Raw genomic sequence first — 57,671 nt, forward strand, 5'->3', positions numbered from 1 at the left:
ATGCTGTTAGCACCTAGCACCTAGCACCTAGCACCTAGCACCTAGCACCTAGCACCTGTAATCATTCCTACGCGATATAAAATCGCCGCTACACTCTTGCTAACTTGCTAACTTGCTAACTTGCTAACTTGCTAACTTGCTAACTTGCACCTTGTGCCCCTAGACCCTTTCACCTGTATTCTTTTACAATGCATAAAATGACTTAATTTAGAGAATGCGTTGAATTACTTGGCTCACCTTTATTTAGCACAACCGACGGCTGATTCACATTTTGGTAATTTGCTGGGGGATTTTGGTGGGCGTCGATATTCAGCACAGTTACCCAATGCGGTTAAAAATGGCCTTGAAAATCATTATTTGGTTGATAGGTTTACCGACTCACATCCCCTAGTAAAAGAGGCTAAACAGTACTTTTCGCCAGCACGTAAACGCTTTGCAAGCGTCGCAATTGATGTAGCATTCGATCACTTTCTTATTCAGCATTGGCAGCGCTTTAATGACCAACCATTGGCTGATTTCAAACAGCACAGTTATGGTCTTTTAAATGCACGCCAAGCCATGATGCCTTCACGCATGCAGCAAGTTGTGACCAGTATGACCAACAATGATTGGTTTAAAGAATATGAAACACTCGATGGGGTCGGCCTTGCCCTTGATAACATCGCCAAGCGTATTCGCTTTGCCAACAACTTTGCAGGGGCCGCTGACGATATTGCTCGCCACTATCAACAATTAGACGCGGTGTTTTTAGCGTTTTTCCCCGAGCTGGTTGAGCATGTGAAGCAAATGGGAGTGGAAAAGCTAAAGCTTTAAGCCGGTAGGTTGGGTAGAACGGAGTGAAACCCAACAAGTTAGCGAGTTACAAGGGGAAAGAGTAAAGGGGAAAGAGTAAAGGGGAAAGAGTAAAGGGGAAAGAGTAAAGGGGAAAGGTACGAGTTCCGAGGGACGAGATACGAGACGTTTTAACGCAGCACTGGTAGCAGCGGGTTTACCCCGCGTTCTCAGAATAAAAATACCCAAGTTAGCGAGTTGCTAGGGGAAAGAGTAAAGTTAGTGAGTTACTTGACACAGATTGTAAGTTGTCTAGGGTTGCTAACTTGCTAACTTGCTAACTTGCTAACTTGCTAACTTGCTAACCCGCAACTTATCCCATTTAATCGTCTGGGCCTTTTAGGGTAAATACTAAGTGCTTGCGCATGTCTTTTAAAATCACGCCTTTTTTTAGCATTGCGCCACTAAGGCGCTTTTGCCATTTTAATAGCTCTGGGGTCGCTGCATCGAGTGATTGTTGGTTTTCAAATTGAAAACACAAAAGCAATGAGCCTGGGAATAAGTGGTATTCCACATCAAACCAGCATTGCAACATACCTTCGAGCTCTGCGCGACCTTGCTCTTCAAGGGTGTCGGCAACATTTAATACAAGGGCTTGCTGTTTTAATTGTACTTTAGAAAGCTTTTTCATTTAAAAACCAAAATCGAGTCGAAAAGTCGATTATAACTAAGCTTTGATTGCAGCAACAACTTCCTTGTTGTTTAAAACCCTTGATTCCTGAACGGCTGCTTGCCATTCACTAAGCAATAAAGTCGAGGGTTACGAGTAGCCGTTTTTCGCCAGCAACAAGTGCTGGTGAGCGATGTACAAGGCCTTTGCCTTCGTTATTTTGCCAAGTTTCGCCTTTAAGCAGTGCTACGTCACCGACATTAAGAGAGTGGATTTTAGTATTTGCTGTCATTAACCCAGACTCTTCATCGCTTAATCCTTGATGCCCTGCGCCAAGTTTTGTGCGATCAAGTCCTGCATTTTGCAACCACTGTGAACCACTTCCACAATAGGTACTGACTAACCGGCAAGGAACTCTGTCAACATGAAAACGTGGGCACATGGCGCGTTCCAGTACTCTTAGGCGTAATCCGGTGCGCTTTAATTCAAATAAATAACAAAACATATCAACTAACTTTGCCAAATCAGCTTTTAGCTCCTGCGCTGATGGGCGTTTTTCGAGGGCTTTATCAATGTCAGTTCGAATAGAGTCTTCGTTGATCACCGCGTTAATACTGAGATCAGGATTGGCTGCAATACTCTCGGCTACCTCTGCTTGCAGCTGCTCTGATAAGCTGCGCTGCCAAATTGCAATGTTATGCTCTGGTTTATAAATTTGCGAAAACACCACAGGGCTTAATGCCGTTGCTACTGTTGTTGGGAGGTTATCAGTATCATGTTCAAATGCGTAAGCTGTCATTATGCTTCCTCCCAAACAGGAAATGGATCGGGCAGGGTTTGCCAAAGCGCTTTGCCTGCTAATAGTTCATCGTCGCTGAGTAAGCAGTTATCGAGAGCTTGAATGATCGCTGCTTGATTGAGGTTTTGACCAATAAAAACCAGCTCTTGGCGCATATCACCGAAGGGTTCTTGCCATACTTGGTTAATTGAATCTAAGTAGTCGCTATCTGTTGGCCACTGATCTTTCGATAAGGCTTTCCAAAATATCCCGCCAAAACCATAGCGGGCTATGCCGCCAGCTTGATTCCATTGGCAGGCAAATTGTGGTCGAGAGGCTAACCAAAAATAGCCTTTGGAGCGAAGTAATTTGCCTTCGCGTTGATTGTTATGAATAAAGTTATAAAATTTTTCAGGGTGAAAAGGGCGACGGGATTGGTAAGTAAAGCTGCTAATGCCGTATTCTTCGGTTTCTGGGATATGCTCGCCGCGCAGTTCTTTTAGCCATCCAGGTGCTTGCTGGGCTTTTTCAAAGTTAAACAGGCCCGTGCCCAAAATTGTGTTGATATCAACTTTGCCATTCTCAATAGCAATAAGCTCTGCAGAGGTATTTAATGAGCTTAAAATGGCTTTTAAACTCTCAAGTTCATCGGCGCTAATTAGGTCTGTTTTACTAATTAAAATGATATCGGCAAACTCAACTTGATCGATGAGTAAGTCGGCAACGCTTCGCTCATCTTCATCGCCTAAATGCTCGTTGGTTTCTTGTAAAAATTTGGCTTCGTTAAAGTCGTTTAAAAAGTTAACGGCATCAACGACCGTGACCATGGTATCAAGCCTTGCAACATCAGACAGTGATACCCCATCTTCATCGGCAAAGGTAAATGTTTCGGCAACCGGAAGGGACTCTGAAATACCGGTTGACTCAATAACCAAATAATCAAATTGGCCCGTTTGTGCTAAAGCGCGTACTTCAATGAGTAAGTCTTCACGTAGTGTGCAGCAGATACAGCCATTGCTCATTTCTACTAGTTTTTCTTCGCCGCGGCTAAGCGAAAAATCGTTTTTAACTGTTGCTGCATCGATGTTTATTTCGCTCATATCATTGACGATTACAGCCACTTTTTTGTCTTCACGGTTATTTAAAATATGGCTGAGCACAGTGGTTTTACCTGCGCCTAAAAAGCCAGAGAGCACGGTGACGGGAAGTTTGCTCATAGTAGTGACCCTTAATAAGATTAAACAAAATATGCTAAATGTTTTGTTATAATATATCAATTGGGTGTCATTTAGGAATAGTAATCGTTGTTCGAGTAAGACTATTTGGCAGTGTACGAATAGGTACAGCTGACTTAGTCTTTAGCTAATCAACTGCTTATTAAGGATTTATATGCGATTAACCAAACTGTTGCCGCTTTTTATGGCGTGTTTGCCTTATACGTTATCGGCAGAGGAGGTGCTAGCACCTGAGTTCCCTGAAGCTATTCAAGAAATTTACCCAGCAGTCATGAATCAACAGATTTGGGTTGCAGGGGGTATCTCTACCGAGCTGCCAGCATCAGCGGGTAAGATGACCGCAAAAGTCCATTTTTGGTCACCCGAGTATGCAAGTTGGCAATCAGCCCCGAGTTTGCCTGAAGGGCGTCATCACACGTATTTAATTGCTGTAGAAAACAGATTATTTGCCTTTGGTGGTTTTGTTAATAGCCAAGGCCAATGGACCAATAGCCGTGATGTGTTAATGCTCAATGAAGGCGCTGACGCATGGCAAAAGGTGGCGAGTTTACCTTTTGCGTTGAGTGAAACGGTTGGCGCAGTGCTTAATGGTAAAGTGCATTTAGCTGGTGGCCGCAGCCCACACAGTGAAAAAAATGGGCAATGGCAGCATAGTTTAGATGTGAGTGCGCATTTAGTTTTTGAGCCTAACAACTTCACATTTACAGAAGCCGCGCCATTACCTTCAGCGAGAAACAGTGCGGCAAGTGCACAAGTAAACGGCCGTTGGTTTGTGTTAGGTGGCAGAACCGTTGGCGGCGAGCCTATCACTGACATGCTCGAATACTTACCCGAAAAAGACACTTGGCAAGCACATGCAGCACTCCCTAAAGCACGAGCAGGGCATGCCGCAGCGGTTATTGATAATGCTATCACTGTGTTTGGCGGTGAACATAGCCAAGGAGTTGACCGTGAGGTTTTTAGTTATGATCTAACCAAGCAGCAATGGCGAAAAACTTTCGAATGGCAAACACCTCGTCACGGTTTAGGAGCCGTTACGTTAAACGGCCAAATTTGGCTAGTGGGTGGTGCCACAAAGGTAGGACTTTCTGAAACGAGCCGTGAAGTTAATAATGCACAAGTGATGATAGATAATTTGAAATAGTTTAATTAGCCCCGAGTAGTGCTTTTGCTAAACGGGGCCGATTTTTTACTTCATTATTTGGTTAATCTTTAAAATAAAGTCAACATCGTTGTTCAGTTTAAAATGATAGCTATCATTTGTTTTTATAACCTTAGATAGGAATATGTTGTTATCTATAAACGATAAATCCATTACTTTATCAAAATTTTCAGAGTTATAAATTGCAGAGTATGTAACTATTAAATGGTTTTCTTTATCAACGTATAATATGGATGTATCATTGAATTTGTGTATTACATAAGATGGATCATAAAGATCCAATATGCGTGTAGGGGTATAAATTCTACCTTCTTCTTCTGAAACTAAAAAGAAGTTGTTATTGTTATATAATTCAGAATTATAAACATACTTTTCATTTGAGATAGCTGAATTATCTAGTAAAGTAAACTCTTGTATTTTAGATTCATCATAATGTATTGTATTAGCTAGGATGTATATGCTGTTGTTTGATAATGGGTTAGGTAGGACTCTATGAGTTAATGCGAACTCACTATTCTCAAATACGGTGCCTTGCTTAGTAGAAAAAGTATATTGTTCGATTATAGCGCTTCCTGTTTTTTGTTTATAGTTTACGTCATTGCAATAGTTATCAATGCTATTTATTGTCATGAATGCATTTGGATATTCATCTAAAAGTTCATAGGTATCAATATCAACTTTAATGTGTTTCTCTCGGTAATCCTGTTCCAGAATGAGGTATTTATTTTGTTTGTCGTAACAAAGTCTTCCAAAAGAATTATGTCCATGAAATACATTAGTGATTTTACCCTGCTCATTTTTTTCTAACCAAGTGCTACTATTGGATGATAAAAATATATTTTTTGTTGGTAGGTATGTACCAAGGCCATAGCTAAATTCGCCTCGATTAAATCGGTCATAGGTGAATTTGTATATATTATGATCTATGGAAAACTTACTACCAACTTGAACTGTAATGCCAATTACATTGTCTTCTTCATTTTTTGGCGGTTTTATAATTAACTTATTATCTAAAACTTCAAAAGTAGCAGAGCCAGTTGAAGCGAAGTAGTTTTCAAGGTTGAATAAATCTATATATGCTTCATCAATTATTTTATTATAAGTGAGTTCTAATTGCTGTGAATCATCAAAAATATTGAATGTATCTTCATTGCTTTCAATAATGGTAAGGGGGGTTATCCTTTGAGTATTATCGGTTAATTCTTTATTTCCTTTTAAATACCAAAGAGTGTCGGTATCAAATAAGTCATATATTAGAGCATAGCCTAGAATATTTTGATTATATAATAAGCTCATTTCAAAATTGTCAGCGACTCCAACTACTAAATTGTTTTCGTTATTAATTGATGTTCTTCCTGTTGGTGAACCGCCGGCTAGACTAATTTCGTAATTACTCTCCATTTGCCAAGTTGTGTTATCAAAACCAGACAAAAATTGACCTTCTAAGGTCATTTTATAGCTTTCTCCATTATAATTTGTATCACTTTCTTCGAAGCTTTGAGAGATGTTGGTATTAGTTAGTGAATCATAATTATTTGTAATAATAGGAGCGTAGAAAGATTCTATTATAATTTCACGATTGCGATAACCATCAGTATTTATATTATATTCATTAGTATTCCATTCTTGCTCTGATGTTAATGCAAACTCAAATTCAATGAAAACCTGTGGTCTATTTGGGAGGGGCTCGGAAATACTCAATACACTATGAGTTACATCCAAGCTATATTTTACCACCCCTGGTTTCCGATAGTCATTTAGGTTGGAATCTGTAGTGCTTAATATTTCGTAATTAAGAGTAACTTGACCATTAGCATTAAACCTTTCTTGTTCGTAACTTTTGTTCGGGAAATAAGTTAGTAAGCAGTTCTGAAAGTCTAGAACTAATTGACCTTTTGAAGGGGTTGTTGATGAATGATTCCAAGCAACCTTACCGTTGTTTTCACAGGTTCGGTAATTAATAATGTCATTAGATAAGTAAAAGTAATTAAACTCAGCACTGATAATGTCACTGATTTGTAAAGCACCCTCGGCTAAACTCATTGCACCTAAGAGGAGTATGATTGATTCATCATCTGTGTAGTCATTCTCTGGTTGAATTGAAATATTATTATTCGATGAATCGTCTGAGATTTCAGTGCCACCGCCTCCACCGCCGCAACCGAAAAGTAAGAGTAAAACGCAAAGGGTAAAGAGTATTTTCATTGTTATATCCCTATATTAAATTATTTATTCTATATTGTTGTTATTTCAGGTTCAATAAGAATACTTTCCTAACAAAAAAAGCCTCCTTAAGGAGGCTTTGGGTTAGGCTCATCACCTACAACAACATAATTGCTTAGAAGGTTCCGCGAATACCTACGAAGTATTGGCGACCTGTAAAGTTGGTTGTCGCAATGATTGATTCGTCGTTATTAAAGTAACGGTCGAAACGCTCATTGGTTAAGTTGGTCACGTTAAAGGTCAATGAATAGTTGTCATTGATTTTGTAAGACGTACTTAAATCAAGCTGTTGGTAGTCGTTTACATGACGAGGACCAGCGAAGAAACCAAATGAAGGTTCTAGTAAGTATTTCTCACGGTAGTTGTAAGATAAACGTACTGACGCAGGGCCTTTTTCATAGTAACCAACTAAGTTATATACATTTTTAGATAAACCAGTGTAGCTGAATGTTTGACCTTCAAAGCCATCACCAAAGTCAGTGTCACTGTCTGTGTAAGTATAGTTTGCTAACATACCTAGGCCATCGAATGGTGCTGGTAAGAAGTCAAAAGTGGTTTGGAAGCTAAGCTCAGCACCATTAATTGTTGCCGATGCCGCATTACGTGGACGATCTACCGATGCCCAATCAATTCCGGCAATTGTTTCTGGTGAGCTTGAGTTAAACACAAAGCCATCAATGTCTTTTTGGAACAAAGCAACACTCGCTAAACCTGTATCGTTGAAATACCACTCAAGTGATAAGTCGAGTGAATCAGACTCAAATGGTTCTAGAGCTGGGTTACCCGCAGAGCCTGTGAGTGTGGTGGTGCTAAAAGTAAAACGCGGCGATAACTGCGAAAGCGTAGGGCGCGTTACTGTTTTGCTAGCCCCAAAGCGTAAGTACACTTCGTCAGTTAATTCAGCATTTAAGCTTAAGCTTGGTAACACATTGGTGTAGCTACTGCCTGTTGAGCTGGTTTCACCCACCACATCGAAATCACCGGCACTGCGGATAACGATTTCAACTGGCAATGCACCTGTTGCTTCAACGTCGGTTGTTACCGCACGTACACCCACATTACCTTTAACTGGAATATCGGCAACATCAAAGGCCATGTTCGCTTTTACGTACGCTGCTGCAATATCTTCTTCAACTTTAAACGAGCTGATACTATCGAATTGTCTTTCAACACCGTATTTATTGTGGAAATCAACCGGATCACCAATTACAAAGCTGCGGATAACATTAGCGTTTGGTGCTTCACCTAAAAAGTCATCAACCGGGAAATCAAGTAGGTTAATTGCTGAAGTAGGTAATACTGCTGGTACGCCATTTGAACCAGTAAAACTGTTGCCTACATAGGCTTTGATTTCTTTTGAGCGCTGAGTATAACGTACACCTGTTTCTAGACTTGTGATGTAGTCATTGTCTAAGAAATACTTAGCATCAACAGAAAACGACAGAGATGTATCTTTTACGTCACGTGCATTGGAGTTACCAAATGCCACTCGGAAGTTATCTGGGTCATTTAAGTCGGTGCCTGTAACATAAAGGTCAGGAATGCCGTTATCTGGGTTACGTGCATCATACACTACATCAGCAAACGCTTGTAACAGCACACTTTTAAGGTCGCGAGATTGCTCACCTTTAGAGTAACCAAGATCAAAGTCGAGGATCCAATCTTCATTCGGTGCCCAGTTTACATGAGTGCCCACGGCAAGTGTGTCTGATTCCATCTTCGTTAATTCAGATACGCTTCTAAACTGAGTTTGCGGTGCAACGGCATAAACCAGGTTATCGTTTTCTACCACAGCTTCGGTTACGAGGAATGGGAAAATACCGCCAACACCACGACCATTCGGGTCATTTAGGTCGGCTGCAACCCACAGGCTCGGGTCTTGTGGACCACGGAATTGGAAACGAGCAGGTAACTGTAATGCTGTTTCATCTACATCGAATGTTGCATATAAACCATCGAAGGTAATGTTAAGCTCATCGCTAGGTTGAAATTCAATTACAGCATTTAAACCAGTACGAGTGCGCTCATCACCATAGTATTGAGTCAGCGGTTCGATAGGGTAAAGAGAGTTAGGGTAATCGATACTGCCATCATTCGTACCACCTGGCACTGTGGCAAGATCAGGGCGAATTTCAACACCATCCCCCGTACCTGGGCCAAAGTTTACATTACCCCAAGAGAAGTATTCGTCTTCACGGGTTTGACGTTCTGAGTACGTGACACCAACCAGTACGCCAAGTTTTTCATCGTCTGATTTCCAGTTCACAATGCCTGAAAGACGTGGGTCGGTTGAATCTGGCAGCTCACTGTATACACCTTCGGCTGACCAAGCACCAGAAAAGCCAACTTCATCTGCATCCAGTGGTTTGCGGGTTTTAATGTCTGCATTACCACCAATACCGCCTTCTAGTTGATCTGCTGACACTGTTTTATAAACGTCTAACTGACCAATAAGCTCTGAGGGCAACACATCTAAAGAAAACTGACGGCCAATGCTACGGCCAGATGCTAAAGAGCGACCATTTAAAGTAACCTGCGTAAAATCAACAGGTAAGCCACGAATTTGTACATATTGCCCACCTAGTCGACCATCGGTACTACCATTGGTACCGCCATTTGGGCTACCGCGAGGACGGTCAATTGAAATACCTGGAACACGCTGCAAAGACTGCGCGACGTTTTCATCAGGGAATTTACCCATATCTTCAGCGGCAATTGAGTCGAGAATTTTGTCAGAGCCACGCTTGGTTGCGATAGCTTCTTTTAAACTTAGTCTCACACCGCTGACAGCGATTACTTCAATATCATCTTGTGCAACATCCTTAGCTGTACTGCTTTCCTCTGCCATTGCTGTGCTACCCATCAGGGATAAAGCAACAGATAAGGCTATTTGGCTTTTGGTGAATTTCATCATATTGACCCCCATCGCTCTTGGCGAATTATTCTCGTGAATGTTCAAATGTCCATTCAGTGATATATAAAGACTAAAAAACCGTCAACGCGCTTTGCAGTCTGCGTTATCTAGATTTCTTAGTTAAAATTTCGCCAAGAATGATGTTTTATAAATGAAACAAAATGGTTGCTATTGTGTTAATTGTTATTTTGGGAAAATTCCTAAAATAGTATTAATAAGCTAGGCATTCACCAAAAAAACTGCTGATGCCAAAAGGGTAAAAATAGGCATTTAAATTTGTACGATGGCGGGATCATTAGGAAAAAAAACATCCTTTAGGCCTCTTCGTCAAAGCCCATTTTCTGTGAAATAAGGTGTGAGGTTTCTTTTAACTTTTTTATCACATGTTCAAAATCTGCATTACGCGATTCGTCTCGGTACATAAGAATTGAGGTGAGCAGTACAGCGACAGCATTATGATAATAATCGAAAATAGGCACGCCAATATCATATACGCCAGCGAGAACTGGGCTTGGCATGGCTTCGTGACCTTGTTCTTTTACGCGTAGCCAAATATTTCGCAGTGCCATTAAATCGAGGGATAATTCGGGATGATTTTCTTGGTAGGCTTTGAGCATTCGTTCACGGTTATCGTACGATGCAAACGCTAATAGCACATGGCCTGCACAGTTATCGGTAAGGGGTCCTCTTCCTCCAACAGGTAGGGTTAAGCAGTTACTGTTAGTGTCGTAATCTTGATGCGATAAAATTAATCCACCACCATCTGAATACACCACTAAGTGACAAGATTGTTGAATGTCACTACACAGCTCTTGAATGATAGGGAAGGCAACATTATTCAGGTGGTGAACTGGTGCGTAGCGATGCGTAAGCCGATAAAGCTTAAGTGAGAGTCTATAAACACGTTCAGTTTGAAAAAACTCAAGGTAGTGGAGGTCATTTAGAACCGCCACCATACGAAAAATTTCAGCTTTTGATTTCCCTAATGAGTCAGAAATTTGTGTCAGATTTAACCCTTCCGGGGTTCTTGCGAGTAATTCTATTATCGCCATGCCTTTCTCAAGAGCGGGCGCTTTATATTTAGTTTCTTTCTCTGTCATTGGGTACTTCTAATTACTTATTCTTAGCTTAAAACCTTATACATAAGTGTAGTCTCAAAGAACACTTATGCACTGAAATATCACCTGAACTTGGTAATAAAGTAGTTTGTATATCCCAACTGTTTTGATTTGGTCAATAAACCGTTTCTGATTTTTATTTAAAAATTAAGTAGTTGAAGCCATTTCCAAATAATGATTTGCGTAAAATTTTTGTTACCAAAGTGAGTGAATATGCCGCCTCTCGGTAATTAAGGTTTTTTAACGTACAGCTAATTAGAGTTTGAACAAATTGAAGATTGTTTTGTATGTAAAACCCATGTTGAGCCGAATTTCATAAAAAAAATCCCCTTCACAAAGCGCAGACAAGTGATTGACTGTTTAAGCGCAAGGTAACTAACGTGAGTTATTAACGTGCCTTGTAGGAATAAAATTGTGAAAGTAGGAATTTGTGGTTTAGGTGACCGATTAAGTTATGTTGCCAAAGTGATGCATGAGCTTATTCCAAATTTTGATTTGGTAGCATATGCCGACCCTGAGTCTGTAAAAGTTGAGTACATGCAGTCGCATGGTATCTCGATGCGCGCTTATGACGAACTTGCAGATATGTTGCAAAATGAGCAGCTTGATATGTTGATGATTGGCTCTCCAAATCATATGCATTTAGAGCACCTACGACTCGGCATTGAAGCAGGGTTACTCATTTTTGCAGAGAAACCTATTGTAATGTCTGAGCAACAGACCTACGACGTACTCGAGCTTATCGCTAAACATAATGCCTTCGATAAAATTTTAGTGGGTATGGTGCTACGTTATGCGCCTTTATATAAAGATTTAGTCGCGGCTTTATCATCTAAATTACTGGGTGAAATCACCAGTATTGAGGCATCAGAGCATATTCCGCCAGAGCATGGTGCGTTTTTTATGCGAGACTGGCGCAGACATCAAGGGCTATCGGGCGGCTTCTTATTAGAAAAATGCTGTCACGACTTAGATCTTTATCAGGGCATTGTGAAAAGTCGCCCAGCTAAACTTGCCAGTTTTGGCGGTCGAAGAACCTTCACGCCTGAGAACAAGCACTTAGGCAAGCATCCTGTCTATCATCAGCGCAAGTCGCGCTGGAATGGCATAGATGAAGTGTTTGATAACGATTCTGAGCTGGTGGATCACCAAACTGCACTGATTCAATATGAAAATGGCATAAATCTGAGTTTTCATACTAACTTAAATGTACCGAACGATTACCGACACTTTAGTGTATTTGGCACACTCGGTATGGCTGAAGGTGACTTTGTGCGTAACTATTTCAAAGTGCATGACTGTATTACCTCAGGGGCATTGATTGATAAAACGTACTTACACGATGATTCAATTTCGATGCACTATGGCGCTGAAGAAGAAATGGCGGCAGATTGGATTGCCTTTTTTGAAAGGGGGACTCCTTTGCCGGTATCCATTGTAGATGCTTTACAGGCGGGGCTAACCGCCATCAAGTTAGATGAAGCTAGGCAAACAGGTTCGATTATCGATATGACAGAAACATGGAAAAAATTTGATAGCTACCTAAATAAAAATTAAAACATATTGGGGGATTCACATGGTCTTAATTGATTGGTTAATAGTTGCATTTTATGTAGTAGCAGCGGTTGTTATCGGGATGCTCTTTACAAAAAAGGCCAGTGAAAGTACGGCTGATTTTTTTGTCGCAGGGCGTTCTTTACCCTGGTATATCGCAGGCACATCCATGGTGGCCACCACCTTTTCATCTGATACACCCTTGTTTGTAGCAGGGGCTGTACGAGAGCAAGGCATTTACGCAAACTGGATTTGGTGGGTGAGTGTAATTGGCGTGATTATTTCGGTGTTCTTCTTTGCTAATTTGTGGCGAAGATCAAAAGCACTCACCGAAATTGAGCTAATTTCACAGCGTTATGATAAGAGCTTAGCCACTGATTTTTTGCGAATTTTTAAAGCTATTTTTGATGGTGTATTTGTTAACTGTATTATCATTGCCTCGGTGACTCTCGCTATGTCGAAAATTATTGTGGTGATTTTAGGACTCTCCCCCGAACCCTTGTTCGACATTCCTCTGTTTGGTGCCATTACAGCGACCACGCTTATTTTGATTGTGCTAGCTGTTGCAGCGGTCGTGTATACCGCGATGTCTGGCTTATATGGTGTTGTGTATACCGATTTAATTCAGTTTGCTTTAGCCATTGTCGGCTCTGTGGTATTAGCAGTTATCGTTTATGTCGACTTACAAGATCACGGTGGCATCGTTGCTGCGGTAGAGGCCTCTCCTGGGTTTAATAGCGATACATTAAAAATGATCCCCGATTTTGAATGGGATCTTAAAACTGCGACTTTTGTTATTTTAGTGTGTATCGGCTGGCTAAATTACGCGCCCGGGTTTGGTTTTTTCTTACAACGCACACTGGCTGCCCGTAGTGAAAAAGATGCCATGTTAAGCTTATATTGGTTTGCTTTTTGCCATTTAGTGTTAAGAAGCTGGCCTTGGATCATCGTGGGTGTTGCCTCACTGGTTTACTTTCCGTCGTTGGTAGATGCAGAGCAATCATACCCAATGATGATCGATGAGTTTTTACCTGTTGGCTTAAAAGGCATTATGGTTGCCTCTTTACTTGCTGCTTTTATGAGTACCCTTGATACTCAGCTGAACTGGGGCTCGTCTTATTTAGTCAATGATGTTTACGAGCCTTACTTAGTAAAAGGCCGCGAAAAAGCCCATTACATCAAGGCAGCTCGCGTCAGTATGTTAGTACTAACTCTTTTTGCGCTGATTGTAACGACCCAACTTGAGAGTATTCTCGGCGCTTATGAATATATTTCGGTAATCATCATTCCAATCTCTGTGGTACTTATTGCCCGCTGGTATTGGTGGCGAATAAATGTGTGGTCAGAAATTAGCGCGCTTATTACAGCTGTTATTGTCGGTAATGCGATGATGTACATACTACCCGATGAAGGCGAGGCTAAGTGGTTTGCAGTGCGTATGCTAGCAACCACGATAACAACCTTGGTTGTGTGCTTAGTTGTTACCTTAATAACCTCAAGTAAAACCCCAAGCCCGAAAACTATCGAATTTTATAGCCGTTTAAAAATTCATGGCCACGGCTGGAAAAAAGTCAGAGATTTAACCGGTATTGAACCGATTGCGGCGGGGATTAAAGATAACGCCATAGCCTGTGTTGCGAGCATTGCGTTTATTTATTCGCTACTGCTCGGTATTGGTAATGCCTTATTTGAAGATTGGCAAACCTTTGGCTATTACTTAATTGTGATTGTGGCCTCTGGTTGGGTTGTAAAGCGTAAAATGCCAAAAGTGATAGCCTCATTAAGGCAAGAAGTATAACAATTTAAACTCCTAGTTGTGTCGCAAGCCATACGTTGTTTTTAAACATGCATCGTATGGCTTTTTTATTAACAAGTTTTGATTGGTAAATAAGAAAATTCATATTGATAAGAATGTTTTATTTTTGAATTACCAATAGTTTTAAAGTGTTAGATATGAAACGAATGAGTGGTAGTTGCTTGTTGTTGTGTAATTTAATTGTTGCTCATTTGTAAATTTAATAAGCTCGTTACATTCTTCGTTTTCATGTGGTTTAGTTGTTATGAATAGTAAAATCCATAAAATCATATCGGGTGTTGCCTTAGCAAGTAGTATTAGTGTGGGTGCTGCCGAGTTACCTAAAGAAGTTAAATGGATGCAAGATGCCAAGTGGGGGATTAGTCATCACTATCTTGCTGGTGGCACGTTAGATAATGCATGGTATCAAATCACAGACTATAACGAGTGGAATAACTACGTTAATGGTTTTGATGTTAACCAATACGCGGATAAAGCAGCCAAACTTGGTTATCGGTATGTAATTTTTACCATTACCCAAAACCGCGGTTACCTGTCGACGACCAGTGATATTTACGATTTGCACTCACCGGCATGTCCAAGTAAACAGATTGCACCGGGTTGTATCACACAGGTTAATTCTAATCAGGCTGATTACACGCCAACCCGTGACCTTGTTCTGGATCTGGCGCTGGCGCTTAAAGCAAAAGGCATCAAGCTAATTGCATATCTACCTTCACACTTAGGTGATAGATGGACGGGCAAAAAAGTGAAAGCGCCATACCCAGACTGGTTTATCAATGGCTTTGTGAGTGAAAGAGCACAAACGTGGGGTGACAATATTGCCGGTTGGTGGTTTGACGGTTGGTATCAAGCCCAAGAGTCGGAGCAAGAACTTGCGGCTAATAATGCTTACCCTGTTGCAGATCAGCTTGCGAAATCAGTGCGTAGTGGTAACCCGAATGCTGTGATCACGATTAGTGATGGTTTTGAGTACAGCTTTATTCCAAACGATCCGCAAAGTAACTACACCCAAGGTGAGCATAATGAACTGCCGCCTATTCCAAAATCAGGTGAAGTAACCACGGCGATCGGTACAAAAGTACAGTGGCATGGCTTTACGTATACCTCACAAGAAGACCCATTATTTGGTGGCTGGGGACAAGTTAAACGCAGCTTAAAATACAGCAATAATGAAGTAGCAAACCGAGTAAAAGACATTGCAAGGGCTGGGGGGGTGACGACCTTAGACGTGGCCATTAATCCAAATGGCAGTTGGTTAGTTGACCGCTTAGTGCAAATTCAAACGGTAGGAAACACGGTAGGCACAACAAGTGATACCACCTATTCAGGCCTCGAGCTGATAAACGATAATGACCCTCGAATTAAATATAGCGAAAATGGCAACTGGGTGAGATCTGAGCAAACTAATACTGGCGAATACCAACAAGATTTGCACATGACAACCGTTAACGGTGCGTCGTTTAGTTATGACTTTAGTGGTTCGAGTATTGTCTTTGCGACTTCGAAAGACATTAACCATGGTGACGTTGAAGTTATTTTAGATGGTAAATCACAAGGCATATTCTCTATTTTCGATGGTAATAACTATCGCCAAGTACAAAGTATTGTGTTTGAAAAACATGATTTAGCAGCGGGAGCGCATACCTTAACAGTTAAAAAAGTGTCGGGCGATGTTATGCCTGTTGATGTAGTGCTCTCGAAAAAAGCCAAGAAAATATATAAAGCCAAATCGCTCTAGCGATATCTAAATCAAGGGTGGATGGGGATCCCCCTTTTTATTCAAGCAAGTTTGAGGTTTTAGTTTTCCTATAAAGCCTTAAGCTTGCTGCTCCATGTTAAACCTATGCTGTGTAATGCTATTCCTTAACTTTCGCCAATAAAACTTGGACAGCTTATAGTTTGTCCTTACATTTCTTTTCACTGTCTGTTAAAAATGATGTTATATTTGTGTTCTTGTTTAAAAGTAATAAAATAATACAAATTAAAATTTAACGATCAGGTTTCAAGATGACATTACAAACAAATAGTCCGTTAGTAGAGCAGCGTGCCGATCCATTTGTGCATAAGCACAGCGATGGTTTTTATTATTTTACCGGTTCTGTACCAACTTATGATCGCATTGAACTTCGTAAGTCTGCGACATTAGAGGGCTTAAAAGACGCTGAAACCTTTGATATTTGGTTTAAACATGACAGCGGCCCGATGAGCCGTCATATCTGGGCGCCTGAAATTCATTACCTCGATGGCAAATGGTATATCTACTTTGCAGCCAGTGAAGAAGATGATATCTGGGCATTACGCCCGTATGTGCTTGAGTGTAAAGGTCAAGATCCGCTAAATGATGAGTGGGTTGAACTTGGCATGATGCAAGCGGCTGAGGGCGATGAAAAGTCGTTCACTGATTTTTCTTTAGATGCCACTATTTTTGAAAATAACGGTAAGCGTTACTTCTGCTGGGCAGAGAAAACTGGCGGACAGTTTGCGGCATCAAACCTGTATTTAGCTGAGATGGAATCACCTATTAAACTAAAAACAGCGCAGTTTATGCTGACGACACCAGATTACGATTGGGAACGTGTCGACTTTTGGGTAAACGAAGGCCCGGCAGTGCTTAAAAATAACGGTAAAATCTTCATTGCTTTCTCTGCAAGCGCAACAGGTGCATGTTACTGCATGGGTTATATGGAAGCCGATGAAAACAGCGATTTACTTGATCGTAACTCGTGGACTAAAACACGTATGCCTGTGCTTGAAACAAGTGTTGAAAAGAACATTTTTGGACCAGGTCATAACTGTTTTACAGTGGCTGAAGATGGTGAAACACCACTGTGTATTTACCATGCTCGTGACTATGAGCACGCAGTTGGTGAACCAAGTGTGGTGCCAAAAACAGACACTCGTCCACTTGAAGAGATTGTAAAAGATCCGCTTTACGATCCAAACCGCCATGCTCGTGTTATGGAAGTAAAATACGACGAAAATGGCCGTCCACTATTTGAACTGTATTAATTTTATAGTGACGTAAATGAAGTTCATAAAGCCACCAACTTAGGTGGCTTTATTGTATGAGAGTTATTTAGCCAGCAATCGCAGGGTACCAGTTTGCCAAAGTCACCCCAAATAAGCCGATTAAGAACACGATTGATATTAGCGTCATCAAACAGGCAGTGCCGATAGTGATAAACGTAATATTTGTGCGAGCTGCATAGCGGACAAGTTCGGCTATTAAAAGTGGTACTAAGTAAGAGCAAAGGCTAACGGCAAGCACGGCAGGCCCTGTAAATGTAGCGGTATCAACGCCTAAGGTGCCAAATACTAAAAACCATGCAAATATCAGTAATCTAAAAAACAACACACCATTAGCCGCAAGGTATAAGCGTATCGCCCAAGTTTTATGCGCGTTGAAGTCACGAGCCCGCGCAGTTTTAACCGCGAATATACTTGATACAATAACCACAAAGCCGCCAAACATCGTCAGTGCATGCATCAAGGTATTACCAACGGTGCCCCTTACTATCATTAAGTACATGCCCGCAAATGAAATACAGCAAGCTAAAACAACAAAGACACGGCCATTGTAACGATGAAATGTTCTGTATTTTGCTCTCAATTTTTCAATCAGCTGTAAGCTTCCGCCAAGGATCATCGCTACCGCAAATAATACATGCACTGCATACATCAAATTCCCTGTGGCATCATTAGCAACATAGGCGGTGTTATTAAGTCGGTTCCAACCTGACAGACCTGTAGTTAACCCTGTCATTCCATAACCAAGAATGAGGTAAATCACAAAGCAAGTTTGCGCCATTAGCAGGCTAATAAACCAAAGTTTTTTACTGTATTCGAGCGCTTTAAAAGGTGTGAGTTTGCTATTTTTGTTAAACATCATCAATTCCATTACATTTTTCTAATGCCGCTAATATAAAGGGCTAGAGCAAGATTTCTTCTCAAATTCGAAATTTGATCAATGAAATATTGTGTTTATTTATGAGAACTCACACAGGGTTTGACACATTCACTAACAAACTCTTTTTGCTATGTTGATTTTGAAAAAGTAAGATTACCTGATTGGTAAATAATTCATCAAACACCCAATTTAAGGTATGCCGAGTTATGCAAAATACTTCCCCTTATTACGTGCTCGTTTTTGTCTGTATGGGGCTCATGCTGCTAAATGGCATGAAAAAAGAGAAGCAGCTTATTCATTATCTGTTTGCTGTATTTTGTGGTTCGCTTTGCATGGTTGGTGTGCAAAAAATCAGTGCGCCAAGTATTGGTGTTTATAGTTATTTGATCGGCTTATTTACCTGCGCAACTTGTAATATGTCTTGGCTTATTTCACGCACTTTATTTCGTAAACACACGCCTATTTCTAAGGTACATATTGCTGTAGCAGGCACTATTGCAGGTTTAATTATGTTCAACCAAACTTGGCATTACTTGGTTAGTGTTGATGTGCAATTTTTCCCGGATAGCCAATTCATGTGGCGTTTAAAGCAAGGTATGGCCGAAATAACGGTGTTGCTATCGTCTAGTATTTTGGTGCTCTCTTTTTGGGAAGCATTACGGGGTTATAAAGAGAAAACACAAACACAAAAGTTGCAGGCAAATATTTTTGCTAGTTGCTACTTTTTAGCGGTATTTAATGCCAGCATTCTGCCTAAGTTTTTATTCAGTGAAAGTGAATTTCAACAATTTGAACCGCTTATAATTACCTCATCTGCATTGTTAATTGTACTTGCAATGCAGTTAGTGATGTTTTTGCAAAAACGTGCCCACAGCAGCGTGCCTGAATCTGATGATATTGAAGTGTTGAACCCTGAAAAGGTAGTGAAAGCTACCAATCAGGCTGAACAATCTGAAAATAATGAGGTAGAGGCTGAGCTTATTACTGGCATAGAAGCACTCATCAATAAGCAGGTTTATTTGCAAACTAATTTGAAAATTTCTGATTTTGCCCAAGCATTAGCAGTACCTGAGTATAAGATCAGCCGGGCTATTCGTTATCATTTTAAAGCCGCAAATTTTAATTTATTTATTAATCAGTACCGAATACAGCATGCGCAAGGGCTGTTACTAAAAGACGAAGCAACTCATTGGAGTATACTCAGTATTGCAATGGAAAGTGGTTTTTCTTCGCTTGCTACCTTCAACCGTGTGTTTAAAAGTATCGTTGGGGTTAACCCAAATGAGTTTCGTAAGCAAAACAACTCATTAGTAGAGCAAAAAATCATAGAGCTTACTGACTAGAAGTTACAGCTGCTTTTGCGTTAAATGCTCTGCAATGACCTCAAACATGGTTTGCACTTCTATTGGCTTGGCTATGTAACCTTGCATTCCTGATTCTTTCGCTTTGGTTAGGTCGGCTTCCATGGTGTTGGCGGTCATGGCGATGATTGGAATATGGGCAAACTTTGACTGCTGTTTAATTTTATTCGCTGCGGTATAACCATCCATTCTTGGCATTTGGCAGTCCATCAAAATACAATCGAATGTGCCTTTTTCTACAGCTTCAATCGCTGCTATGCCATCTTCGGCAATATCAACAACAAAGCCATTTGAGCGCAATATTTGCGATGCGACTTGTTGGTTAAGTGGGTTGTCTTCAACAAGGAGTATTTTTGAGCCTGCGAGCTTTTTAAAGCATGTGTTGTCGACACTGTTATCTTTTTTCGTGGCAATACCCATCACATGCTCGAGGGTTTTTAGTAAGTTTCCTTTAATAATCGGCTTTAATAATATTTCTTCAACGGTTTTATACAGTGTACTCAGCGTGTCTTTAACTTCTTGGTTTTCATAAGATGCGAGGATAATGGTTTTTTTAATGTCGATAGAAAGCTGCTTTTTGAGGTTCTCTAGAATGTTATTTTGTTCGCAGTTTAATACGTGCCAGTCTAAAAAAATAAAGTCGTAGTTGTGACTAATATCACCGTTAGAAAGCTTTTCATCCATGCAATCAATCGTCTGTACATTGATGTCTAATGCATTGAGCATGGTGTTTAAAATAGCTTCAGGTTGGCCGCTTTGCTCAATAATAAGAGCGCGTTTATGTTTGAAAATATCTGTGTCGTGGCTGCTTTGCATAACCGATTGCGAAAATAACACATCAAAACTGAAGCAACTCCCTTTGTTTAATTGGCTTTTAACCTCAATATGACCACCCATAAGCTCGATAATTTTTTTACTAATTACAAGGCCAAGACCTGTGCCACCAAATTTACGGGTTGTTGAAACATCGGCTTGTGAAAAAGGCTTAAACACACTATTAACTTGCTCTTGAGACATGCCAATACCTTGGTCAATGACTTGAAAATTAATACAAATACTGGTATCGGTTTGTGATTTTATTGTCATTTTTAGCGTGACATTTTGCTGGTTTGAAAACTTAATGGCATTGCTCAGTAAATTTAATAAAACTTGATTGAGCCTAAGAGCGTCACCGATTAAAAATTCGGGTATGTCATCGTCAATTTCAAAAATGACTTCGATGTTATTTTTCTCAATTAAGCTACTGGCTAAATTAGCTAGGTTAGCGAGAAAGTCGTTCAAGTTAAAATCACTGTTTTCAAGTTCGAGCTTGTTGGCTTCTATTTTAGAAAAATCGAGAATGTCATTAATAATCCCAAGCAGTGATTTGGCCGACAGTTGGATTTTCTCGACGTAATCATATTGCTTGTCGGTTAATTCAGTATCGAGGGCGAGGTGTGCCATGCCTAAAATTGCATTCATAGGGGTGCGGATTTCGTGACTCATATTCGCTAAAAACATTGATTTAGCTTGGTTGGCAGCATCGGCCATCTCTTTTGCTTTATTCAAATCTTGGGTGCGAAGAATAACTTCTTTTTCTAGATTTTCGGCCGCATGTTTTAGCGTCATATTGGCTTCATATAACTCTAAGGACTTCTGTTCTAACAAGGCTTCGGCTTGTTTTCTAGCCTGGCGCTCTCGTTCTATTCTACGTTTGTAGAGTTCTTCATCCACACTAATCTTCTTTTGTTAGAGTAAAGGTTGCCGACATATGATCAGCGCTTATATCCTTTTTAATCGTAATTTTTTCATTAAATTTTTCACACGCACCTTCAATTAATCCACCTGCTAAACAGGCGAAAGGGTTTCCAGAGCGATAGAACATTTGCATTTTGCGCTCACTAATACGTTTTGTTTCAAAGCTTGGTAACTCAGCGTCGCTATAAAGCTTTTTAACTTCTACATGAACATGGCGGTCGATGGTATCTAAAAAGTCAAACGTAGTTGAAACACTGGTGAAAAAGTGAGGAAAAAGGATAAAAAAACGATTTAATAAATACTTACCATAGTGCGTGGCTAATTGTTCTGCAGGCGTATTGACGTGCTTACTTAACGAAGTAATAAGCATGATCATTTCAGCGTTGTCGTAATTACCAACACTGGTATAGGCCCCATTTGAAGCAAGTGAGTTTTCTTCAATGATTTTGTCTGCCACTTCATAAGAAAATTCATTTTCGACCATTTCTAAAAACTCGGTAAAGACGATACCTTTCATACAGTAGCCCTTCAAAATTTCATACTAAAAGTTTAGATATAAACAGGGATTTTACAATTTATCAGTCACCAACTTTAGTAGAGGTTCTGCCTTTATGAGGCTGATTTATTAAAGCTTGGCAAGCAAACTGAGTAAACGTGGTTATACTTTTTAATACTAATGTACTTTTTATTCTGCTTGGTTTGGTATTTTATGGTGATTGGTGCGAGGCTCAAAAAACGCTTATTACTTGCTTTCACCGCGGCGTGCTTTGCTATTTTGTTGGCGCAAACAATTATTCGGCATTTTTGGATTTTGCCAACGTTTGAAGCGATGACAAAACAAAATGATCGGATTGATATTCAGCGCGTTGAGTCACAACTTCAGCAAGAGATTGATGCGCTGTCAAAAATGGTCTTTGACAGCGCTGCTTGGGATACCATGTATGAAGCTGCACAGCAACGTGATACCCAGTGGTTTAATAGTGACTATGTTATTGCAGACGCATTACAACGATTAGACGTAAATGGTTGGTATTTATATGATACACAGGCAAATATCATCGGCGGTGGCAGTTTTAATAATGATTATAAGCCTTACTCACCAACGATTTTAGAAACCCCAAATTTGTTGATAGAAAACAACCTAATAATCTTATCTGGCGATATAGATAATAGCCAATCTGAGTTAACTCATAAAGTCCGGTTTATTACCATAGATAACACGCCTGCCGTCACCGTCGCTTACAATGTAACGAAGTCCGATGGCACAGGTGAATTTGTGGCGACATTATTGCTTTGGAGCTTTATTGATGAAGACTTTGTCGAAAATCTAACACCAGGGTTAGCAAATGATATTAGCTTTTATGGCACTGATGAAGCACCAAAATATAAGGAACATCTAATTAGGGTGTTTGGTGAAAAAAGGAGTGCAGTCGAGACGACTCAATACAATCGGCGGCTTTACTTAGGAGTCAATGACCAAGCAGGAGACTTACTGTTTGTACTATCTATCGCATCTCGTGAACGGACTTACGACCGAAGCTTGTTTGATAGCTCTCTAATTACCGGTTTATTGATTTCTGGTTCAGTGTTTATTTTGTTTTATTTATATATAAATCAACAAGTTTTAAGGCCACTCAGAAAGCTTTATATATTGGTGAATTCAGCAATACGTAATAACGATTTTAGCGCTCGGGATGAGTATTTTGGTAATAACGAATTGCACCAGCTCGGGCGAGGTATGAATGAGTTATTCACTCTGATAGAAAATCAACGTGCAGAAATACTAGAGCGCCACCAGAAGTTAAAACATATCAGTAATACCGACTCAATGACGACGCTTGCCAATCGTCGGGCATTGGATAAACATTTTGCAATGCTTGCCAGCGATACAGATTTAGCTTCGCAACCTATCTCAATGATTGTCGCCGATATCGATCATTTTAAACTCTACAATGACTACTATGGACATGATCAAGGTGACAAAGCGTTATGTGAAGTCGCCAATCTTCTTAAGGAAAATACCCAGCCAAGTAATCACTTTGTTGCCCGTTATGGCGGCGAAGAATTTGTAATTGTGCTCAGCAATACAGATAAGCAGGAGGCACTCAAAGTGGCTGAAACGCTACGAAACGCTGTTGTAACGGCACAGATTACCCACCAAGGTCGTGCAGACTTAAGCTATGTTACCTTATCGATAGGTGTTGCCAGTAAGGCTGCTAATGAGGCGTTTGATTCAGATAGCTTGTTTAAAATAGCAGATGACGCGCTTTATAAAGCGAAAAAGCAAGGTCGAAATTGCTGCGTTGCTGGGTGGTTTTTAACATTTGTTTACATAAAATAAACATAAATGAGTGCTTTTGGGTACGGATAAATTAAACTATCCCTTTAATAATGTAATTTTATATTACAAATATAATAAAGGAGATAGTCTTGAAGATTTTAAACCAAACTAAACTGTTAGCATTATGCCTACTAGCAGTTGCGTGTTTTGCTCAGAGTGCTGTTCATGCACAACAGTGTAGTGCTATGCCTGAATCTGGCACTGTATATTCCATTATTAATAGAGGCTCTGGCCTTGCACTTGATGTAAATACCAGTGATTCTAGCTCAGCCCCGAATATTATTAGCTACGAATACTGGGGTGGAAATAACCAAAAGTTTCAGCTTATTCAAGAAGCAGATGGCTATTGGATTATACGCTCTAAATTTAACAATAAAGTTCTTGATGTGTTGAACTCATCGCAATCAAATGGTGCAAATATAATTGCTTATGATGATTGGCAAGGGGCTAATCAACGTTGGTTGTTAAAAGCATCTTCATCGGGCGGCTTTAATATCGTCAATAAGTTAACTGGTAAATCTTTGACAGTTGCAGGCTCAAATAATACTGCAAATGTTTATCAAAATGATGATGCTGGGATCAGTTCACAAAGATGGTTTATTAATCCAGTAAATGGCGACTGTGGGACTACCGGAACCACTCCCAGTGACTTAATAGGCTTTGCATCTCAAGCAGGTCAAGATGGATTGAGCACAACGACCGGTGGTGGTAATAACACTGCCATCACAGTATATAGCTGTGATGATTTAAGTACTGCATTGAGTTCTGGCTCTGCTGCGGTTATTCAGGTCCCAGATAACACAGTGATTGATTGTCGAACTGCGAACAGAACGGTACCAGCTTGTCCACTTGATTGTGGTCAATGGGGAGATTACGGTAAAACGTGGTACAGAATTCCCGTTGGTAATCAAAGCTGTAGTGAGTTGGGAAGTAGCTCAAACTCAACCGTGAATGTTACCCGTAATGATAGACGTATCATTGTGCAATCAAATAAAACACTGCAAGGGTTAGGTAAAAACTCGAAAATAATCGGTGCCAGCCTCGTTATTAGCAAGCAGCGAAATATTATTATTAAGAACATTATGCTTGAAGATATTAATCCTGCGCTTGTTGAAGCAGGTGATGCTATTTCAATAGATGATAGTAGTCATGTATGGGTTGATCACATGGCATTTAATAAAATAAGTGATGGATATATTGATGTCGACAATAGTCAAAACGTTACCTTAAGTTGGAATCGTTTTTATGGATATAACCCCCAAGTTTGCGCCAACCAGCATTGGTATACCCATTTATTTAGAAACTCTCAAATAACAGCACATCACAATTTTTGGGATACAGCAGCAGGGCGAAATCCTAAAGTGGATGGCTATAATTCACGCGTGCATATGTTTAATAATTACTGGAAGAACATTACTTATTTCTCAATTAGTGCGGGGAATGGCGCTGAGGTTTTAGTGGAAAATAATTACTTTGAAAATTCAGCAAAACCTCACTGGAATCAAGGCTCTGGTTATTTTAGTGCCTCAGGGAATGTTTACACTGGAAGTTCTGCAACTGATCAATATCGTGATAGCGGAGCAACAGTATTTGGTGATATTCAACTTTACCCATACCGCTTGGATGATCCAAATTCTTTGGGCAGTAAAGTGAATGGCGGAACAGGTCCACAATAACTATCAATTGTGAGTTGGAAAAAGCTCAGCTATTACTTTATAGCTGAGCTTAACGCTTTAAATTGCAACTAAGCTTTGCTCAAGCATTGCTTTAATTTGCTTAACAATTTTAGCTTCTGTTTCTGGCTCAAATTGTTGAATACGTGGGGTGTGAATATGCCCTGTAGGGATGTCTGAATTAAGCTCATCACGTAGGCGAATACTACGATACGAAATTTCATTTGATAAGTAGCCGCCGCCACCGCCTTTTACTGCAATCGCACCTTCTAACTCTTTAAGTGATTGTGGCTCAAATGCTTTTTCAAGCGTAACGACTTTGTGATTGTCGTTGATTGGGAATGGCCCTTTGGCTTGTTGCATCTGCTTAACTGGTAAGCTGAAAGTGACAAACTCATTGCCCGGAAGAGGGCGGTCGTTTAGGCTTGAAATTTTCGGTGCAGTGGCTGTGCCGCCATACACAATGTTGGCGTTATCGGGTGCCGTTACACTGCGGCGTTTACCCGGAAAGCGTTCAAGATCAAAGTCTTTGCTGCCCATACTGATAGTGGCAATCATATCGACATTGTTAAGTGCATAATATGGCGCAAGTAATGATTCGATAATACCTTGGTCAAAGTCTTCGTAGCGTACTGGCACCATCACCGTATTGATCTCAGCGCTAATGCCATTGTAATTAATCACTTGGCCATCAAGTAATAATGCTGCAACACCGGATGGGTTACTTTGATTAATATTTCTATCTAATAAGAAGGGATCAAAACCTGTAATTAAAATGCGTTTGTCGGTTTTTTTACTGTAATCAAGGTCGGTGCGGCCACGGCTGCCATTTTCGAGCATTGTTAATAACGCGGTTTGTTCGCTGTCGGTCATTGCAAACTGGGGTTTGCTGGTACGAATAATCTTGCTTGAAAGTAAACGCGCCCAATACAGCTCTCGGTCGTCGAAGCTGTTGGTTTTAATTATACGTGCTTTGGCATCGCGCCATAATTGTTTAGCGTAATCATCAATAAGATCACTTGCTTGCTGATAATTAGCGGCAGCTTGCCACTGTTTTTCAAATTGGTTCACTTCATCAGAAAAAGCATTTAACACCTTTGGCATGGCTTTGCTGGCTTTTTCAATACGCAGTTCTTCAACGGTTAAATTGGCTGCAAATGCAGTAAATGACGAGGCGATTAAACCGGTGGCAAGTAAAACTTTTTTCATGATTATCCTATTTAGTTACAGCACGTTTAGTAGGCTTGGCTTAACTATCCTATGGATAAATGCCAAGCGCAAATAAAATCGCTCAGTATCAATTCTGTCTAGCACAGAAAATTAAACAGCCCAGTGGTACTTTAATTATTGGCTTCGTTATTTCGGGGACTAGCGCAAAATAAGCTTTGTTTGTTTAGTTTGAGAATCTTTTAATAACTTGCGGTATTTTGCTGGGGTGATGTGCATTATCGCTTTGAATTCTTTAATTAAATGAGGCTGATCGGTAAAGCCACATTCAAGTGCAATGTCTGCAAAACTCATTTCAGGGTTATCTTTAATTGCTTGTTTAGCAAGTTTTACTCGGTAAATACGCTCAAAATACTTAGGGGTAACGCCGCATTGATCCTTAACTTGCCTTTCGAGCTGACGTTGACTGAGAGGGGCTAGTTGGTAAGCAGTCTCGAGTGGTGTTAACTCAATAAGATTGCGGATAAGGTGCTTTGAGTGTCTGTTACTGTGGTTAATGCTTTTATTATCAGTAAAGTGGCGGCTAATAAGCGCAACAAACACGGCTAAGCTGGCATTATATTGCAGACCTAGTGCAATTTCAGATAGGGACTGCTCTGCAAGGAGTGGGTGAGCGTTTCGCTTTAGTTCAGACAATACGGTTGGGTTAAAACGAATACCACAAAACTGTGCATCGTGTGAAAATGTGACTTTAGATGCTTGAGTCGATGTTTCTTGCACTGCATAAGGAGCAGCAAGCGGCTTGTCATCCAGTAAAACTTCACCAATAACAGGAAACACAAGCCCTGTGGCACCATCGCAGGCAAGCCATTGCTCTCCTTGAGAGTGCGCTGTGGCATACCAAATAGCTTGTATGCTATCGGCAAGATTGCCCTTTGGGGTCATTAATTCGAGCGTTAAATGGTTACTCATTAAACTTCACTGCCTCTATCGATAGCGAAAGTATCATCAATTGAATAGCGTTGTGTCAATTTTTAGTCCAAAAGTAAGCTAGATTAGGAGCTGTTATTCGCACCCTGTTTTTAATCCTGCTATGCTACGGCCATTAGCAATCACTGAGTATTTGAGATGATTAACGATAACGATGTAATTGAAACATTAGACGAGTTAGAAACATTTTTACGCCTAGTTGAAACTGGTGGTTTAGGGCTTGAGAATGTAACAGGTGTTGCCCTTGCAACCAATAATAGTGATGGCCGCCCATTTATTGCGGTACTTGATGATAAACATCAACTTTTACTTGGCCGTTACGTGACTAGTGAAGTGTATGAAAACGGTAAAGATATGGTGCGTTACGGCACTAAAAAACCGCATTAATCATTACTGGTTACGAGTTAAAGTGGGGCGAAGACGCCCCATTTTTATTGGTATTCGGCAAGCTCTCTGTGAATGCTCATTACCAGTTCACTAGGAATGCATAATTGATTAGCAAGCGTGTCTAAGTAGTGTTTAGAAATAGCTTGGTTTAAATCAATTGCGCTGGCACTAGCTGCATATACTTCAATACCCATTTGTGCGTTAGGCACAGCGGCAACTAACTCTGACAGTTGCATTGGCTTTCTTAGCTCATCAAACAGCATGGCCTTTTCTTGCACAGACAATTGCATTGTTTCTACTTGTGCGAAGATTTTTTGTCTTTCTGTTTCATCAATGTGGCCATCTGCATAGGCGGCTGCAATCATAGCGCGCATGAGTAATAATTGCCCATCATTGTGATTATCGTCGATTGCATCAGTAAATGACTGCTCGGGCAGCGTGGCGGGGGTAAAATCAAAACCACGAGAACTAGTTTGCTGAACTGGAGCCGCTTTTTGTTCTGAGTATTGTTTATAGGCTTTCCAGGCAAGGCCACCGACAGCAGCAAGCGCACCATATTTTACGGTTTTTTTACTGCTTTTTTTACTTTTTCCGCCCATTAAGCTCGTTAGTCCGCCGCCAGCAACGCCTCCTAAAAAACCACTCAGCGCACCTGATTTATTTAAATTACCCACTAACTTTTGTAAGTCTTTCATTGTTCTCTCCTTGCAGTTATGTGCCCAGACTAGGTGATTTAAAATGAAAAGGAAACGAGATTAATGTTACAAAACACATCAGCTAACAATTATCTGCTTTAGGTACTTATCTTTAGCTTGCTTAAAATACACTCAGTACTATAAGTTAGGGTTTCTGTTTAATTAATAATAAGGAAAAACTCATGACAGATAATTACACACCACCTGAAGCAAGCCTTCAGATGGCATCTGAAAATAACTCAGGGCAGGGGAAGGTAGACGATTTACCCGAGGGCATTAAAGGCTTTAGTTGGGGCGCTTTCTTGCTAAGTTGGATTTGGGCAATTGGCAACAGCACTTGGATTGGCTTATTGGCCTTAGTGCCTTATGTTGGTTTTATTGTATCGGTGTATTTGGGCTTTAAAGGCCGAGAAATGGCATGGCAAAATAAACGTTGGGATAGCGTTGAGCATTTTCAACGAGTACAAAAACAATGGTCATTTTGGGGCGTATTGATCATTGGTGGCATATTTTTATTGGGTATTGTAGCGGCGATAGCTATCCCTGCTTACCAAGCCAATGTCTAACTTATAAATAGAGCGAAAAGCCAGTATTTACTGGCTTTTTTTATGCCTGAAATGGTCAAAATATGGGTTTAATTACTTACTGGGTTATTATGTTTTTCATTCTTTATTTTATGATAATCGTAAAATAAAGTTTGACAATCATAAATCCGCTGTGTACTTTTTAGACTATGAAAATACGAATCAATCTAGATATAGAATTGGCAAAGAACAAAATGCAGCTGAAAGAGCTATCTCAGCGCATTGATATTTCTATGACCAATTTATCATTGCTAAAAAACGGAAAAGTGAAAGCGATCCGCTTTAGTACCCTTGAAGCTATTTGTGAAGAGCTTAATTGCCAACCCGGCGATATTTTGGTGTACGAACGCGATAGCGAATAACTTTACAACGCAACAGGATTTTGGAGGGCATATGCTCAACCGTGACTATTTACTACCCGGCATAGCAGCAGGATTACTTGCTGTGATTTTTCCCATGTACTGGATCTCAGTTTTTGGCGAAACACTTGATGGCTTAGGAGAGGCGCTTAAGCTTGATTTACAAAGCTTAAACTTTTCAGACCTTGTGTTCGTGCTCATCGGTGCACTTGAAATTTACGTGTACCTGAGTTTACGCAAGGCACTAAAAGATATGTTCGATGTTGAAGGTGTACGCATACTGTTATGTGTGCTTGCGGTGCTGGTATTAGCTTTTCATGCCACTGTGTTATGCGATGTTTATCTTGCTGTTGCAGGTGATAAAGCATCGAATGATGTAATAGAAAGTATTTCAATTATTGCCATGGCGGTCTCTGCTGGGAGTTTAGGCTTGTATGCGTTAGTGGGTTTGATAACAGCCGCTTTATTACTGACAAAGCGCCATGGTATGTCATCGTTGCTAACGGTGTTTTCTATCCTAATGTTGCTGATGTGCATCTTACAGTTAACGGTGATTTTTGCTTATTTAAATGTGTTTTTATTCCCAGCAGCATTATTAATTTTAATGGTGTTCTTTATCAAAAAGCCTGAACAAATCGAAGTGATTTAACAACGCGTTGTAATACAAGGAATAGGGTATGAGCTGGTTTAAAACGATTTTGTTAACGCTATTTTTGTCATCTGTATGGGCTGCTACCTGCGTATATGGTGGTGTCAGTGGCTGGTTTTTAAAACCTATTGCCGAAACGGGCAACACTGAGCAGTTTATTGCAAACAGTCAGGCGCTGATTGCCAACAAACACGCAAACATCGCTTATGTTTTGATTGAAAATGGCCAAGTGTTTTTTCAAGATTACTCAAAAAGCAAAGATGAAATAACCGCCAATACTCTGTTCCCCGTGGCATCACTGAGTAAATTTATTACCGCCTATGGCGTGATGACTCTGGCTGAGCAACAACAAATTCGTTTAGATCGCGCGATTAATGAGCAACTGACGGGCTGGCAGTTACCTGAATCAGAGTTTGATAATCAAACTGTTAGCCTTGCTCATCTGTTATCTCATACTGCGGGGCTTGGTGATGGTTTAGGCTTTGCTGATATTGAGCTAAATGAAACCGTACCAAGCTTGCTTGAGTCACTAAACAAGCCGCTATCATCAACGGGTGTCCGTGAAATTAAAGTCACCAAGCCTGTGGGCGATTTTCAGTATTCTGGGGGCGGCTATTTGATGCTGGAGCTGCTGGTAGAAGAGAAAACGAATCAACGCTTTGCAACTTGGATGGCTGATAACGTCTTTAAGCCAGTTAATATGACTGATGCCAGTTACGATGTACTCACTGAGTTAGACAATATCGCACCTGCTTATGATAAAAGCGGGCAAGTTGCTGGGCATTTTCAATACGCATCGGCAGCGGCAACAGGCTTACTGGCAAGTAGCCATGACTTAATCGTTTTAGTGCAAGCTTTAACATCACCTCAAACAGGGCAGTTAAGCCCGCAAATGATCAGTACCATGCGAGAGCCATTGGCTATTAGCTTAGGCGCACCAATTTGGGGGCTAGGTACCATGCTTTATGCGCCAACAGCATCGGGAGATTTTGTGTTTGGCCATGACGGCGCAAATGAACCTGCAATAAATAGCACGCTTCGTATTAACCCAGATAACAATGATGCAATTATCGTACTTAGTAGCGGCGGTGAACATATTGCATCAAAACTCGGGTATGAATGGACGCTTTGGCAAACCGGTTACCCCGACTTTTTAGCGTTTGATGTTGCCCTGCAAAGTGCTTTTATACCTTGCTTATTAGGCCTTGGCATCATCTTGATAGGTATGCTTGTGGTGCGCTTCAAAAAAGCGAAATAAGCAATTGATGTTAGGTTTAAATTATTTTTCTGCTTTACCCGGTAATTAGTAGCATTGTCATTGTTCATTAACGTGAACAGCTATAGTATTTGCTATACATTGATTATTCAGGGTAGGGCGCATGTTACGATTTTTTTCTATAGACCAAGGTGTGATCACAGAAACTGAGCCAGCTGCTGATACACCGCTTGTTACTTCTATTAAAAATGCCCACTGGATTGATACCATAAATCCGACCGAAGAAGAACGGCAAGCGCTGGCAAGCACGCTTAATATCACCTTACCCGGTGCTGATGATGTTGAAGAAATCGAGGCCTCTTCCCGTTGTTTTATCGACCATGAAGGCTTGCATGTGCATGCGCTTTTCATGTCACCAAATGAAGGGCGCTTTAATACGGTAACCGTGGCTTGTTTACTACAAGACAACTGCTTGCTGACAATCCGCGATGATGAACTAGCCGATTTTCGTCTTTTACGATTGCGTGCTCGGAAAGGGCAGGTAGCGTGTGATAATCCAAAGCAACTTTTGGTGACTTTATTTGACCAAAAAGTCGAAAACCACGCTGATATGCTTGAAGACATGCATCACCAGTTAGAAAAACTCAGTGCCTATGTACTTGAAGAGGATGACTCAGACTTAGAAGAAGCTGTTAGTCGAATTTCGCGCCTTGAAGATAATAACGGTAAAGTTCGTTTATGTTTGATGGATACGCGCCGGAATATCTCGTTTTTACTGCGCCATCTAGGAGCGCCGACAGAAGATCGCGAATCACTACGTGAAATTGTACTCGATATTGATACCCTTATGTCTCACTGTACATTTTTGTTTGATAAGGTGAATTTCTTAATGGACTCGACTCAGGGTTTTATTAACATCGAACAAAACCAAATTATAAAAACCTTCTCTATTGCCTCAGTGGTGTTTTTACCGCCGACCGTTGTCGCCAGTATCTATGGGATGAATTTTAACAGCATGCCTGAACTGCAATGGGCATGGGGTTACCCGTTTGCAATTGGCATTATGTTGCTGTCTGGCTTTGCACCTTACTTGTTCTTTAAACATAAAGGTTGGTTGTAACAAAGCATAAAAAAGCCCAGCAAATGCTGGGCAAGGGGTCTTCGGATAGACCTAGGGGGTTTAACCTTTCAATTCGCCGGTAGACGATTCGATATGTGCACGAACAAACCATTGGAATTGTTCTAAGTCAGCCAGTTGGCCTGTGATCATATCTTCAGAAACAGGGTCTAGCTCACCAAGCTTATCGATAGCTGCACGGTGGTCTTTATTAACACCATTATACACTTTATCAAGCGCTGTTAGGTGGTCAGTCACTAAGCCTTTACCAATTGAATAATCTTGCCAAGTACGGCGTTCTACAATTGATTGAGGTGTACCAACAGGTACGCCGCCCATGGTTGCGATACGCTCTGCAATCGTGTCAGTCATCTCTTGCACTGCGCTTACTTGTGGATCAAGCATTTCGTGTACACCAATAAAATTAGGGCCAACAACATTCCAATGAATGTGTTTTAAAGTGAGGTGTAAATCGATTAAAGCGACCATGCGCTGGTCTAGAATAGCAATCGTGTCCGCTGCAGCTTGGTCTTTAACACCAGGTGCTGTAAATTCTGCGACTTTTGATGATGAATTACTCATTACTCCTCCGAGATTATCTGTAAATTTCCTTTCGCTTTTAATCTAAAAAGCATGTGTAATTACATAGAAGCAAGCGTTGTGCCTGATAATCATAAAACTATAAAGTGTTGAATATAAATGGTTAATTTGATTTTTATCTTGGGCTGGAGTAGTTGTGGTTATGAGGGAGTATGAAAACTCTGCACACCTTCTGTAAAAAATTCAGTGTGCAGATACAAAGTTACGAGTTAAGAAAGTAATGCCGCCGCTAAACGAACAAAGTCTGATGAAGTTAGAATTCCCACTAGGTTGTTATCTTTATCAACCACCGGCATGCAGCCATGACGGTTTTCAACAAAAAACTTAGCAACTTCGTGTAGCGGTTGCTCTGGCGAGATACTGGTAAAATCGGTAGCCATAATATCAACTACTTTGGTTTGCTTTTCCTTGCGTTCAAGAGCGCTGGCGCTGTAATTAGCCATGATATTCATTACCTGAGCAATCATGATTTTTTGCGTTAACATGCCAACTAAACCACCGTGCTCATTGATCACTGGGATATGACGGACATTTTTCTCTTTCATTAGATTATGAGCATCATGCAGGGTATTTTGCGCGCTAATGGCGAATGGGTCTGGCGTCATCAAATCACTAACTAGGTGTGTCATGGCTACATCCTTACAATTAATCAAGTTGTGGTAAGTCTAGCGCTTATCGAGTTAATTGCACTTTAGTGAGATCAAAGTTTTAGTGATTAACGGTGCAAGTGCCAGCATTACTTTGCTGACAATAATGAAAGTCTAAATAATAGTGAGACTTAGCTGGGCGTTCACCTTTAGTGAGGTATTGATACATCAACTCGGCAGAAAGTCGGCCCATTTCAAAAGGGTTTTGACCAATATTGGCCGATGATAATCCTTGCTGTAATACTGCTAATTGCATTTGCTCAGTATCGGCAGAAACAATCACCACTTCTTGATTGGCAATACGTTGTTTATGTTTAGCAATCACGTTTGCATAGTTAGGGTTAAATTGAGCAAAACCGGCTACCGCTAGAAATAGTGGTGGATTTTCAAGGTTAAGCAGTTTGTCGAGTTGACCGAGTGACACCCCTCGCTTACCTAAGCTATATAAAGGGCAACGGTCAAATTCACTCCAGCCATTTTCACCGCTTAAACGTTTCTCTGTTTGCCCTGATAAGGCATAGCGAACGCCTTCAATACGCTTGTTTAAATTAGGCGTTGTTGAATGCCCTGATTGAATACACACTTGATTATTTGCCTTGTTGGTGAATTTTTTTAATTCGTTCCCCAAGGCCACACCATAATCAAAATTATTGGTACCCACATAAGCTAAACGGTACTGCTGATCTTCCTCAAGCAGATCAGAGTCAAAAGTGATCACTGGGATCTGGTTATCGTGTAACTTTTTTAATGCTCTTTCAACAAGGTAATTGGAATCTGTGGTTGCGATTAATAAACCACTAATATTATTTCTGCGAACAAGATCGGTGATCACTAATACTTGCGTGCGAATATCTTGAAAATCTTTGGGGCCGTCGTAAATACATTCAAAATCGAGATGCTGTTTTGCAAATTGCTCACAGCCTTTAAAAGCTTGCTGATAAAAGCTATCGTTTTTAGTTTTACCCACAACAGCCACCACATATTTAGCCTGAATTGGTAGGGAAAAAAACCAAAAACTGGCGCACAAAAACACCCAGTTTAATTTAAAATTTAATAATACTTTTAAAGACATAGCACTACATATTGCAAGTTAAGTATAAGCACGAGCTAATTATAGTGGCAGAGTTCGAATTTACAAGATTGATAGAAAGGTATTTGTTTTCGTAGTGTCCCTAGTCATTTATTCCTTGTTTTGGCTGTTGGTTTCTATGCGATTACGACCATTATTCTTCGCTGCATAAACAGCTTTGTCTGCGCGGTTTACTAAGCTTTCAAAGCTGTCATTTGGTTGCCAATTGGTTAAACCAAAGCTAGCAGTAACCGATATACGATGTTCTCGATAAGCTATTTGACTGGTTTCAAATGTTTTACGTAGGCCCTCTAAAAATTGCTTAGCCGAGCTGATGTCGGTAGCAAAGAACAACAGTAAAAATTCTTCACCACCAAGGCGGCAACATAAGTCACCTTTATTTAAATGGTGTTTCATTAGATCAGAGAACACTTCGAGGACTAGGTCACCGCCATCGTGACCATAGCTATCATTAATCCGTTTGAAGTAATCAATATCAACAACGCAGGCAAATAAACTAGATGTTTGGCTTGGGCTGAATAGTTGCTGTTGTTCAATAATGAATTGCAGCCCGCGGCGATTGTAGAGCCCGGTAAGCGGATCTTTTAAAGACAATTCCAAATAACGCTTTTTTTCATCCACCAACAGGGTGGTGATGAGACCTAGCCCAGTCATAACAAACACGGTTGCATGGGCAATGACGGTCAACGAATACAAGGTCGCTAAGTTATGTTCATGGGTAATAATACTTAGCTGTGAAATGGGCACTAATAGTAAAATGCATTGCGCCATTGACAACACAGTGTTGCCAATATTCTTTTCACATACAGCACGTTTAGTGGTGAAGTAAATAAGTGCCGGTAACACGCTTAATGTAAAGCTGGCTTCGACAAGGGCGAGTTGATTTATATTTTGAGTGAGCAGGGCAAATACAGAAAAAATAGCACCATGCGCAATAATTATCTTATTAAATCGGCTAGGTTCGTCGTGGTTATAAATGGATAATTGTAGCAACGTCATGGAAATCATATAAATCACCACGCCAGAGCGAAAACTTGGTGCAAGGTCTAATAAGTCTTGGATCCACAGCCATGCAAAGCCAATGACACCGAGGTAAAAAAACAGGTTAAATAAGCAAATCGAGCGGTTATTAAAACTACTGCGCATCAGGCGCGTGGCTATAATGGAACAGGTTACTACCGTGATAAGTAAGAAGATAAAAAAGCCGTGGTAAAAGTAATTCTCTACGTTACTAGCCATGAGTTGCACTGAAAAGCTCTAGGTAAATAAAGCTTAGCACAAGAAAAATTACCCACCTTTAAATGTTAGTTTTGTGTGTTGTCGCCTCCCTCAATTAGCGTGTATGCATCATGCGCTTTTTCACTTGGTTTTATGCCTTTTCCTAAAATGATTGTTAATCGTGTGACGATTGTACGCTCTAATAGCGTTGACACATGCAGTGCTGGCGAAGTTTGACTTGTGCACGTTAACAAACCGCAGTGGGCTCTTTGCTCGAAACGAGGTTTGTTAGTGGGCTTGGAGCGTTCTACATCAACTGCCTGCTCGGCAACGAGAAACCAGTCATAACCGGTGTCTATCGTAATGTTGGCGGCTTGCAGCATACTTTGCTCAAGCGCTGAGCGCTTTGAACCGTGACGAGTTTCGTATCGAAGGATATATTGATTATCTGCGAGCTGCTTAGTTGTTAGGCCTGGTATACTTTTATCGGTCGAATGTTGGCTGCTGGTGCAGCCAATTAATACAATGGCGAAATAAGCTAATAACACGTGTTTCATGATTGTCTCGCTTATTGCCAATGGTTAGTCAGTGCTTGTTGTTCTGCGTTACGATCTAACGGCTGGCCTTGAATGTGCTCGTCGATGTAACTATCAAGCGCAGGTGTTTTGCTTGCTAAGCGATAGCTTTGGCTTGACATTGCGCGTTGCTCGCTCGATGCATGAAGCTGCCAAATTCCTTGTTGTTTACAAGCAATATGTGTTTGCTGGGTACTTTTAGAATACAGCGTGTATTGACGGCAAAAATCGCCATTAGTATTAACAAAGCTAAGCTGAGCAGTTAGGCTTCTGTTTGTATCTATTACCGTGTTGTCGCCACTCAGTTTTTGATCTAATGCGTTGGCAATGGGTTGTTCCAAACCTTGTTGTTGAACAAAGCTAGCAATAGCGACTGTAAAAAGCACTGCAATACTTGCTGCAACGGCCATTTGTTTGCGTCCGGCAAGTTTAATTTGCTGCCATTTGGATAGCGAAACGACATTCTCTTTATTATGTTGCTCGATTGTTTGTGCAAGTTCATCAGACAAGGGCATTATATCAATCTGCGCTGCGTGTTGTTTAACTAGCATGTCAACTTCACATAGTTCAGCTAGGCGTAAAGCGAGTTGCTCATCTTCAGCAATTGCATTACGTATTGCTTCCATTTCGTTTGCTGGTAATTCATTGTCTAAAAAAGCACTGAGTGTTTGGTCATCAATCTTCATGCGTTTTCCTTGGTGAAATCAGGCTTAATTAATTGATAAAGTGCGGCTCTGGCTCGTGACAATTTACTCATCACGGTGCCAACAGGTATCTCGAGGGTGTGCGCAACATCTTTGTAAGCCATACCTTGCACTGCCACGAGAGATACTATAGCGCGCTGTTCATCTGGTAAGCTTGTTAAAGCGTTATATACTCGTTGCAAAGTCTCTTGGGTAGCGAAACTCTCTTGTTCATCGTCACAGACGGGTTCTTGAAGTTCAGTATTTTGAACTGCCTTTAAGCGCACTTTTTGCGAGCGGTATTCGTCGATCCAAACATTTCGACAGATCTTGAATGCCCATTTTAGTGGTTCAATATCATCGGGCATGCCTTTTTGTAAAAGTTTCTCGATGGTCATTTGTACAATATCATCGGCATCTGCTTGATTGCCGGTAAGCGAAAATGCAAAACGTCGCAGCGCTGGTAATAAACTGGTTACTGTATTTGTCATAGTTTCCCTTATTGGTTAGGGCAAGGGCCGATTAATGAAACAACTCATCAATGATTCAGCCAACTCACACTACTATAACGGGCAAGAAAAAGTTTTATTCCCAATAAATGCAATTTTTCTTTCACTGAAACGTTATAGTAATACCTAACTAAATGAGAAGTCACTGTAACATGAAATTGAAATCAGTCATTTTAAGTAGTTTGTTGTTTACTTCAAGTACGCTATCAGCAGCGACTATTAAGCCAATAAATGGTGTGATAGAGCAGATAGATCCTGTTGTTAATCAACTTGAACCGCGCATCACTAGCCAAGTAGAAAGCATACGCAAACATGAGTTAATCGACGACGCAACAGCAATTGTGACCTCGCTACCTAAAAGGCTAGAGATACTCAATCAGTTACAGGCTCCTGCATTTGTTGAAGTCGATGTTGAGCATGGTTTTCGTGCAGTTGAAAGGCAGTGGATAATGCTGGCGAATGAACAGCATCAGGCAAAACTCTTACAAATTGGCGCACAAATTATCGTCACTAAACAATACACGTCATTAGGTTTGTCATTAGTTCGGTTTGTTGTCCCGGCCAATTACGATTCAAAAGCGCATTTGCAACGTTTACTTTCACTCGATGATGCATCGTTATTGGATAGAAATCATATTTATCAAGCGCAAAATGGTTCTCAGCAAGAAGCGCCTTCATCAAAGCCTACAGCAATGTGTGACTGGTTTGTAAAAATAGGCATGATAGATAGTGCGATTGACACGACTCATCCGGGATTTAGTAATACACAGATAAAAACGCAGTCATTTCTTACAAATGACTTAGTATCACCCGATTTGCACGGCACTGCGGTTGCTGGCGTTTTGGTCGGTAAGTATGGGCAGCTCATGCCGTTATTAACTGAGGCAACATTATACAGCGCGGCGGTGTTTTATCAGCAGTCTGATTTATCACAAGGGGCGACATTAGCTGCAATAGTTGACGCACTTAATTGGTTGGTTGCTAACGAGGTGCCTGTTATCAATATGAGTTTTACAGGGCCCGACAACGCTATTTTAGCGGCAGCAATTAATGCCACAGCGGCTAAAAAAGTAACTTTAGTGGCGGCTGCAGGCAATGAAGGACCTGCTGCGCTGCCACTTTACCCTGCGGCATACCAACATGTCATTGCTGTCACGGCACTGGATAGCCAAAAGCGAATTTATCGCTGGTCAAACAGAGGTGATTATATTGATTTTGCAGCATTAGGCGTCAATGTCATGACGTTAAAAGCTGGAGGGGATCTTGGTCGGGAATCTGGAACCTCTATTGCCGCGCCGCGTATTTCAGCGGCGGCTGCATGTTTAGCGGCAAGGCCTAATACAACTCCTAAAAACATTTACCACGCGTTACAGCAACAAGCGAATGATTTAGGTGAAGTGGGCAAAGATGCGGTGTTTGGACATGGTGTAATTGATTAAAAGCTGGCTTTTAATGACAGCGAAGCAATGCTTTGGGTATAGGTGTTTGCTGCCAGCTTAGATTGATAATCGCCGTACTCTGCTTCAGTAACAATTTGCAAAGAGTCAAAAACAGAAAGCTGCCAAAATGCGCTGACTACACTGCGACTTTCATCCCGTGATGGCTCGCTTTGTGTAAGTGATTGGTTGATAACTTCTTGGTAGTTTTTATCTTGATAGCGCCAGCTTAATCCTGCTTTATTGCTTATATCAAACGCTTTAAAACGATGAGTGATGCCCGTATTTAAGCCCCAACTTTTAAAGTTAAATTGCTCTGAATCAGCATTTTCTCTATCTAAACTAGCGCCTAAAAGCAGCATCGTTTTACCCTGATTAATAAAGTAATACAGGTTTGAATCAAGCCCTAACCCTTTTGCATCGCGCATTGACTGTGTGGCGAATTGTTTATCTGATGCCCTAATCGCAGTGCGCAGATAGGTTGTTGGATTAACGTAATGGCCAACATACAAACTTACCTGATCCAAGGTTAAAAATGTTTCTTTTGCTACTTTTGCTAAAGCACCGTCATAACGTATACCTACATCAGTACCAGAAATGCTATAGCTAGAATCAAGGCTATATTGATGCAATGCCAAGTCATACTGGTCAAGCTGGTGATAATTGGTTTGCTCGTATCGATAACTTGGTGTGAACTTGAGGTTGTTAGTTGCATGTAACTCAGCACTAACACCAGCTTTAAGTATTGAACCTGTATCACTTTGTGAAGAAATATCATCTAACTCTTTAATGGCTAAATCAGAGTTAGTTGTTAAGCCAATTTGTGCATCAGCATGAAAAGTTGCATCCGTAGCAAACACTTGAATGCTTGTGGTTAACGCACTTAAGGTGATGAGCTTATTAATTGTACGCATAATAATCTCCTAAAGGAGCGCCGAGTGATAACCCGGCACGTTATTGGTTAAAGGCCTAAGTTCAGGCTGTTTTGAATGTTATTAACGACTTCGGTAGTTGTCGCTGCGGTTATTTGCTCAGCAACTTGTTGGTTAACGCTGTTGCTAACAGTTGATGAAATGGTTTGCTCAACACTACTTTGTACAGAGTTCATTGCAGCTTGTTGTACATTGCTAGTCAGTGATGATTGCAGGTCATTAGTGATTTGCGAGGCCTGACTTAAGCCTGCAGTGCTTAGCTCACTAGGCTCTAAAGACGCTAATACATCTGTTTGCTGACTCAATTGATTTTGCATTGCGTTGGTTATGTTCGAATTTGTGTTAGCGACGGCCACATTACTAACAGCAGTTGTCGCAGTTGACAGCATTGACTCAACTGCTAGCGCTACGGTATTGGCTGCTTGAGAAGCGCTTGATACTGAGTTTGTTAAACCAAGCTCGGGCATTGTTTCAGCAGGCTGCTGTTCATCGTTTTCAATCGTTGTTTGATTATTTGCTTGTCCGCTATTTGAACTTTCAGTATTCACACCAACTGATGAATTTTGTGTTGTTGCTGAGCCTGACAGTTGAGTTGATTGCATCATTGTCGTATTCGACGATGCTTGGTTTGAACTAGTCGAAACTTGATTATCACTGGCTGTTTGCTGTTCAGATGCGACTGATAGTTGCACGTTAGCTGCTGATGAAGCCGCTGAAAAGCCTGTTGCAGTTACGACACAGATTGCGATAAGTGATTGTTTTAAATTTGTCATTGTCTCGTCCTCTTTTTTGCGAATTGACATAGAGGTAACGAGTGGGCGAAAGGTTTATTCCAAAAAGTTTTAACTTTTTTCAATCAAATTAGCTAACTTATTGAAAGCTAGACAGAGATTTCACTTTTTGTTCATTCACAGGTCGCTAAACTTTAAACTTTAAATTTTAAAGATACCACTGCGATGAAAAAGAGTTTTGTTTTAGCCTTATTTTTTTGTTCTGGGCCAGTTTTGGCCAACAGTGTATGTGGTGGAACGTCTGCCAATGGCTATGTACGTAATGCAGTAAAACTACCCAGCAAAGGTAACAACTTTACCAGCTACAGCAAAGTGGCTGAGCTGGCAGGACGTACGTATGTTCATTCGCAGGTAAAAAACATTATTGTTGATGCCTACCAAGCGCTCCAGAAATCCCATCCAGATAAACGATACAAATACGCTGAAACGGGCTTAGAAAATGGCGGGAAATTTAGTCCGCATAAAACCCATCAAAATGGTTTGTCTGTTGATTTTATGACACCGGTTGTTAACGAAAAGGGGCTATCAGTTCATTTGCCTACACATGTGTTTAATCGTTTTGGCTACGATATTGAATTTGATAAACAAGGCCAGTTTGAACAGTTTAAGATTGATTACACCGCTTTAGCAGCTCATATTGTTGAGCTGCATAAATCGGCAACAGCAAAAGGTTACGATCTTTGGCGAGTGATCTTTGACCCAACCTTGCAAGCTGGGCTTTATAAAACCAAGTATGCCGACTATTTAAAAGCGCATATTCAGTTTTCAACTAAACCATCCAGAGTGCGACATGATGAGCATTACCATGTCGACTTTTTAGTGCCGTGTGAAATATAAGCCAAGCCAAGCAAAGCAAAGCAAAGCTTGCTCAAATTAAAACAAACTAAACATCACTGAAGCGATTAATAGTATTGCCATTAGGTAGTTAAATGCTTTTAAGCGCTTTGGGCTGGCGAGCCAGTGTTGTAGTTTTTCGCCAAGTAAAGTCCACGAGCTGACACAAGGCAGGTTAATTAAGCCAAATACGAGGCTTACGATTAACACTGAGGTGAGGTTTTTGTCTGGGGCATATAAGCTTACCGCGCTTAATGCCATTGCCCACGCTTTTGGGTTTACCCATTGAAATAGTGCAGCCTGAATAAAAGTAAACGGCTTACTCTCACTACTGGCTTTTTGTTGTGCGTTACTTGTGGCAATTTTAAACGCCAGATAGAGTAAGTAAGCAATACAAAATATTTTTAATATCAAATAGCTTGGTGGAAATAAGTCAAATAGCTGCATGATGCCAAGGCCTACTAAAACCAGCATCAACATAAAGCCAAGCGTCACGCCAAGTAAGTGTGGTGTGGTTCTTTTAAAGCCAAAGTTAGCACCTGAGCTCATCAACATTAAGTTATTTGGCCCTGGGGTAATTGATGACACCAAAGCAAATAATGCCAAGGCTGTTAAAATTTCAAAACTCATCGCTATCTCTCCATTTGAATTTAGATGCAATTATAAGTTGTAATGCGCGCAATTTTTGCGCTTAATGTTGTTGTGTGTATTTAAATTTCACAATCAAAAATGAAAAAAGATAAAATTAACGACAGAATATTGCATGAGCTTAAGCGCAATGGCCGAATTGCCAATGCCGAGCTGGCAGATAAAGTGGGTTTATCACCTTCGGCATGCCTTCGTAGAGTGCAAGAGCTAGAAAAGCTTGGGGTTATTGCGGGGTATCGGGCGGTTATAAATAATCAGGCTGTTGGCCTAGGATTTATCGCTTATGTTGGGGTTGGTTTAAATGAGCACTCAACAGTATCTCAGCGAGCATTCGAACACGCTCTTGAGTTTATTGATGAAGTAAAAGAGTGCCACAATGTAACTGGCTCGTTTGAATATTTGCTGAGAGTCGAGACGGCGGATCTTAAGTCCTATAAAGCGTTTCATGCTGATGTGCTAGGCTCAATACCACAGGTACGTACCATTACAACTCATGTGGTAATGGAATCACCTAAGGACGAACGCGCTTAATAATAGAGTTTGTACCTTTTTTGTTATTAATTTATTGCGAGCTATAAGGCCTTAGTCTAAAATCTTCGCGTTAAAATAATAATATATAAGGAAATTACGTGAAAACGTTAAAGCCTTTTTTGGCGTTTATAGCTTTAGGTTTATTAGCAGGCTGTCAATCGACAACCGAAACAGGTGTATCGATGGCCCGCTTTGAGAGCCCAGAGATCAACAGTGATCCCTTTCATTTTCGTGCAACTGTCGGTACAGATACAAGCAAGATCATTGCGAAAGATACCAGCGAGAGTACATCAACGAGTACAGCGTTAACGACTTCGATGAGTATGACCTTAGGTTATTCGACGGAGCTTACCGTAGGGGTTGGTATTGGTGGCGATCATGATTATGAAAAATACGCTATTAAGCATCAGTTTTATGGCAGCCCTTTAGAATCGGCCGTCGAGAAAAACTTCTCTATGGCCGTCAGCCTAGGCTATATTCGCAGTGAAGATGCGGGGTATGGTCCACTATTAGCGGGTAATTATGATGACGATACCTATGATTGGGATTTGTCGCACGATACTTATGATATTGCACTTATTTCAGGATACCGTTTAAGCTCAAAAGCCTTGCTATACGGCAGTGTCTTTTATCAAAAAGGCTCTATTGATGTTGATTATACCCAGATGTATTACCGTACAGAGGAAGGTGATGTATTTTTATCGGGAGCATGTAGTGATACGCCAGAGCAATGCCTTGATTTTAGTGCTGATCACGACGGTCATAATGCTGGTGTCAGCATCGCACTTGAATATGCATTTACGCATTGGTTCGCTATTACAGGTGAAGCAGTTTATAAATCGATGAACTGGTTTGATCGCAGTGAAAGCGAGACTGCGGCAAATGTAAACGTTGAATTTAGGTTCTAGGTTCGGTTTTTCGAGAAAAAGGCATTAGCAAGCGCTAGTGCCTTTTTTGTTTAACGGGCAGTTAGCGCAATAATCAGCGGCTACAAGTTGGTAGTGTAAGCAGCAGGTTTTACGCATAAATGTCAGCGTATTGTTTTGATCACGAAAGCGATGTTTACCACATAGCTTTTGCCATGGTTGAAAACGTTTTGCTATAAATTCTATCGATTTCTCTGGCCAGCAAGCGATTAACGCTGCGTGGAAAGTATCACTTTGTAAACGTTTTAATAATCCTTTATTTAGCCTGTATTGCAATGGCAGGTTATCATTCCAAGCATGCTGGTGGTCAAATAAATGATTGGCTGCCAGTTCAATCAAATCTGCATTATTAAAAGAGTCTTGTTGAGCCATGATATTTAAATTAGTCAAACCATAAATATGTGAGCCCATTACCCGCTGCTTAATATTGACCAGATCAGGAATGCAACCAAGGTGCTCTACACTGGCTACTAATAAGTAAATAACTTGCCAGCTCAGTTGTAAGTAGAGATTGATTGCGACATATCCCTCAGTAACATTTGCCCCTCTTAATTTTATAGCGTTAGCCAAATCGGTTAATTGCTTGCTAGTTAAACATTGACTACTAAACCATTGTTCATCAATTGTTGGAGTTAAGAACGTCAGCAGTGAGCACTGCTGACGTAAGGCTAACTCAAGCTTATTATGCTGTTGTGTTTGCAAGTGCATATTGCGCCAATGGGTTTTGTAAATCACCTGCATACTGCAAGCTTGAAGCTGGGTCGGTTATATCAACCATTTGTTGATTGTTACGCAGCTGTAAGCGGTTTAAGCAAGACAATGGGAATGACTCAGCAAATAAATCATGCTCAGCAAACTTGTCTTTTAGCGCTGGGTGGCTCGCCTGATACTGAACAATTGTATCGGCGACGGCTTGCCAAAATTGTTGCTCGGTCAGTAGGCCATCAGTTACTAAAATTGCCGAAAGGTAGCGGAAGAAGCAATCGAAAATGTCAGTAAAAATAGACAACACGGCAACGCCTTCTGGAATGGTTACCTTAATCCGCTTTATTTCATCATTCAGCTCGATGTTACTATTTAATAAGGCAATTTCTTCACCAATGTCTTTAATGAATACGCCTAACGGAACATGATTGTTAAATCGAACGATGAGGTTTTCACCATGTGGCATAAAGACTAAATCATACTGGTAAAAACAATGTAGCAATGGTGTCATATAAGCCTGTAAGTAGTGGGCTAGCCACTTATCAGCACTTAGCCCCGATTTGGCAATTTTAGCACTTACAAATGAACGGCCTTCGCTATCGATATGAAGCAGACTTGCCATAGTGGCAAGGCTTTCATTCTCGTCCATGTATTGAGCGGGATTTTCACGCCAAAGAGCCGCCATCATTTTCTTATAAGGGTTATCGCCAAGCGCAGGATGAGTGTAATATTGCTCATCAAAGCCAAGGGTTGCGACTTCTCTTAAAGGTTGAAACTTCAGTGATTTTAAATAGCTATCTTGGTTTACTAAGTCGAACAACCATTGATTTATTGCCGGAGTTACTTTCATATAGGCGCTCGATAAGCCCCGCATAAAGCCCATATTTAAAATCGATAAGGCGGTTTTAACATAGCATTTGTGTGGTTTGCTGATGTTATACAGGGTACGAATTGATTGCTGCGGTAAATAACTATCTTGCGAGTAGCCTAAGCACACAATGTGTTTTTGCGAGATATGATAGCTATAAACATGGACTAATTTGTTGAACCACTGCCATGGGTGCATAGGAAATAATAGATAGTCACTTGGCTTTAAACCTTGCTCAGTCAGTGCTTTTTCAAAGCGCAAACGCTCAGCTACATCAAGCTCATCGGCAATCAAGCTTTCGTATTTATAATCATCGGTACTTTTAAAGGTGGTATGCTGTTTGTGGCACGCAAGCCATATTATTTGAAATGGGTTTGCGGCTTCTGGGGTATATTGGTGAAAATCTTGTGAGTTAAAACCAATGCGGCCATTGTTTGCAATAAAGCTTGGGTGACCCATGGTCATTTGGGTTTCGATCACTTGAAAATCTGCGTCTGCTAATTGCTGAGCGCTATAGCGATTATTTTTAAATTTAAATGCAAAGCCACTGAGTGTGCTCGCGAGTTCTTCGAGATAGGTGCCAAGCATTGATTTATCTATGTTTAACTTGTCATTAAACTCAAGCACAAACGCGATAGCGTCTAATGGTTGACTGTGATCAAGCGCCATTTTAGTAATGCTATTTGGCTCAACTTGTAGGTGATTAAGCAGCATTGATTCACCTTTAAACTGATAGCTTTGCCCACCCATGGTATGCAACACGTAATGGTTAGGTTTGTCACTGTCGTAGCTAAACAGTCGTTCGTGATAAAACTCACTGAGCATTTTGGCAATCAGTAAACGATTTGCGTATTGCCAAGCCTGTTGGTCTAGGTGAGAAGTACTGCTAGAGGGCGTTGCTTGTTGCACTGCAGGCCCTTGCTTTGAAATGTCGAATCGAGACGAAAGATGCTGTAAGTAATTAAAATGATCTTTTTCTAAACTACCAAGTAATGCGGTTTTCTCACCCAATTTTATAACTTTATGATGACTGAAACCTGCCTTTAAGTTAAGGCTATGAATTTTATGATTGGCTACATCTGGCTCCACAATCACTCGCTCACAGGCGAGGGTATTAAACATAAACTCTAACACCGACTGCATAACAGCAAGACTAAACCCTGCCACAGAGAACTGCTTTGGAGCGAGTAAAATATGCATGCCTAAATCGCCGTTTTTAAGCGCTAGGTGGTTCTCAAGTTTTAGTATTTGTGGTTTGTAAATCTCAATTAAAGCAATCGGTGTTTGGTTTATTTCAAGCAAATAGGCTTGTTGAGCCTCATCTTTATTGAGTGTTGTATAAAATTCTAAAATTTCTTCGGGTGAATGTTCCATTGCTCCCCAAAACTGGGCTTGGGGGTGTTTAAGCCAAGGGGTAATAATCGTTAGATCGTGTTCAGGGTTTAATGTTCTGATTTTTACATCACCAAGCAAAGCGTGCTTGATAGGAGTTTCAGTGATGTTTTTCATAATTGTATTCTCTTAAAAATTAATAACTGTGAATAGGGTCTGTTGAGGTATGTTTGTTGCGTAAAAAAAGCAGATAAAACAAACATAAAGTGATGGCAAAGCCGACAGAACCCGTCAGTAATGGGGTGTTAAGTTCAAAGCGAGATACTAAATCTCCCGCTAAAAATGAGGCGCAGATGACACCGATATTTTGCATAAAATGAAGCTTGGCAAAGTCGCTTGAGTAAAAACGTGGTTCGCTCATTGCAAACAACATGACTTGTAGACGCACAGTTAGTAAAAATAGCCCAATAGCAAATACAACACGGCCGAACACAAGCCATTGCCAGTGTGAACTAAGTTGTATAAATAGGCCGATACTGCTCAACACAAGTGCATAAGCGATTGTTTTACTGTGCTTATTGGTTGCGGCTTTGTTTCTGGTTGTAATCAAAATGACAAGCGCAACCCAAGCAGGGATAGCAAACACAGCGCCAGCTAAAAGAGCGTTGCTGAATTCGCTTACTTGTTGCCAAAGTAGCGTAAAGTATGGCGTTGCTAAGAACATGCTGAAGTACACGCCCATAGATATAACCCCTAAGCGAATAATGTAGCCAGGGAAACGCTGTCGTTTTACTGATGATGCGGTTAATTCCCGTGGCTTGTAGCTTACTTTTAATAAGTAAATTAAATACAAGCAGAGCATAACCTGTAAGCAGTCACCTGCAGCCATCACTAAATATAAAAAGCGCGGCTCAATACTTTGGATGATCAAGCCACCTAATAAAGCACCGCCAATACCACCAAAGTGTAAAAGCACGCTAAATAAAGCAACGACACCGAGGTGCTGTTGTTTTTCTTCGATACTTAGAACAAAGGGATAAATAAGCAGGTAACTTGCTTTAAATACCAGCATGAGCTGTGATAACAGCCAAAAGCTCCACACGTTTTCGCTGTAAAAGCACGCAACACCCAATAGCCCTGCCATTATTTGGGTGATCACCCATAAATACAGTTCGTGCACGTGCTGCGCTATTTTCGCCCATACAGGGAAAGCACACATCACAGTGATGCAGCAAACAGCAATATAGGCACCAATGTGATTACTTGATTGCAAACCAAATTGGGCACTAAAAAACTGCGGGTAAAAGGGCAAAATCATGGTGTCGCAAACAACAGATATAATCGTCAGCAGCACCAAGCTTGACTTTAATGCGGGTTGTTTCATGCTATTTGCTTCTGTTTTTCGTTGACAACATCGGGTAAACCAAACTCTTGAAAGGCAATTTGTGTTTCAACAGGGTAGGGTGCATAACCTAAGATTGAGCGCAGAATATGGCTGTTTCTGTAGCAGGCCATGCCTAGATCTGGCGTTACAAAACCATGACTATGTAGCTCAGCATTTTGTACAAACAGCCTTTGTAGCTTGTCGATACTATAATTTCGCTCAACAGCAAAACACCCGTTATCTAGCCAATTTATTTCGCTCATTAAGCCACTTAGAAAATCGGGTAGCTGATAACTAAAGCCTGTTGCCATAATGACCTGATTACTATGTAAGCTAAATTCAGCCTGCTGTTCACTGTGTCTAAAAACTAACTTACTGCCTTGTTTTTTAATGAGCTCGCTGTTGGTTAGTAACCTTGCGCGGTTCACACCTTGAATATCAAGTTGATAGAGCTGATCATAAATCTGATTAATTAACTCTGAGTTGATGCCTTTGTATAAATTACGTTGCTTGGCTAGTAACTCCTGTTTGGTTGTCTGTTCTAGGTTATAAAAGTAATCAACATACTCAGGAGAGGTCATTTCTAGCGTGAGTTTCGTGTACTCAAGAGGAAAGAAACGCGGCGCTCGCGTTACCCAATTGAGTTGGTAGTTATGCTGTTTAATGTCACACAACAAATCATAAAATACTTCAGCAGCACTTTGCCCTGAGCCAATCACAGTGATGCTCTTGCTATTTACTAATTCATCCCGTCTAAACAGATATTCTGTGGCATGGCAGAGCTGTGTATCTTCTGCCTGAACAGCGGGTGGATAATAAGGTGAGGGACCTGTGCCCAGTACCAAGTGACGACAATAAAGCGTTTTTGTTTGCTTTGCAGATTCAACAGTGAGTACATAGAGCTGCTTTGTTTGATCAAACTGGCTATGAATGACTTTATGGCCAAACTGTATGTTACTTAATTGGCTTGCTGCCCACTGGCAATACTGGTTGTATTGCTCGCGCAGTAAAAAGAAACTTTCTCGAATATAAAACTGATACAGCTTACCCTGTTGTTTCGCATAGTTTAAAAAGCTGTATGGATTGGTTGGATCTGCCAATGTAACTAAATCCGACATAAACGGTGTTTGTAACGTAACACCATCGAGCATCAGCCCAGGATGCCAATTAAATTCATCACGTTGCTCTAAAAATAGCGAATCAAGTGTTTCAATTGGTTCAGCTAAACATGCCAAACTGAGGTTGAACGGACCAAGACCCACGGCAATTAAATCGTATACTTTATTCATGGCTAGTTTCCTCAACTTTTAGGCGTGCCTTGATGCTGTAGGCGCAGGCTTTAATATCAGCTGCAATACTTTTAATGTCTTCAATCTGTGTGTTTGGATTAAGTAACGTGAACTTTAAGTAGTTGATACCTCTGAATTTGGTGCGAGCAATGGCACACTCACCTTGTTTGAATAGCTCATCTTTAATTTGATAATTAAGCAGGTTTAATTGCTCATCACTGAGGTTTTTATCGTTAAAGCGAAACACTAAGGTGCTCAGTTCAGGTTGGTGAATTAGCTCAAATTCAGGGTCTTGTTTGAGCGCCACATAACTACTACGGGCTAATGCCATAACAGAAGAAAACACTTTGCCAATCTGTTCGTGGCCCATAATGCGTAAAGTTAGCCAAAGTTTTAAGGCATCAAAACGGCGAGTCGTTTGAATGCTTTTATCAACAAGGTTTGGCGCTGCTTGTGGGTTGTCGTTAAATGGATTTAAATAATCAGCATGATGAGTTAAATGTTTAAATTGTTTTTTATTAGCAACAATAAATGCACTGCTACTGACAGGTTGTAAGAATGATTTGTGGTAATCTAACGTCACCGAGTCAGCCTGTTCAATGCCATTGAGTAAGTGACGGTGATCGTCTGCAGCAAGTAGTCCACAGCCATAAGCGGCATCGACATGAAGCCATAAATTATCAGCTTTGCACCGCGCTTTTAGCTTATCTATAGGGTCTATTGAACCAAAGTCAGTTGTGCCTGCAGTAGCAACAAGCGCTATAGGAATATTGCCTTGTGCTTTACACTCATTAATAGCTGTATCAAGTGCGGTTAGGTCCATTTTAAATTCTTTATCAACTGTAACCGGAACAACCGCGTTGTAGCCAAGGCCCAGTAAAGCGGCTGACTTTTGAATACTAAAATGGCTGATTTCAGAACAAAAAATACGGTAGCGATGGGCATCAGGACTTAAACCAAAATCGCGAATAAGGTGTCCAGACAAGCGCTCTGCAGCATGGTCTCTAGCAAGTAACAGCGCCATTAAATTAGATTGACTGCCGCCACTTGTGAATATGCCATCGGCAGTAGCACTTAAGCCAATGCGTTCGATACTCCAGTCAATTAACTTTTGCTCAATGAGCGTCCCGCCAGCACTTTGGTCCCAAGTGTCTAACGAAGAATTTATAGCAGTTAATAACTGTTCGGCTATTACCGCAGGGTAAGCAACGGGGCAGTTTAGGTGGGCAACATATTTTGGATGATGAAAGTAGACTGCATGATCTAAATATAGAGATTTTACTTCGCCTAGCGCTTGCTCAACGTTATTGAGAGGTTGATTTAGTTCAATACTGGCAATTTGTTTACTCAGCTCCTTATGACAGACACCAGAATGAACTTGTTTTGCTGAACGCAGTGCTTGATGGATAAGCGACAGTGTTTGCATTGAAGCCATCTCATATTTGAGCAAATTATTTTCGTTAAAAATAAATGCTTGGGGTTGTTCATCAACATTTATTGATGAATGAGTATTAAGCACGGGGGCTAATTGATTCACGACTCAATTCCTTCTCAGTTAATTTGAATCGGGATCGTAATGATAGTGATTCTCAATATCAATAATAATAAATCATTAATTTACTTTACAATTTAATTACCTTTTGTAGGTTGAAGGTGTTTTGTTTTTTATTTTATCTAGTAATAAATAATTGTAATCAGATCAAAGATTATAACTAAATTAATCCCTTTTTTAGGTTCTAATTGGCAGCGTTGTTTTACTTTTTCGATGAAAATGAGCACAAATAAAAGCAATAAAGCCATCATTAAAGAAAACTTTAATAGGTAGGTGAGAGGTTTTAATCGCTAAGTAAACACACTTTGAGCTGCTATAAAATGCGTAAGCAAAGTGAGGATTCTGCGAATAGTTATTTTAAAAAAGCTGGGTTACAAAGTGGGTGAGGATTAAATTAAATGAAAATAATCTTGCCATTGCTCTTTACGAGAATGGCAACAGGAAATTTTAGCTTATAAAAACACATAAGCAGCGGGGAGTAGCATACCGCTAATGACTAATACAGAGCGGCTGCCCCATGGGCTATTTTTACCCTTGATCATAAACAAGCCGCTGATTGCTAAAAACAGCAGCAGCCCAGCAAAAATATCAGAAAAAATCACCCAAGAAGCTTTTGTCTCGTTCAAGTGTAAGCGGTTAAATGCTTGAAATACATGACGAGGCTCAATGGCTTCATAGCTTATGATATCTTTATTGAGTTTAAGGCTGAGGTTGTTACCGTTTTTTAAAAACACCTTAAACTCTTGCGGCGACACCCAATAAGAAGCCTTTACCGGCTCTCTTACATCAGCATGGGAGATAATTTGCTCAATCAACAACTCGTCATTATCTAATTGCCAAGTTTCATCGCTCACACTGATTTGCTGGTGGCTTACTTTGTAGTTTGGGTTCCAATCATCTTTGTGGTTCACTGCAATGCCAGAAACCGCAAAGATAATTACTAAACCAACACAAAAGTAACCAATATCGCGGTGTAAGTTTCTGTTTAACTTAAACCAGTTGATACTTGATTTATTACTCAATGATTTCAACTCCGCTCGGTACGAGCTGATAAATAGCCATTGCTTCAGTCACTGAGTTTGCATCAAAGCTTTCGCCGGCTTGCTGCGCTTTGTGAGCAAGTAGCGCTTTAGTGCGGCCAAGGCTAAGCTGAATTTTATCGAGCTTACCAGTTACGATAGCTTTACTGCCTTTAGCCGTCATCGGGAATACCATGTCGCCATCTTCAACTTTGATACGTAAGTTTTCAAAGCGTTTGTCAGATGCAAGCGTCATCCAGCAACCACGTTTTTCGCAAACCCCAGTGATAGTACCTTCCACGGTAATTGGATTTGCAAGGTAATCGTCTGGTGAGGCCATAACCGTCGAAATTTTAATGAGTTTGTCACTGTCGACTGGATTGCCAAACTGTAAGCTAAAGGCGTGTTGGCTAAAGCTTAAAAGCGCCAATGAGAATGCAATAAATATTTTTGATTTTAGGAACATAGCGGTTGCTTCTTGAAATAAAATTAAGCCTTAGTTTAAGCGATTTACTTGTATGATAAAAGCTTAATGAGATTAAAAATGATTTGCAATTATATCAAGCCTAGATCAATTGCTTTTAATGCTGCACGGGTTCTATCACGTACATCTAGCTTTCTGAGAATAAAAGACACTTGATTACGGATAGTCCCTTCAGACTTATAAAGTGCCTCGGCGATTTCACTATTTGAATAGCCTGCAGCGATTAAATTGAGCACTCTAAGCTCGCTTTTACTTAATTTATCAGGAGTTGCTAAAGAAGTATCGGTTGTTTTAGTGGGCTTATTCAAAATTCGCTCGGTGATCGCAGGAGCTAGCGCTGAGCCACCTTTAGCAAGTGTTTCGATGGCGCTGACCAAGCGCTCTAAATTAATATCTTTTAACGCATAACCCTTAGCGCCATAGCGAATACATTCTAGCACTTGTTCACTATCATCAAAGGTCGTGAGTACCAGTACAGGTTGCCTCAGCTGTTGTGCTTGCATACTTTTCAGTACGCCAATACCGTCTAGAATAGGCATGCGAATATCAAGGAGTACAACATCAATAGAATGTTGCTTGAGCATCTCAAGAGCCGTTTGACCATTGTCAGCCTCAGCCACGACTTGAATATTTGCTTTAAGGGCGAGTAAGCTTTTTAAGCCTTCTCTTAATAATGTTTGGTCATCAACGAGTAATACCCTAATCATTTTTTACGCCAAAGTATGTGGATTAAGTTTATGAGGTAACGTTGCAGCAATCGCAAACCCATTATTATTTTGTTCAAACTCGATTGCCCCTCGCACTAAAGCTAAGCGCTCTTGCATGCCTGTTAAGCCATTGCCTAAGTTCAGCTTGGGCATTTCGCCGCCGTTATCATAAATAGTGAGATGCACTGAATCAGCTTGGAGGTCTAAGCTTACCGACAGCTCGGTCGCATCACTGTGCTTAATACAATTCGTAATCGCTTCTTGCACAGTATGAAATAACGTTTGTGCTAATAACGTATCACTTATTTTTATATTTTCATCGTAGTTGAGTGTGACATTTAAGCCTGTAACATGGCTGCACAATGAATTCAGCGATGCATGTAAATCAATGGTTTGGTTTTCTCGCATTGACGAGACAGAATCACGCACATCATTTAATAACAAGCGGGTAATTTGCTGTGCTTTAGTTATGTGTTTTGGTGCTTCATGGTTAGCACAATGATTGGCGACTTCTAAGTGAATACTGAGTCCTGTAAGGTGGTGGCCAAGGGTATCATGTAAATCTCTGGCAATACGAATACGTTCATCGCGAGTTGCGGTGTCGTTTAAAAGTGCTTGAGTTGCTTTTAATTCACGTAATAAATGGGCTGCTTGTTCTTTGGCTTTACGCTCAGAAATAAGCCGAGTAGCAAAGCGATAGGCAAAGCTATTGTATAAAGTGAAAGCCAACCCGTTGAGCAATACAAATTGCTTATCAAAGCCATAGTGAAGCGTCAGCGCCATCAAAAAGGGCAGGCAAATGAGTAAATAGAGGCTGGCTTTGTTTGGCTCGTAATCGCTGAATTTAACTAAGAAAATGATCAATAGAATTGCAACAAAGCCAATATTAAATAGCCACATCAATAGCACAACATTAGCGATAGTGAAGTTCAAAATACGGGTTTGATAGTGCTTAAGTCGTGATCTGAAAAACTCAAAATAAATTAAAAAAGCAAAAAAGCTTATAAATAACACACTGATCAAAAACGTATTTATTGTACTAAAACTTAGCTGCGCCGATTCTGCTCTTTGCGACCAAGCGTGCAGAGTATAAATAAACACAAACCCCCAGGTGATAGCTGAGAGTATGAAATCGCTTCGATGTATCAACGTTTGCAAGAGTTTGTTCATACGCTTAGTTTAATCCGCAATTATTCGTTTATGTATATGACAAATGTCACGATTAAATATGTGACATTTGCAGCAAGTCAGCCCTAATGGTGAGGCGTTAAACTGCATTAAAACACCAATATAGGGACATTATCATGACCAAACATGAATTTCTGCGAAATAGTCTTTTTTCTTATCTGTTGATCACAGCTTATTGTTTAGCTGCATTATTTGTTGATGATGCCAAGGCCGATGAGCAATCACAGCAATGGCAAATGGAGGTCGGTGCTGCACAATTGGCCATTGATACAGCATGGCGAGATTACGATATTCAAACCATGGTCTTGCCATACTTCAACGCCCGAAAAGGCAACTGGCGCATTGGGCCTAAATATGGCTTAGTGCAATATGCCTTTTTACAAGGCGCAGAATTTGAAGCGTCAATGGGGCTTAGTTTCCGAGATGAAACCTACGATAGCAGTTTAATCTTTAGTGATGAGTTGTCGGATGATGAGGTTTTCACTGACTATAAAGACGGCAAAGGTGAGCTAACCTTCAGAACTCAGCTGCAATATAAACAGCTTTTTGTTCGTTTAGCGCAAGATATTTCGAATCATTCCGATGGACTTACGTTTCTTGCCCGCTATAACCTACCGATTTATGGCCAAGGATTAGGGTTACAGCTAAGTGCTGATCTCGGTTTTTATTGGCAAGATAAAAAATACACTCAATACCTGTATGGCATAGCTAATGGCAATATCGCCCCTGAGTTTGGCAGATATGAATATCAGCCAAGTGCAGCCCTTAACCCATTCACCTCGCTAAACCTGACTTATGTTTTTAATAAGCAGTGGTCTGTTTTTACGAGCTTGCGGTATGAGCAACTTGACTCAACTATCAAAAAAAGCCCGCTAGTGGGAGAAACTGCCAAGCAGCAATTCACTGCAACTATAAATTATCGTTTTTAGAAAAAGGGATGAGCAATGAATTATCTACTGAGATTATGCATTTTACTCTTACTTACTGGTTGCAATAGCTCTGAAGAGGAAGTGTTTGACGAAGACGATTTATACCAAGGTGTCTATGAAAATGACTATTATGTTTATAACTTTAGCGAGTACCCGGTTGATTTTTATATGATGAACCTACGAAACAACACACCAACAAGCGCAATTTATAAGGAGCAGAACTTCCAACAATCAATCGATGGCTACGGTGGTTTTGAAAAGCTTAACTTTAAGCGGTCTGTGGTCGGAAAGGTTGGCTTTGCAGCTTTTTATGATGCTGAAATAAAAGCTCATCTACAAAAGTGGGTTGTTAGTGATATAGCTAATTATGTGATCATTTATATGGATGGCGAAACGCTGAAACTGGCTTTTTTAGCACGCACTGAGGCTGTAGATAGTGGTGATTACCCTGTGGTTAGGCTGGTTAGTTTTATCGGCAATACGAACTACAGCTATAAACTTGCTAATAGTGAATTAACTGAAGCAACAGCAACAGCTTATATACCGCTAACTCATTGCGCTAGTGACTTACAAATTGCAGGTTTTGAATTTGATTTTTGTAACTTAGAGCAGCGTGGTTACTTAATTGTGCTGCTACCTAATGAGCAACTAGCAATCATCAAAGAGTAGTGCTTTATGACAATTTCGTGAATATTGTGATAATGTAACTTTTTATCGTTTCATTGCTTTATAATGCCTTTTTTATTTGTATGATAAAGCTGGTTTTAGCTTGGAGTTAGCATGGTTTCACGTCGAGAATTTTTAGTAGGGGCGGGCACATTGGCCTTTTTAGGGTTATCAAAAAGTGCCATAGGAAAAGTGTCGTTAGGTGATTTAAAAACAACGGCTGTCGGTTTTGGCCCGTTAATTCCCGATCCAGATAAACTGCTCGACTTACCCGAGGGCTTTAGTTATCAAGTCGTTTCAAGCCTTGGTGAGAAAATGTCTGATGGGTTTACGGTACCCGATAAAGCCGATGGCATGGGTTGCCTAGCGCTTGGTAATGACCGTGTTGCATTAGTGCGAAACCATGAGCTAAAACCAAAAGATTTAGCGAAAGCTGAGGCAAGTATTGCCAACCATAAAACGCCGCTGGCTTTTGATACTAACAGTGACGGTGTGGCGTTGCCGGGTGGCACAAGTCATATCGTTTATAACCTAAAAACCCATCAAAAAGAGCAAGAATACTTGTCATTGGTCGGCACTATTCGTAACTGTTCTGGCGGTATCACGCCTTGGGGCACCTGGCTTACGTGCGAAGAAACCACAGATACCAAAGCTGATGGATTTAACCAAGATCATGGTTATATCTTTGAAGTTCCCGCAAATAGCAAAGGCTTAATTAAACCTGAGCCATTAAAAGCCATGGGTCGATTTAACCACGAAGCGGCTGCCGTTGACCCGCGCACCGGCATTGTTTATTTAACAGAAGACAAAGGTGATAGCGTCTTTTATCGTTTTATTCCAAATGAATATGGCAAGCTGCATAAAGGCGGGCAATTACAAGCTATGGTGGTAAAAGGTAAGCCACAATTCGATAGCCGTAACTGGAATAATAAAGCCATGGGGCTACATCAAGAGCTTGAGGTTGAGTGGGTCAATCTAGATAACCCTGAAAGCCCGAAAGACGACCTACGCCTACGCGGCTATAAACAAGGAGCTGCACTGTTTGCTCGCGGTGAAGGTATTCACTGGGGTGATAAAGAGCTTTATTTTTGCTGTACCAATGGTGGTAAAAAACAACTTGGTCAGGTTATGAAATATCAGCCATCAGAATTTGAGGGCACAGATAAAGAAGCACTGCAACCTGGTAAAATCTCGTTGTTTGTAGAAAGTACCAGCAAAACCTTTTACAACTTTGGCGATAACCTTACCGTGTCACCTAATGGTCATTTAATTATTTGTGAAGACCAATACACCGATGTGGTTGATAATCATCTTCGCGGTGTGACACCCCAAGGCCAAGTTTATAATTTTGCCCGCTTAGTGGCGCAAACCGAGCTGGCAGGTGCCTGTTTTTCACCAGATGGTAGCACTTTGTTTGTGAACGTTTACTCACCGTCAAAAACACTTGCTATAACAGGCCCATGGCATCAGTTTAGTGTTTAGTTAAAGCCTATTTAAAATAGCCACTGCGAAGCAAGGCATTAACCCAAAGAGGGGAATGTCAAAAAGTTAGATAGACGAATGGCTTATTTAACTTTGCTTACAAAGGAAATTATGCAATCAAAATGCCTAGAATATATTTTCTAGGCATTTTTTTGCTTGGTAGTCAGCCTGTGACAAGGCTTTTCACTTTTTTGACAAGTCTTCCAGTTGTGGTTTTCT

53 protein-coding genes are annotated in these 57,671 nt (G+C 40.7%); 22 read left to right on the plus strand and 31 right to left on the minus strand.

The window, feature by feature from the left end:
• Positions 1 to 219: 219 nt before the first annotated feature.
• The gene (locus CWC28_RS09665) at positions 220 to 813 is read left to right on the plus strand and encodes an acyl carrier protein phosphodiesterase (RefSeq protein ID WP_105181193.1); all 594 of its coding nucleotides are present in this window, start codon (positions 220 to 222) and stop codon (positions 811 to 813) included.
• A gap of 340 nt (positions 814 to 1,153) precedes the next feature.
• Here the strand turns inward: CWC28_RS09665 and CWC28_RS09670 are convergent, their stop codons facing one another.
• The 3 genes from CWC28_RS09670 to zigA all read right to left on the minus strand — a co-directional run bounded on the left by CWC28_RS09670 (position 1,154) and on the right by zigA (position 3,436).
• Positions 1,154 to 1,462 carry a hypothetical protein gene (locus CWC28_RS09670; protein ID WP_105174744.1) on the minus strand — a complete coding sequence of 103 codons (309 nt, stop codon included), beginning with the start codon at positions 1,460 to 1,462 and terminating at the stop codon, positions 1,154 to 1,156.
• 109 nt (positions 1,463 to 1,571) lie between these two features.
• Entirely contained in the window at positions 1,572 to 2,240 is a 669-nt protein-coding gene (locus CWC28_RS09675) for a DUF1826 domain-containing protein (protein WP_138625068.1), read from the minus strand.
• Positions 2,240 to 3,436 (minus strand): zinc metallochaperone GTPase ZigA, encoded by a 1,197-nt coding sequence (zigA, locus tag CWC28_RS09680; protein ID WP_138625069.1) that lies wholly within the window; start codon positions 3,434 to 3,436, stop codon positions 2,240 to 2,242. The genes CWC28_RS09675 and zigA overlap by 1 nt, the downstream gene beginning before the upstream one ends.
• 172 nt (positions 3,437 to 3,608) lie before the next feature.
• Here zigA and CWC28_RS09685 point away from each other — a divergent pair, with 172 nt between their 5' ends.
• The gene (locus tag CWC28_RS09685) at positions 3,609 to 4,598 is read left to right on the plus strand and encodes a Kelch repeat-containing protein (RefSeq protein ID WP_138625070.1); all 990 of its coding nucleotides are present in this window, start codon (positions 3,609 to 3,611) and stop codon (positions 4,596 to 4,598) included.
• 45 nt (positions 4,599 to 4,643) lie between these two features.
• Here CWC28_RS09685 and CWC28_RS09690 read toward each other — a convergent pair whose 3' ends face one another.
• The 3 genes from CWC28_RS09690 to CWC28_RS09700 all read right to left on the minus strand — a co-directional run bounded on the left by CWC28_RS09690 (position 4,644) and on the right by CWC28_RS09700 (position 10,853).
• Positions 4,644 to 6,821: a hypothetical protein gene (locus CWC28_RS09690; protein ID WP_138625071.1), complete on the minus strand. Its 2,178-nt coding sequence runs from the start codon at positions 6,819 to 6,821 to the stop codon at positions 4,644 to 4,646.
• Positions 6,822 to 6,954: 133 nt separating this feature from the next.
• Positions 6,955 to 9,753: a TonB-dependent receptor gene (locus tag CWC28_RS09695; RefSeq protein WP_158679716.1), complete on the minus strand. Its 2,799-nt coding sequence runs from the start codon at positions 9,751 to 9,753 to the stop codon at positions 6,955 to 6,957.
• Positions 9,754 to 10,067: 314 nt separating this feature from the next.
• On the minus strand, positions 10,068 to 10,853 hold the full coding sequence (locus CWC28_RS09700) for an IclR family transcriptional regulator (protein WP_063700483.1): 786 nt from the start codon (positions 10,851 to 10,853) through the stop codon (positions 10,068 to 10,070).
• Between the two features lie 432 nt (positions 10,854 to 11,285).
• Between CWC28_RS09700 and CWC28_RS09705 the strand changes: the two genes are divergently transcribed.
• From CWC28_RS09705 to CWC28_RS09720, 4 genes are all read left to right on the plus strand, one after another.
• The gene (locus CWC28_RS09705) at positions 11,286 to 12,428 is read left to right on the plus strand and encodes a Gfo/Idh/MocA family protein (protein WP_062565008.1); all 1,143 of its coding nucleotides are present in this window, start codon (positions 11,286 to 11,288) and stop codon (positions 12,426 to 12,428) included.
• 19 nt (positions 12,429 to 12,447) lie between these two features.
• Complete coding sequence (locus CWC28_RS09710) at positions 12,448 to 14,223, plus strand: sodium:solute symporter family protein (protein ID WP_105181190.1); 1,776 nt, start codon at positions 12,448 to 12,450, stop codon at positions 14,221 to 14,223.
• A gap of 262 nt (positions 14,224 to 14,485) precedes the next feature.
• Entirely contained in the window at positions 14,486 to 15,982 is a 1,497-nt protein-coding gene (locus CWC28_RS09715) for a hypothetical protein (RefSeq protein ID WP_138625073.1), read from the plus strand.
• 269 nt (positions 15,983 to 16,251) lie between these two features.
• Positions 16,252 to 17,253 carry a family 43 glycosylhydrolase gene (locus tag CWC28_RS09720; RefSeq protein ID WP_058585593.1) on the plus strand — a complete coding sequence of 334 codons (1,002 nt, stop codon included), beginning with the start codon at positions 16,252 to 16,254 and terminating at the stop codon, positions 17,251 to 17,253.
• A 67-nt stretch (positions 17,254 to 17,320) separates the two neighbouring features.
• Here the strand turns inward: CWC28_RS09720 and CWC28_RS09725 are convergent, their stop codons facing one another.
• Positions 17,321 to 18,133 (minus strand): DUF2306 domain-containing protein, encoded by an 813-nt coding sequence (locus tag CWC28_RS09725; protein WP_249324961.1) that lies wholly within the window; start codon positions 18,131 to 18,133, stop codon positions 17,321 to 17,323.
• Positions 18,134 to 18,357: 224 nt separating this feature from the next.
• Here CWC28_RS09725 and CWC28_RS09730 point away from each other — a divergent pair, with 224 nt between their 5' ends.
• Entirely contained in the window at positions 18,358 to 19,494 is a 1,137-nt protein-coding gene (locus CWC28_RS09730) for a helix-turn-helix domain-containing protein (protein WP_240494343.1), read from the plus strand.
• A 3-nt stretch (positions 19,495 to 19,497) separates the two neighbouring features.
• Here the strand turns inward: CWC28_RS09730 and CWC28_RS09735 are convergent, their stop codons facing one another.
• Together CWC28_RS09735 and CWC28_RS09740 are read right to left on the minus strand one after the other, a co-directional pair.
• A complete protein-coding gene (locus CWC28_RS09735; protein ID WP_105174736.1) occupies positions 19,498 to 21,225 on the minus strand; it encodes a response regulator in 1,728 nt (575 codons plus the stop codon).
• Between the two features lies 1 nt (position 21,226).
• A complete protein-coding gene (locus CWC28_RS09740; protein WP_063700472.1) occupies positions 21,227 to 21,766 on the minus strand; it encodes a heme NO-binding domain-containing protein in 540 nt (179 codons plus the stop codon).
• 192 nt (positions 21,767 to 21,958) lie between these two features.
• Here CWC28_RS09740 and CWC28_RS09745 point away from each other — a divergent pair, with 192 nt between their 5' ends.
• Both CWC28_RS09745 and CWC28_RS09750 read left to right on the plus strand, forming a co-directional pair.
• Positions 21,959 to 23,590, plus strand: a complete 1,632-nt coding sequence (locus CWC28_RS09745) for a sensor domain-containing diguanylate cyclase (RefSeq protein WP_171038302.1) — start codon at positions 21,959 to 21,961, stop codon at positions 23,588 to 23,590.
• Between the two features lie 89 nt (positions 23,591 to 23,679).
• Positions 23,680 to 25,266: an RICIN domain-containing protein gene (locus CWC28_RS09750; protein ID WP_138625075.1), complete on the plus strand. Its 1,587-nt coding sequence runs from the start codon at positions 23,680 to 23,682 to the stop codon at positions 25,264 to 25,266.
• 57 nt (positions 25,267 to 25,323) lie between these two features.
• On the opposite strand, the gene CWC28_RS09755 is transcribed toward CWC28_RS09750, so the two are convergent.
• The gene (locus tag CWC28_RS09755; protein WP_063700466.1) at positions 25,324 to 26,472 is read right to left on the minus strand and encodes a PA0049 C-terminal domain-containing protein; all 1,149 of its coding nucleotides are present in this window, start codon (positions 26,470 to 26,472) and stop codon (positions 25,324 to 25,326) included.
• Between the two features lie 159 nt (positions 26,473 to 26,631).
• A complete protein-coding gene (locus CWC28_RS09760; RefSeq protein WP_105174733.1) occupies positions 26,632 to 27,402 on the minus strand; it encodes an AraC family transcriptional regulator in 771 nt (256 codons plus the stop codon).
• 156 nt (positions 27,403 to 27,558) lie between these two features.
• Between CWC28_RS09760 and CWC28_RS09765 the strand changes: the two genes are divergently transcribed.
• Positions 27,559 to 27,807, plus strand: coding sequence for a hypothetical protein (locus tag CWC28_RS09765; protein WP_054560719.1), 249 nt, complete (start codon positions 27,559 to 27,561; stop codon positions 27,805 to 27,807).
• Between the two features lie 44 nt (positions 27,808 to 27,851).
• Here the strand turns inward: CWC28_RS09765 and CWC28_RS09770 are convergent, their stop codons facing one another.
• Positions 27,852 to 28,502 (minus strand): tellurite resistance TerB family protein, encoded by a 651-nt coding sequence (locus CWC28_RS09770; protein WP_105174732.1) that lies wholly within the window; start codon positions 28,500 to 28,502, stop codon positions 27,852 to 27,854.
• 182 nt (positions 28,503 to 28,684) lie between these two features.
• On the opposite strand from CWC28_RS09770, the gene CWC28_RS09775 reads away from it, so the two are divergent.
• The 5 genes from CWC28_RS09775 (at position 28,685) to corA (ending at position 32,430) form a co-directional block, all read left to right on the plus strand.
• The gene (locus CWC28_RS09775; protein ID WP_063700461.1) at positions 28,685 to 29,068 is read left to right on the plus strand and encodes a hypothetical protein; all 384 of its coding nucleotides are present in this window, start codon (positions 28,685 to 28,687) and stop codon (positions 29,066 to 29,068) included.
• A gap of 167 nt (positions 29,069 to 29,235) precedes the next feature.
• The gene (locus tag CWC28_RS09780) at positions 29,236 to 29,448 is read left to right on the plus strand and encodes a helix-turn-helix domain-containing protein (RefSeq protein WP_054560716.1); all 213 of its coding nucleotides are present in this window, start codon (positions 29,236 to 29,238) and stop codon (positions 29,446 to 29,448) included.
• Between the two features lie 31 nt (positions 29,449 to 29,479).
• Complete coding sequence (locus CWC28_RS09785; protein WP_105174730.1) at positions 29,480 to 30,094, plus strand: hypothetical protein; 615 nt, start codon at positions 29,480 to 29,482, stop codon at positions 30,092 to 30,094.
• A 28-nt stretch (positions 30,095 to 30,122) separates the two neighbouring features.
• Positions 30,123 to 31,352: a serine hydrolase domain-containing protein gene (locus tag CWC28_RS09790; protein ID WP_138625076.1), complete on the plus strand. Its 1,230-nt coding sequence runs from the start codon at positions 30,123 to 30,125 to the stop codon at positions 31,350 to 31,352.
• A 121-nt stretch (positions 31,353 to 31,473) separates the two neighbouring features.
• Positions 31,474 to 32,430, plus strand: a complete 957-nt coding sequence (corA, locus tag CWC28_RS09795; protein ID WP_055021294.1) for a magnesium/cobalt transporter CorA — start codon at positions 31,474 to 31,476, stop codon at positions 32,428 to 32,430.
• Positions 32,431 to 32,490: 60 nt separating this feature from the next.
• Here the strand turns inward: corA and dps are convergent, their stop codons facing one another.
• The 7 genes from dps to CWC28_RS09830 all read right to left on the minus strand — a co-directional run bounded on the left by dps (position 32,491) and on the right by CWC28_RS09830 (position 37,731).
• The gene (gene dps / locus CWC28_RS09800; protein WP_063700453.1) at positions 32,491 to 33,009 is read right to left on the minus strand and encodes a DNA starvation/stationary phase protection protein Dps; all 519 of its coding nucleotides are present in this window, start codon (positions 33,007 to 33,009) and stop codon (positions 32,491 to 32,493) included.
• A gap of 227 nt (positions 33,010 to 33,236) precedes the next feature.
• On the minus strand, positions 33,237 to 33,656 hold the full coding sequence (locus CWC28_RS09805) for a CBS domain-containing protein (protein WP_054551886.1): 420 nt from the start codon (positions 33,654 to 33,656) through the stop codon (positions 33,237 to 33,239).
• Positions 33,657 to 33,735: 79 nt separating this feature from the next.
• A complete protein-coding gene (locus CWC28_RS09810) occupies positions 33,736 to 34,641 on the minus strand; it encodes a substrate-binding domain-containing protein (RefSeq protein ID WP_234003577.1) in 906 nt (301 codons plus the stop codon).
• A gap of 213 nt (positions 34,642 to 34,854) precedes the next feature.
• Positions 34,855 to 36,003, minus strand: coding sequence for a GGDEF domain-containing protein (locus tag CWC28_RS09815; protein WP_082873964.1), 1,149 nt, complete (start codon positions 36,001 to 36,003; stop codon positions 34,855 to 34,857).
• Positions 36,004 to 36,068: 65 nt separating this feature from the next.
• Positions 36,069 to 36,539 carry a CC0125/CC1285 family lipoprotein gene (locus tag CWC28_RS09820; protein WP_138625077.1) on the minus strand — a complete coding sequence of 157 codons (471 nt, stop codon included), beginning with the start codon at positions 36,537 to 36,539 and terminating at the stop codon, positions 36,069 to 36,071.
• An 11-nt stretch (positions 36,540 to 36,550) separates the two neighbouring features.
• Positions 36,551 to 37,243, minus strand: a complete 693-nt coding sequence (locus CWC28_RS09825; protein WP_063700444.1) for an RT0821/Lpp0805 family surface protein — start codon at positions 37,241 to 37,243, stop codon at positions 36,551 to 36,553.
• On the minus strand, positions 37,240 to 37,731 hold the full coding sequence (locus CWC28_RS09830) for an RNA polymerase sigma factor (protein ID WP_138625078.1): 492 nt from the start codon (positions 37,729 to 37,731) through the stop codon (positions 37,240 to 37,242). Before CWC28_RS09830 ends, CWC28_RS09825 begins: the two co-directional genes overlap by 4 nt.
• A 170-nt stretch (positions 37,732 to 37,901) precedes the next feature.
• Between CWC28_RS09830 and CWC28_RS09835 the strand changes: the two genes are divergently transcribed.
• Entirely contained in the window at positions 37,902 to 39,188 is a 1,287-nt protein-coding gene (locus CWC28_RS09835) for a S8 family serine peptidase (protein ID WP_249324962.1), read from the plus strand.
• On the opposite strand, the gene CWC28_RS09840 is transcribed toward CWC28_RS09835, so the two are convergent.
• The gene (locus CWC28_RS09840; RefSeq protein WP_138625080.1) at positions 39,185 to 40,099 is read right to left on the minus strand and encodes a surface lipoprotein assembly modifier; all 915 of its coding nucleotides are present in this window, start codon (positions 40,097 to 40,099) and stop codon (positions 39,185 to 39,187) included. The genes CWC28_RS09835 and CWC28_RS09840 overlap by 4 nt on opposite strands.
• Before the next feature lie 47 nt (positions 40,100 to 40,146).
• Entirely contained in the window at positions 40,147 to 40,890 is a 744-nt protein-coding gene (locus CWC28_RS09845; protein ID WP_138625081.1) for a hypothetical protein, read from the minus strand.
• Positions 40,891 to 41,073: 183 nt separating this feature from the next.
• Between CWC28_RS09845 and CWC28_RS09850 the strand changes: the two genes are divergently transcribed.
• Positions 41,074 to 41,745, plus strand: coding sequence for a penicillin-insensitive murein endopeptidase (locus CWC28_RS09850; protein WP_138625082.1), 672 nt, complete (start codon positions 41,074 to 41,076; stop codon positions 41,743 to 41,745).
• Positions 41,746 to 41,781: 36 nt separating this feature from the next.
• On the opposite strand, the gene CWC28_RS09855 is transcribed toward CWC28_RS09850, so the two are convergent.
• Positions 41,782 to 42,372 carry a LysE family translocator gene (locus tag CWC28_RS09855; protein WP_138625083.1) on the minus strand — a complete coding sequence of 197 codons (591 nt, stop codon included), beginning with the start codon at positions 42,370 to 42,372 and terminating at the stop codon, positions 41,782 to 41,784.
• A 99-nt stretch (positions 42,373 to 42,471) separates the two neighbouring features.
• Between CWC28_RS09855 and CWC28_RS09860 the strand changes: the two genes are divergently transcribed.
• Both CWC28_RS09860 and CWC28_RS09865 read left to right on the plus strand, forming a co-directional pair.
• Positions 42,472 to 42,921 carry an Lrp/AsnC family transcriptional regulator gene (locus CWC28_RS09860; RefSeq protein ID WP_054551870.1) on the plus strand — a complete coding sequence of 150 codons (450 nt, stop codon included), beginning with the start codon at positions 42,472 to 42,474 and terminating at the stop codon, positions 42,919 to 42,921.
• A 98-nt stretch (positions 42,922 to 43,019) separates the two neighbouring features.
• Positions 43,020 to 43,829: a hypothetical protein gene (locus tag CWC28_RS09865; protein ID WP_138625084.1), complete on the plus strand. Its 810-nt coding sequence runs from the start codon at positions 43,020 to 43,022 to the stop codon at positions 43,827 to 43,829.
• Positions 43,830 to 43,853: 24 nt separating this feature from the next.
• On the opposite strand, the gene CWC28_RS09870 is transcribed toward CWC28_RS09865, so the two are convergent.
• From CWC28_RS09870 to CWC28_RS09910, 9 genes are all read right to left on the minus strand, one after another.
• On the minus strand, positions 43,854 to 44,555 hold the full coding sequence (locus CWC28_RS09870) for a (2Fe-2S)-binding protein (protein WP_171038303.1): 702 nt from the start codon (positions 44,553 to 44,555) through the stop codon (positions 43,854 to 43,856).
• Positions 44,530 to 46,929 carry a GNAT family N-acetyltransferase gene (locus tag CWC28_RS09875; RefSeq protein ID WP_138625086.1) on the minus strand — a complete coding sequence of 800 codons (2,400 nt, stop codon included), beginning with the start codon at positions 46,927 to 46,929 and terminating at the stop codon, positions 44,530 to 44,532. The genes CWC28_RS09870 and CWC28_RS09875 overlap by 26 nt, the downstream gene beginning before the upstream one ends.
• Positions 46,930 to 46,948: 19 nt before the next feature.
• Positions 46,949 to 48,136, minus strand: a complete 1,188-nt coding sequence (locus tag CWC28_RS09880; RefSeq protein WP_138625087.1) for an MFS transporter — start codon at positions 48,134 to 48,136, stop codon at positions 46,949 to 46,951.
• Positions 48,133 to 49,425 (minus strand): lysine N(6)-hydroxylase/L-ornithine N(5)-oxygenase family protein, encoded by a 1,293-nt coding sequence (locus tag CWC28_RS09885; RefSeq protein ID WP_138625088.1) that lies wholly within the window; start codon positions 49,423 to 49,425, stop codon positions 48,133 to 48,135. The genes CWC28_RS09880 and CWC28_RS09885 overlap by 4 nt, the downstream gene beginning before the upstream one ends.
• A complete protein-coding gene (locus CWC28_RS09890) occupies positions 49,418 to 50,962 on the minus strand; it encodes a pyridoxal phosphate-dependent decarboxylase family protein (RefSeq protein ID WP_212746795.1) in 1,545 nt (514 codons plus the stop codon). The genes CWC28_RS09885 and CWC28_RS09890 overlap by 8 nt, the downstream gene beginning before the upstream one ends.
• 467 nt (positions 50,963 to 51,429) lie before the next feature.
• Positions 51,430 to 51,999, minus strand: coding sequence for a PepSY-associated TM helix domain-containing protein (locus CWC28_RS09895; protein ID WP_138625089.1), 570 nt, complete (start codon positions 51,997 to 51,999; stop codon positions 51,430 to 51,432).
• Entirely contained in the window at positions 51,992 to 52,462 is a 471-nt protein-coding gene (locus CWC28_RS09900) for a DUF4920 domain-containing protein (RefSeq protein ID WP_138625090.1), read from the minus strand. The genes CWC28_RS09895 and CWC28_RS09900 overlap by 8 nt, the downstream gene beginning before the upstream one ends.
• Before the next feature lie 89 nt (positions 52,463 to 52,551).
• Positions 52,552 to 53,187 carry a response regulator gene (locus tag CWC28_RS09905; RefSeq protein ID WP_054560701.1) on the minus strand — a complete coding sequence of 212 codons (636 nt, stop codon included), beginning with the start codon at positions 53,185 to 53,187 and terminating at the stop codon, positions 52,552 to 52,554.
• A gap of 3 nt (positions 53,188 to 53,190) precedes the next feature.
• Positions 53,191 to 54,288, minus strand: coding sequence for a sensor histidine kinase (locus CWC28_RS09910; RefSeq protein WP_063700419.1), 1,098 nt, complete (start codon positions 54,286 to 54,288; stop codon positions 53,191 to 53,193).
• Positions 54,289 to 54,491: 203 nt separating this feature from the next.
• Here CWC28_RS09910 and CWC28_RS09915 point away from each other — a divergent pair, with 203 nt between their 5' ends.
• The 3 genes from CWC28_RS09915 to CWC28_RS09925 all read left to right on the plus strand — a co-directional run bounded on the left by CWC28_RS09915 (position 54,492) and on the right by CWC28_RS09925 (position 57,452).
• Positions 54,492 to 55,304 (plus strand): MipA/OmpV family protein, encoded by an 813-nt coding sequence (locus CWC28_RS09915; RefSeq protein WP_063700417.1) that lies wholly within the window; start codon positions 54,492 to 54,494, stop codon positions 55,302 to 55,304.
• A gap of 15 nt (positions 55,305 to 55,319) precedes the next feature.
• Positions 55,320 to 55,973 (plus strand): hypothetical protein, encoded by a 654-nt coding sequence (locus CWC28_RS09920; protein ID WP_063700414.1) that lies wholly within the window; start codon positions 55,320 to 55,322, stop codon positions 55,971 to 55,973.
• Positions 55,974 to 56,084: 111 nt separating this feature from the next.
• On the plus strand, positions 56,085 to 57,452 hold the full coding sequence (locus tag CWC28_RS09925; RefSeq protein ID WP_063700412.1) for an alkaline phosphatase PhoX: 1,368 nt from the start codon (positions 56,085 to 56,087) through the stop codon (positions 57,450 to 57,452).
• The last annotated feature ends 219 nt before the right edge of the window (positions 57,453 to 57,671 follow it).

It is taken from the genome of Pseudoalteromonas sp. S4492, assembly GCF_005886115.1.
Lineage (GTDB): Bacteria > Pseudomonadota > Gammaproteobacteria > Enterobacterales > Alteromonadaceae > Pseudoalteromonas > Pseudoalteromonas gelatinilytica.

Coding starts and splice junctions, on each gene's coding strand:
- CWC28_RS09915 (WP_063700417.1), top strand. CDS start 54,492: ATGACCAAACATGAATTTCTGCGAAATAGTCTTTTTTCTTATCTGTTG.
- CWC28_RS09770 (WP_105174732.1), bottom strand. CDS start 28,502: ATGAAAGACTTACAAAAGTTAGTGGGTAATTTAAATAAATCAGGTGCG.
- CWC28_RS09805 (WP_054551886.1), bottom strand. CDS start 33,656: ATGACACACCTAGTTAGTGATTTGATGACGCCAGACCCATTCGCCATT.
- dps (WP_063700453.1), bottom strand. CDS start 33,009: ATGAGTAATTCATCATCAAAAGTCGCAGAATTTACAGCACCTGGTGTT.
- CWC28_RS09820 (WP_138625077.1), bottom strand. CDS start 36,539: ATGAAACACGTGTTATTAGCTTATTTCGCCATTGTATTAATTGGCTGC.
- CWC28_RS09920 (WP_063700414.1), top strand. CDS start 55,320: ATGAATTATCTACTGAGATTATGCATTTTACTCTTACTTACTGGTTGC.
- CWC28_RS09715 (WP_138625073.1), top strand. CDS start 14,486: ATGAATAGTAAAATCCATAAAATCATATCGGGTGTTGCCTTAGCAAGT.
- CWC28_RS09730 (WP_240494343.1), top strand. CDS start 18,358: ATGCAAAATACTTCCCCTTATTACGTGCTCGTTTTTGTCTGTATGGGG.
- CWC28_RS09925 (WP_063700412.1), top strand. CDS start 56,085: ATGGTTTCACGTCGAGAATTTTTAGTAGGGGCGGGCACATTGGCCTTT.
- CWC28_RS09845 (WP_138625081.1), bottom strand. CDS start 40,890: ATGACAAATTTAAAACAATCACTTATCGCAATCTGTGTCGTAACTGCA.
- zigA (WP_138625069.1), bottom strand. CDS start 3,436: ATGAGCAAACTTCCCGTCACCGTGCTCTCTGGCTTTTTAGGCGCAGGT.
- CWC28_RS09755 (WP_063700466.1), bottom strand. CDS start 26,472: ATGAAAAAAGTTTTACTTGCCACCGGTTTAATCGCCTCGTCATTTACT.
- CWC28_RS09790 (WP_138625076.1), top strand. CDS start 30,123: ATGAGCTGGTTTAAAACGATTTTGTTAACGCTATTTTTGTCATCTGTA.
- CWC28_RS09675 (WP_138625068.1), bottom strand. CDS start 2,240: ATGACAGCTTACGCATTTGAACATGATACTGATAACCTCCCAACAACA.
- corA (WP_055021294.1), top strand. CDS start 31,474: ATGTTACGATTTTTTTCTATAGACCAAGGTGTGATCACAGAAACTGAG.
- CWC28_RS09740 (WP_063700472.1), bottom strand. CDS start 21,766: ATGAAAGGTATCGTCTTTACCGAGTTTTTAGAAATGGTCGAAAATGAA.
- CWC28_RS09710 (WP_105181190.1), top strand. CDS start 12,448: ATGGTCTTAATTGATTGGTTAATAGTTGCATTTTATGTAGTAGCAGCG.
- CWC28_RS09745 (WP_171038302.1), top strand. CDS start 21,959: ATGGTGATTGGTGCGAGGCTCAAAAAACGCTTATTACTTGCTTTCACC.
- CWC28_RS09695 (WP_158679716.1), bottom strand. CDS start 9,753: ATGATGAAATTCACCAAAAGCCAAATAGCCTTATCTGTTGCTTTATCC.
- CWC28_RS09780 (WP_054560716.1), top strand. CDS start 29,236: ATGAAAATACGAATCAATCTAGATATAGAATTGGCAAAGAACAAAATG.
- CWC28_RS09725 (WP_249324961.1), bottom strand. CDS start 18,133: ATGATGTTTAACAAAAATAGCAAACTCACACCTTTTAAAGCGCTCGAA.
- CWC28_RS09880 (WP_138625087.1), bottom strand. CDS start 48,136: ATGAAACAACCCGCATTAAAGTCAAGCTTGGTGCTGCTGACGATTATA.
- CWC28_RS09825 (WP_063700444.1), bottom strand. CDS start 37,243: ATGAAGATTGATGACCAAACACTCAGTGCTTTTTTAGACAATGAATTA.
- CWC28_RS09765 (WP_054560719.1), top strand. CDS start 27,559: ATGATTAACGATAACGATGTAATTGAAACATTAGACGAGTTAGAAACA.
- CWC28_RS09905 (WP_054560701.1), bottom strand. CDS start 53,187: ATGATTAGGGTATTACTCGTTGATGACCAAACATTATTAAGAGAAGGC.
- CWC28_RS09670 (WP_105174744.1), bottom strand. CDS start 1,462: ATGAAAAAGCTTTCTAAAGTACAATTAAAACAGCAAGCCCTTGTATTA.
- CWC28_RS09685 (WP_138625070.1), top strand. CDS start 3,609: ATGCGATTAACCAAACTGTTGCCGCTTTTTATGGCGTGTTTGCCTTAT.
- CWC28_RS09840 (WP_138625080.1), bottom strand. CDS start 40,099: ATGCGTACAATTAATAAGCTCATCACCTTAAGTGCGTTAACCACAAGC.
- CWC28_RS09850 (WP_138625082.1), top strand. CDS start 41,074: ATGAAAAAGAGTTTTGTTTTAGCCTTATTTTTTTGTTCTGGGCCAGTT.
- CWC28_RS09875 (WP_138625086.1), bottom strand. CDS start 46,929: ATGAAAAACATCACTGAAACTCCTATCAAGCACGCTTTGCTTGGTGAT.
- CWC28_RS09815 (WP_082873964.1), bottom strand. CDS start 36,003: ATGGCTAGTAACGTAGAGAATTACTTTTACCACGGCTTTTTTATCTTC.
- CWC28_RS09855 (WP_138625083.1), bottom strand. CDS start 42,372: ATGAGTTTTGAAATTTTAACAGCCTTGGCATTATTTGCTTTGGTGTCA.
- CWC28_RS09885 (WP_138625088.1), bottom strand. CDS start 49,425: ATGAATAAAGTATACGATTTAATTGCCGTGGGTCTTGGTCCGTTCAAC.
- CWC28_RS09760 (WP_105174733.1), bottom strand. CDS start 27,402: ATGAGTAACCATTTAACGCTCGAATTAATGACCCCAAAGGGCAATCTT.
- CWC28_RS09870 (WP_171038303.1), bottom strand. CDS start 44,555: ATGCACTTGCAAACACAACAGCATAATAAGCTTGAGTTAGCCTTACGT.
- CWC28_RS09900 (WP_138625090.1), bottom strand. CDS start 52,462: ATGTTCCTAAAATCAAAAATATTTATTGCATTCTCATTGGCGCTTTTA.
- CWC28_RS09775 (WP_063700461.1), top strand. CDS start 28,685: ATGACAGATAATTACACACCACCTGAAGCAAGCCTTCAGATGGCATCT.
- CWC28_RS09835 (WP_249324962.1), top strand. CDS start 37,902: ATGAAATTGAAATCAGTCATTTTAAGTAGTTTGTTGTTTACTTCAAGT.
- CWC28_RS09700 (WP_063700483.1), bottom strand. CDS start 10,853: ATGACAGAGAAAGAAACTAAATATAAAGCGCCCGCTCTTGAGAAAGGC.
- CWC28_RS09830 (WP_138625078.1), bottom strand. CDS start 37,731: ATGACAAATACAGTAACCAGTTTATTACCAGCGCTGCGACGTTTTGCA.
- CWC28_RS09785 (WP_105174730.1), top strand. CDS start 29,480: ATGCTCAACCGTGACTATTTACTACCCGGCATAGCAGCAGGATTACTT.
- CWC28_RS09720 (WP_058585593.1), top strand. CDS start 16,252: ATGACATTACAAACAAATAGTCCGTTAGTAGAGCAGCGTGCCGATCCA.
- CWC28_RS09690 (WP_138625071.1), bottom strand. CDS start 6,821: ATGAAAATACTCTTTACCCTTTGCGTTTTACTCTTACTTTTCGGTTGC.
- CWC28_RS09860 (WP_054551870.1), top strand. CDS start 42,472: ATGAAAAAAGATAAAATTAACGACAGAATATTGCATGAGCTTAAGCGC.